This is a genomic window from Mycobacterium sp. IEC1808, assembly GCF_002101935.1.
Taxonomy (GTDB): Bacteria; Actinomycetota; Actinomycetes; order Mycobacteriales; family Mycobacteriaceae; genus Mycobacterium.
This window is the reverse complement of record NZ_LQPV01000065.1, coordinates 1-57,180: the sequence shown is the minus strand read 5'-3', so window position 1 is coordinate 57,180 and position 57,180 is coordinate 1. Positions and strand designations below refer to the sequence as shown.

Here is a 57,180-nt window from a genome sequence, read left to right as displayed (position 1 = left end):
CGCCCTGACGTTACGGCCGGCGGGTCAACCCGACGAGTGGCTAAAGTCCTCACCCGGGTCATCCCGGGACTTCCGCGACCGCGACCGGGCCGTAAGTCCCTAACGCGCCGATTCGGGCGGGTGTTAGCGTGCCGCCATGTCAGAAGCCGCCGGCGACGACGGTCAGCGACCGGGTGATCCGCGCTGGAATCCGCCCCTGATCGGCGGGCTGGGCAACGCCGTCCGCCCGTTCATGCACACCGGCCTCTACCTCACCGAATCGTGGCGCGACTACCTCGACAAGGAGGAGGGCGGGCTGCCGATCGCGCGCCCCACCCTGGCGCTGGCGCTGCAGGCTTTTCGCGACGAGGTGGTCCTGCTAGGCCTGAAGGCGCGACGGCCGGTGAGCGAACCCCGGGCGTTCGACCGCATCAGCCGGGAAGTGGTCGCGGCGCTGAACTTCTACGGCGAGCGCGGATGGCTCGATCACCCGAAGAGATTCTTCGGTGCGCCGCCGCCGCTTTCGGACGTCACCGTCCAACAGGTCAAGGGGCGCAAACGCACCCTGTATCGCCTGTCTTTCGACAGCGGATACCTGCCTCGGCCCGGCGAGCCGGGCGGCCAACGGTGGATGGGCTACACCGCGAACAGGCGCGAGTACGCGCTGTTGCTGCGTCATCCCGAACCGCGACCCTGGCTGGTGTGCGTGCACGGAACCGAGATGGGCCGGGCCCCATTGGATCTCGCGTTATTCCGAGCCTGGAAGCTGCACGACGAACTCGGTCTCAACGTCGTCATGCCGGTGCTGCCGATGCACGGCCCACGGGCCCGCGGGCTGCCGAAGGGCGTGGTGTTCCCCGGCGAGGACATCCTTGACGACGTGCATGCGACGGGTCACGCCGTGTGGGACATCCGCAGGCTGTTGTCCTGGATCCGGTTGCAGGAGCCCGACTCGCTGATCGGGTTGAACAGCCTTTCGCTCGGCGGCTACATCGCGTCGCTGGTCGCCAGCCTCGAAAAGGGCCTCACCTGCGCCATCCTCGGCGTCCCGGTGGCCGACCTGGTGCAGCTGCTGGGGCGCCACTCCGGCCTGAGCAAAGGCGACCCGCGCCGGCGCACGATGGAGTTGGCCGAACCCCTCGGCCGGATGACGTCGCCGCTGTCGCTCGAACCGCTGGTGCCGATGCCGGGCCGCTTCATCTATGCCGGTGTCGCCGACCGGGTTGTGCACCCGCGCGAGCAGGTGGTCCGCCTCTGGGAGCATTGGGGTAAACCCGAAATCGTCTGGTACCCAGGCGGTCACACCGGATTCTTCCGGTCGCGGCCGGTACAGAAATTCGTGTGGGACGCGCTGCGGCAATCGGGGCTCCTCGACGCGCCGTCGACCCAGCGCGACCGCCCCGCCTAGGCGGCCGAGATGGCTCCCATGGATCCGCTTGACGTGGCGATGATGGCCGCGGAGCTGGTGGCCAGCCCGATGCATGTCGGTGCGGCGCTGATCCTGTCGCCGCCGGAGGACGCCGGCCCGGACTTCGTCGACGAGCTGTATCGCGACGCGCTCGCGGGCGGCCATCCGATCGACCCGAGGCTGCGCAGGTACCCGCACAGCGGCGTGGACACCGGCGGCGTGTGGGTGTGGCGGGACATGCGTGACGTCGACGTCAGCCACCATTGCCGGCGCCACACCGTGTCCGGGGGCCGGGACGAGTTCTGGCGGCTCATCGGCGAACTGGACGCGGAGCGCCTCGACCGCTCCCGACCGATGTGGATGTCGTATCTGATCGACGGCCTCGACGGCGGCCGATTCGCGTTCTACATCAAGGTCCACCACGCCGTCATCGACGGCGTGGCCGGCTTCCGGATGATCGCCGACGCGCTGAGCCCGGACCCGCAGTGCCGGTCGATGCCGCCGTTCTACGCCGACCGCCGTCCCGCGGCGCCGCAGTCGGAACGGGGCGGGCTGGCGTGGCGTCTCGTCGCGCCGCTGCGATCGCTGCTCGGCGCGGCGACGTCCAGCGTCGGGCTGATCGGGCGGTCCGCCACGGGCGAGCTGTCGACCGTGCTCGACAGCCTGGTCGGCCACACGACCGTGCTGCCTTTCGGGGCGCCCTACACGCGGTTCAACGGCCACCTCGGACACGAACGTGCCGTCGCGGCCGCCAGCTGGCCGAGAGAGCGCATCCAGGCGGTGCAGCGGGCAGCCGGGGTCACCGGCAACGACGTGGTGACCGCGCTGGTGGCCGGCGCGGTGCGCCGCTGGATGCTCGAGCGTGGCGAGCTGCCGGAGCGGTCACTGGTGGCGGCGTGCCCGATCACGGTGCGCGCTCGCGAGCGTGACGAGGGAAATGACCAGCACGGCAACATGTTCGGTCTGTGGCTGTGCCCGTTGGGCACCGACGTGGACGATCCCGCCGCGCGGCTGGACCTGATCCACCGATCGATGTCGGAAGGAAAGCAGTGGGTGGCCAAGCGCGGATCGGCGGCATCGCTGCTGACCGCCGCGGGAAGCATCGCCGCGACGGTGATTTTCCCGCTGCTGCCGTTCACGCCGAAGCTGCGGACCGGATACAACCTGCCCATCTCGCACGTGCCCGGCCCGCGCAGCGAAATGTATTGGAACGGCGCGCGTCTGGAGGAGATCTATCCGGTGTCCACCGTCTACGACGGGATGGCGCTTAATGTGACGACGTGTTCTTACGCCGACCGCATCGGATTCGGTTACGCCGCCGGTGCCGATGTGGTGCCCGACATCGAGAAGCTGATCCCGCTCACCGAGGAGTGCCTGGCCGAGCTCGAAGCCGCCGTGGGTGCGCGCAGCGGCTAGCCGCGCGCCCCGCCGCTCACGCGGGCCATGATGCGATCCAGCACGGTCTTCGCGAGATCACCGTCGTCGGCCACGCGGGGCAGACCGCGCCGCCGCAGGAACGTGTCCAGGCGCCGGTCGGGCGACCAGTCGGCATAGATGGGACCCAGGTAGCGCGAGCGCAAGAATTCACCCGCGAGGGCGTCAACGTCGGAATCGGACAATAACAACGGCGGGCTACCACCCATAACCGTCAGTCTCCTTTGTTCAGCCGCAACCGCCGCAGCCAAGTTACGTCAGACGAAGTCATTATTTCGTCACGCGCCGATACCGGATAGGGCCCAAAGTCCCGAGCCGGCGACGAGGGCACATCGGCACTGCCGCGGGGACCATCGACCCTGGCGGGCGGTTCGACCGCCCGCCCACACTGGCGCCATGGGCAACGCGACCAGGCGGATCACTGAGACGGCGGCGCTGCTCGCGATGCTGTACGGCGCGCGACGCTATTACCGCGATTGGGGCGCCACCAAGGCGGAGTGCCGGATGCTGCTGCCCGGTGACGCGTTGGTGGCCGACCCGGCGATCCAGACCACCGAGGCGGTGTACATCGACGCGCCGGTGGCGGCGGTGTGGCCCGCGCTAATGCGGCTGGCCGATGGCCGGCGCGAGCCCGATTCGGCGCCGTCGGCGAAACACCTTGCGGCAGGGGACGTCTTGCGCCTGGCCCCCGACGGCTGGCCGGGGCTGCCCGACGGGGTGACGTTCACCGTCGCCGAGATCGTGCCCGAGAGGTACATCGTGCTCAATGCCACGCGGGAAGACCTGCGCTGGAATGCGGTGTGGTCCTTCCACATCCAGCCGCACTGGGAAGACCGGGTGCGGCTGCTGACCCGCGCCCGGCTGGCCCTGCGCCATCCCGGCGAAGTGTTCGCCATGGAATTGGCCAGACCGGTGCTCGCGCTGGGCACCCGGGGTTTGTTGCTCCGCATCAAGCACCGGGTCGAACGGCCGCTCATGACGGCGCCGGCAGGAGCCGGGCGCTGAAACAATCTGTCCGCCCGCGACTTTGGAGGGTGTAGATGCGCGACGCGATCCCGCTGGGCAGGGTCGCCGGGTTTCCGGTGAACGTGAACTGGAGCGTGCTGGTCATCCTGTGGCTGTTCACCTGGAGCCTGGCGAGCACGCTGCCCGGCACCGCCAAGGGGTATTCGGCCCCGGTCTATTGGCTCGCCGGAGCGTGCGGCGCGCTGGTGCTGCTGGCATCGCTGTTGGCCCACGAGCTCGCGCATGCCGTGGTCGCCCGCCGGGCCGGGGTGGCCGTGGAGAGCGTCACGCTGTGGCTGTTCGGCGGGGTGACCAACCTCGGCGGTGAGGCGAAGACGCCCAAGGCGGCCTTCCGGATCGCGATCGCGGGCCCGACCACCAGCCTGGCCTTGGCGGCGGCATTCGGCGGGCTGGTCGCGGCGCTGCGCGCCCTGCATGCCGCGCCCGTCGTCGTCGGCGTCGCCTCGTGGCTGGCCGGCATCAACCTGCTGCTGGGCCTGTTCAACCTGTTGCCCGGCGCACCGCTCGACGGCGGCCGCGTGCTGCGCGCCTACCTGTGGCGGCGCCATGGCGACATCGTGCGCGCCGGCATCGGCGCGGCGCATGCGGGACGGGCGGTCGCGTTCGTCCTGATCGGTTTGGGCCTGGCCGAATTCGTCGCGGGGGGCGTGGTCGGCGGCGTCTGGCTGGCCTTCATCGGCTGGTTCATCTTCGCCGCGAGTCGCGAGGAAGAGGCCCGGATTACGACGCGGCAGCTCTTCGCCGGGGTGAGCGTCTCCGACGCGATGACCGCGCACCCGCACACCGCGCCCGCCTGGCTCACGGTCGAGGATTTCATCCAGCGCTACGTCCTGGGCGACCGTCATTCGGCGTACCCCGTCGCCGATCCGGACGGATCGATCGTGGGACTGGTAACGCTGACCCAGCTGCGCGACGTCGCGCCGGACGCGCGGGGCAGCACCCGGGTGGCCGACATCGCGCTGCCGCTGGACGCGGTGCCCACCGCCGGGCCGCGGGAGCCGCTGACCGCGCTGCTCGAGCGGATGGCGCCGACCGGTCCTCGCAGCCGCGCCCTGGTGCTCGACGGCGGCGAGGTGGTCGGCATCGTCACGCCGAGCGACCTCACCCGGCTGATGGACGTCTACCGGCTCGCCCACCGTGGGCCGGCCGTGACGTCTCCCGTCTAGCGGCCGAAAGGTGTTGGGAGCATTGTGAAACCGATCATCGTGGGGATCGACGGCTCGCCGGCGGCGATCGCGGCCGCGCTGTGGGGCGTCGACGAGGCCATCAGCCGCCACGTGCCGCTGCGCCTCGTCGCGGTCATGAAGCCGACGCATCTATCCCCGGGCGACTACGCCCGTGACCTCACCCATGCCGAGAAGTCGCTTCGGGCGGCCCGATCGGCGATCGAGGCCAGCGGAAAACCCGTCGCCGTCGAAACCGAAATCGGTCGCGGGTCGGCCGGCGCGCTGCTGGTCGAGGCGTCCTCCGATGCCGAGATGATCTGCGTCGGGTCCACTGGAATCGGGCGCTACGCCCGCTCCATCCTGGGTTCGACGGCAACCGAACTTGCCGAGAAGGCGCACTGCCCGGTTGCGATCCTGCGTACGGATGTCGACCAGCCACCGCCGGACATCAACTGGATCGTGGTCCGGATGACCGACGCGCCCGACAACGATGTCGTCGTGAAACACGCCGTGGGAGAGGCGAAATTGCGTCGGGCGCCCATGCTCGTCCTGGGTGGACGACCGGAGGACCTCACCGACCACGCCGACTGCCGGTTCCAACACCGGGTGCAGGACTGGCGCCAGCGTCACCCCGAGGTGCGCGTCTACCCGATCACCACCAGGGAAGCCATCGCCGGTTTCCTGGCCTCCCACGACGAGCGAGTCCTGCTCGCGGTCATCAGCGGCGCCGAGGCCGGCCAGTTGGCGCGGCTGGTCGGGCCGCACGGGCACCCGCTTTTCCACCATCCCGAAAGCTCGGTGCTCGTGGTCCGCTAGCGCCGGCGCCCAAGAAGTGACGTTTGGCTCTTATCGGCCGGTGATCGCGACGGGAATGATCTGGGGCTTGAACGGTGACCGTACTTCCCGGGTTTGGGCATCGATCGCGTCGCTCGCCGCGCGCGACGGATCCCCGATGTCTTCCGGACACGCGTGTCTGGCTTGCGTAGAGGCGGTCGGTGCCAGCGCCGCCGGTCTGATTCTGACGAGCGACAACTGGACGTTAAAGCCCGCGTATGTCACGGATTCGCGAGCCGGCGAGGCCGAAGAGTTGCAGGTGACCCTGGGACAGGGGCCGGGGATCGATGCGCTGGCGCGCGGCAGGCCGATCCTCGTAAGCGATCTGGCCGCGCCGCATAGCAGCCGCCGCTGGCCGACCTTCGCGGCGGAAGCGGGTCGGCTCGGGATACGGGCGATGTACAGCCTTCCGCTGGCGTTGGGCGCCATCGAGGTTGGGGTGCTCGACCTCTTCGGCGACACCACGGGCCACCTCGACCAGGGCCGGTTGATGGACGCGTTGATCTATGCCGACACCGCGCTGCTGCTGGTGGTCGACGCCGAATGTGGCATTCCGCCACCGGAAGCGCAGCACGCCAACGGCCCCGGTCCGGTTCTCTGGCACGCCGAGATTCACCAAGCCGCCGGACTGCTTTCCGAACAACTCGCCGTTTCACCGCTGCAGGCGTTGGTGCGGATGCGCGCGTATGCCTACCAGCACTACAAGCCGCTCACCGACGTCGCGCGCTCGGTGGTGGAAGGGCGGCTGCGGTTCCGCGCCGAGAACGCGCACCTCGTGGGGAACCACGGTCCCGGCAACTAAGCCAGGGCGTCCCGCGCCACGATCACCGGCGCCCGCGCCATCTGGGCGACGGCTTCCCCGACGGATCCCACCAGCATTCCGGCGAAACCGCCGCGGCCCCGGCTGCCGACCACCACCAGCTGCGCCCCCGCGGACTGCGCGACGAGCTGGCGCGCCGGCTGCGCCTGCACGACGGCACGGGTCACCCTCACGTCGGGGTACTGCTCCTGCCAGCCCGCCAACCGCTCGGCCAATACCTCTTCGGCCGCCGATTGCGTTGCGGGCCAATCAATTTCGGGCCACTCCGATCGGTCGAGATCGCTCCACGCGTGCAGGGCCGTCAAGTCCGCGTCACGGCGGGAGGCCTCGTCGAAGGCGATCGCGGTGGCAGGCTCGGATGCCGGTGAGCCGTCGATGCCGAGCAACACCGGGCCCTGGCCGGCGCCCGGCGTCCTCGGGTCCTCGTGGATGATCGCGACCGGGCAGTGCGCGTGACGCAGCAGCGCCGAGCTGACCGAGCCCAGCAGCCGGCCGGGCCAGCGGCCGCTGCCCTGCGCCCCCGTAACCAGCAGGTCCGCCTCCTTGGACAAGTCGATCAGCGTGGGAACCGCTCCCGAGGAAAGGATTTCGGTATTGATGGCGGCCGGGCCGCCGCGCCGCGAGGACGCTTCGACCACCTTGAGCGCCTCGTCGACCAGCCGGCGGCCGTGCTCCTGCTGCCAGCGCAGCACGCCGGCGGGCACGGGCGTCCTCAGCCACGTCGTGACCTCGGGGGAAACGGCGTGCACGAGGGTCAGCGGAACGTTGCGCAGCTCGGCGTCGCGCGCCGCCCACTGCACCGCCGCCCTGGCTGCCGGCGAGTCGTCGATTCCGACGACGATTCCCAAACGTGCGTTCTGCGATGACATCCCAGTCCTCGATTCGTCGGCGTGGCCGTTCACGCTGACCGTATCGGGGGCGGGTGTGCTTCAGCAGGGGCGTTTGTCACCAAACCGTTTTCACAAGAATTATTGTGTAAACTCGGGCGGGTGACGGGCGACCTGCCCGCGCGGCTCGCCCCCGACCTGGCCGATAATGGGGCCCGCGATGTCGACACATCGCTGGTCGCCGCCCAGCCCAGGGCCGACGAGACCAAAGGAGCGTGAGCGGCATTACGTCAGTGGGAGAAAACACCGGACGCCGCCGCCGCGAGGTGCTGCGGCTATTGCGGTCGTCGCCCGATCCGCTGAGCATCGTTGCGATCGCCGAACAGCTTGGCGTGCACCCGAATACCGTGCGCTTCCACCTCGACAGCCTGCTCGCGGCCAGCCAGGTGGAGCAGGTGGAGCACGACCGCAAGGGCCCCGGGCGCCCGCCGCTGATGTTCCAGGCGGTGCGGCAGATGGATCGCGGCGGGACGCGCCACTACCGCATGCTGGCCGAAGTTCTGACCGAGGCGCTGGCCGCCGAGCGGAATCCGCGCGCAAAGGCGGTTGCCGCGGGCCGGGCCTGGGGACGGAACCTGGAATCACGCGCCAAGGCGCCGAAGGCCCGGGGCGCCGACGAAGCCCTCGACCGGCTGGTCGGGGTCCTCGACGACCTCGGCTTCGCCCCGGAGCGCCGGACGTCCGACGGCGAGCAACTGGTGGGCCTGCGGCACTGCCCATTCCTGGAACTGGCCGAAACCCGTGGCGCGGTCGTGTGCCCCATCCATCTCGGCCTGATGCAGGGAGCCCTGGAGGCGTGGGGGGCGCCGGTTTCGGTCGATCGCCTCGACGCGTTCGTCGAACCGGATCTGTGCCTGGCCCACGTCTCGCCGGCCGGCCCGGCCCGGTGAGCACCGGATCCGCGGTCGCCGTCGCCATCACCTTCGTCTGGCTCGGCATGGTGCTGGCCATCTCGTTCCTCGAAGCCCCGCTGAAGTTCCACGCGCCCAACGTGACGCTGCAGATCGGCCTCGGCATCGGGCGCCTAGTCTTTCGCGCGCTCAACACCGTCGAGGTCGCCTTCGCGCTCGTCATCGTCGCGATCGTGGTGTCGGGCCCGACGCCCGCGCGGATCACCGCGGCGTTCGCCGTCGCCGTCGCCGCCCTGGCGATCCAGTTGATCGCGGTGCGCCCGGCGCTGACCCGCCGCTCAGATGCGGTGCTCGCCGGATCGGAAGGTCCGCGGTCCCGCGCCCACTACGGCTACATCGGCCTGGAGGCGGTCAAGGCCGTGGCCCTGCTGGTGGCGGGGATACTGCTATTGACCGCCTGATTGCGGGCTTGCACGACCGAAGGAGACGACTATGGAATCCATCTCGTTGACTGGCCTGGCCTCCGAAAAGCTGGCCGAGGCAGGGCGGTCGCACAGCGGACGCGCCGCGCACACCATCCACGGCGGTCACACCCACGAGCTTCGGCAGACCGTGCTCGCCCTGCTTGCCGACCACGACCTTTCGGAACACGACAGCCCCGGCGAGGCGACGCTGCAGGTGTTGCAGGGCCACGTCCGCCTGACGACCGGCGGCGACGCCTGGGAAGGCAAGGCCGGCGACTACGTCGCGATCCCGGCGGAGCGGCACGCCCTGCACGCCGTCGAGGATTCGGTGGTTATGCTGACCGTGCTGAAGAGCCAGCCCGGGGCGCACTAACCGGATGCTATCCACGCCCTGGTCAAGGAGTTTCGGGCTGCGGGTGCCGATCGTCAACGCCCCGATGGGTGGGGTCGCCGGTGGCCGGTTGGCCGCCGCGGTCACCACGGCCGGTGGGCTGGGCATGGTCGGCATGGGCAGCGACGGCAGCCGGGAAGCGCTGCAAGCCCAGTTGCCGCACGTTCGCGGGAGATTCGGAATTGGCTTGGTGGACTGGGTGATTCGGACCCAGCAGGGGCTGCTCGAGGACGCGCTGGCCGCCGGGCCCGCCCTGTTGTCGGTCAGTTTCGGCACCGACTGGTCGTGGGTCGCCAAGGCACACGACTTCGGAATCCCCACCGTCACACAGGTTTACGACGGGTTGGGCGCCCGCCGGGCCGTCGACGCCGGCGTCGACATCCTGGTCGCGCGGGGGTCCGAGGGCGGCGGGCACGGCGAGGTCAAACTCGCCACGCTGCCGTTGCTCGACGACGTGTTGGATGCCGTCACGGTGCCCGTCCTCGCGGGCGGTGGCGTCGCCTCGGCGCGCAGCCTGGCCGCGGTGCTGGCGGCCGGTGCGAGCGGGGCGTGGGTGGGCACCCGGCTCGCGGCGTGCCCGGAGGCGCTCACCGGTGACGGCAGCCGGCGCGCGCTGATCGCCGCCCGGGCTACCGACACGGCCGTCACCCGGGCATTCGACGTCGCCCGGGGGTTGCCCTGGCCGGCGAAGTTTCCCTCACGCGTGTTGGCCAACGACTTCGTCGCGCGCTGGACGGGCCACGAGGACGCACTCGATGTGTCGGCGTGCGACGAACTGGCCGCGGCCGTCGCCGCCGACGATCGCCGCGTCGCGCCCGTCGATGCCGGCGAGGGCGTCGGGATGATCCGCGACGACGCGACGGTGGGCGAGGTCATCGCGCAGATGTGCGCGGGTGCGGAGAAGCTGCTCACCGCGTGGGGGCGTTAGCGCGACGCTCGGGCGTCACGCTGGCGTGACGCTCGACGGTCGCAGCCACGCTAGCGTGACGCTCGGCGGCGGGATCAGACCGCGCGCAGGTAGCGCCGGGCGATCACGCGCTGGGCCGCCCTGACGACCGGTCCGCCGGCCTTGCTCCACCAGGCGGCGGGTCGGGAGAACGCCGACACCTCCGCGTATACCGCGTCGGTGGCCGGGTCGCGGCGCACGACGAAGCGCTCCTCGCCCGACTCCGGGTGGCCCGGCAGCGTGCCGTAGGCGAACCCGCGGATGTCGGGCTCGTCGACGACGTAGACGACCCTGCACGGCGCGGGCAGAAAACCCAGCCGGACCACCAAGACGGCGTCGACCTCGGCGACCTCGGTGCTGGCCTGCACGCGCAGGCCGGATCCGCGTTGCATGCCCCAGCGCATGACCGCGTCGCCGGCCTGCTCGAAACGCGTTCGGCCGGTACCGATTTGACGCTCGTTGTGCTGGTGGTCGTAGCCGTCGGGCAGCTCGCCGTCCGCCGTGGCGCCTATCTCTTTGTACGTGAGTGGAAGTTCTTCGAGCGCTTGTAGGTCCACGGGTTCAGCGTACGGTCGTAGAGGTGACCACTGAGACAGTTGCCCAAGCATCCGGAACGTTCACCCTCGGCGGCGACCTGACCGTCAACCGGCTCGGTTTCGGCGCCATGCGCCTGACCGGCAAGGGCGTGTGGGGGCCGCCCGCCGACCGCGATGAGTGCGTGCGGGTGTTGCGCCGCGCCGTCGAGCTCGGGGTGAACTTCATCGACACCGCGGACTCCTACGGGCCCTACGTATCCGAGGAGATCATCCACGACGCGCTGCACCCTTACGACGGCCTGGTGATCGCCACCAAGGCGGGGCTGCTGCGCACCGGCCCCGACGTGTGGGTGCCGCTGGGCAACCCGAGCTACCTGCGCCAGGAATGCGAGATGAGCCTGCGCCGCCTCGACGTGGAGACCATCGATCTGTTCCAGCTGCACCGCATCGACCCAAACTTTCCGCTGGCCGACCAGGTGGGCGAGCTGCTCACGCTGAAGAACGAGGGCAAGATCCGCCACATCGGCCTGTCCGAGATCGACGTCGACCAGCTCACCGCCGCCCAGCAAATCACCGAGATCGTGTCGGTGCAGAACATGTACAACCTGGCCTCCCGCGGCGCCGAGCCGCTGCTGGACGCCGCGACCAGCCAGGGCATCGGCTTCATCCCGTGGTTCCCGCTGGCCGCCGGGCCGCTCGCCGCGCCCGACGGCCCGCTGCAGCGCATCGCCGTCGAGCACGACGCGAGCCCGTCGCAGCTGGCGCTGGCCTGGCTGCTGAAGCGCTCGCCGGTGATGCTGCCGATCCCGGGCACGTCCAGCGTCGCGCACCTGGAGGAGAACGTCGCCGCCGCCGAGATCACCTTGACCGACGAGGAGTTCGAGACGCTCGCGGCCGCGGGAGCCCAGCGGACCGTCTGACCGCCGTCCGCACCCAAAAATAGGGAAAATTCCCGATATCCCGGGGCCGCCCGATTCCGCACACTCAACGGCGAGCGCTCCGGGCGGCCGGCACGGCCACACCAACCGCGACACCCCCACGCTGCGGCTCCCCGTCGCCGTGACGCCGCCCGGACGCGCCGAATACAGCTGTGGGCGGAGGGAAGAAATGTCGTTTGTGGTGGCGGCGCCGGAGGTATTGACCTCTGCGGCAACGGATTTGGAAAGCATCGGGGCGGCGCTCAACGAAGCCCACGCGGCGGCGGCCGGCTCGACGACCGGGGTGCTGGCGGCGGGGGCCGACGAGGTCTCGGGCGCAATCGCGGCCCTGTTCAGCGGTCACGGTCAGACCTTTCAAGCGCTCAGCGCTCAGGCGGCGTCGTTCCATCAGCAGTTCGTGCAGACATTGACCGGCGGCGCGGGCGCGTATGCCCTGACCGAGGCCGCCAACGCGTCGCCGTTGCAGACCCTGGAGGACGACGTCCTCGGCGTGATCAACACGCCCACCGAGGCGCTGCTGGGGCGTCCGTTGATCGGTAACGGCGCCGACGGTGCGCCGGGAACCGGGCAGCCCGGCGGGCCTGGCGGCATCCTCTGGGGCAACGGCGGAAACGGCGGGTCGGGGGTGGCCGGCAGCGGGACAGGCGTGGCCGGCGGCCCCGGTGGTGCCGGCGGGCCCGCGGGCCTGTTCGGCACCGGCGGCGTGGGCGGAACAGGTGGGACCGGTGGCGCCGGCGCGGTCGGCGGGGTAGGCGGCACCGGTGGCGTCGGCGGGTTGCTGGGCGGAGGCGGCGGGGCCGGCGGCGTCGGCGGGACCGGCGGTTCCGGGGCGGGCCTGGGCATCGCGGGTGGCCACGGCGGTAACGGTGGTCTCGGTGGCGCCAACGGCGCGCTGCTGGGCTGGGCGGCCGGCCCGGGCGGGGCCGGGGGTACGGGCGGCACCGGGGATGTCGGCGCCTCGGGCAATCCCATCATCGGCGGATCCGGTCAAACCGGTTTTGCCGGCGGGGTTGGCGGTAACGGCGGGGCCGGCGGGTCGAGTTCGGCACTCTTCAGCAACGGCGGAGCCGGCGGGGTAGGGGGTGACGGCGGGATGGGCGGCGCCGGTGGCGGCGGCACCACCTCGGTCCTTGGCGGCGACGGTCACGCCGGCGGCACCGGCGGGACAGGCGGTAGTCCGGGCGCAGGCGGTCCCGGTGGATCGGGCGGCCTGTTCGGGCTTCGGGGTGCCGATGCGCCGGGCGGTGTGGGCGGCACGGGGGGAACCGGCGGGGCCGGTAGCGCCGGCACCGCGGCGGTGACCCAAGGTGCCACCGGCTTCAACGGCGGCGCCGGAGGGGCCGGCGGCCAGGGCGGCAGCGCCGGTCCCGCAGGCACGAACGGCACCGGCGGCGACGGGGGCCGTGGCGGCCAGGGCGGCACCGGTTACAGCTACACCAGCGGCACCGGCAGCGGCCTCAACGGCGGCACTGGCGGACAGGGCGGAGTCGGCGGCGACGCCGGGGCCGCCGGCAGCGGGAGCGGCCTCGCCGGCCAGGGCGGCCACGGCGGCACCGGAGGCACCGGCGGCTCGGGTGGTCAAGGTGACAGCGGCGCAGTAGGTTCCGGCGCAAACTTCAGCGTCGGTGGTCACGGCGGTAACGGCGGCCGGGGCGGGGCCGGTGGCGTTGGCGGCGGCACCCCGAACGGCGGCAGCAATGGCGACGGCGGCCAGGGCGGCGTCGGCGGGGCTGGCGGGCAGGGCGGCGACAACTTCACCCCCGTGACCTCGCACAACTTAGTCAACGGCGGGGGCGGTGGCGGTGGCGGAGCCGGCGGCGCCGGCGGCAACGCCGGCACCGGCATCGGTACCGGCGGCGCGGGCGGTCAAGGCGGTCTCGGCGGCAATGGCGGCGACGGCGGGTTGGGCAACACCACGGGCACAGGCGCGGCGGTCGCCCATGGAGGCGAAGGCGGCCGTGGTGGCGCCGGTGCGAGCGGTGCGGTGAGCGGCACAGGCGGTCTCGGGGGCGCCGGCGGCGGAGGCGGCGGTGGCGGCGCCGCCGGGAGCTCATTCGATTCAGTGATCTCCGGTGGCGGCGGTGGCGGCGGCGGCGCCGGCGGTGTGGGCGCCATCGCCGGCGTCGGTGGTGATGGCGGCGACGCTAACGGCGCGAACACGGGGTACTTCGGAGGTATCGGCGGCGTCGGCACCGGCAGCGTGGTCGGCGGCGGTGGCGGGGGCGGATCCATCGCCGGTACCCCCAGCCTCGACGGCCAAGGCTCCAACGGGAGCAACGGTGCCTCGGGCGGGGCGGGCGGTGCCGGCGCCACCAGCAACGTCTACTTGAACAGCGGCGGCAACGGCGGCGCGGTCGGCACCGGGGGATCCGGCGGTGGCGCTTATTCCCTGTTTAGCTACGGCAGCTCCGGTCAGAACTCTTAGCACGTCACCGCCGCTGAGGACTTTGATCCCCAATCCGTTTCCGCGAAGCGCGAATCGAACACGCCGGCCCTACACTGAGATCCTTCGTTTTCGGGCTCGGATCGGAGGCCAGCGATGTCGTTCGTGGTTGCGGCGCCGGACATGTTGTCAACGGCGGCAAGGGATTTACGGGACATCGCTGCCACGCTCACCGAAGCTAACGCCGCGGCCGCAAGTCAGACGACCGCGTCCGGCCAGCATGGTTAAGACGGGGTACCTCCGCAGGCCGGACGCGGCCTTTCGACCCAACCGTCTAGACGGCGCGGTCAGGCGTCGCTGGCATGCCGGGCGCGTGTAGCGGCTTGCGTGCGGTTGGCGACGCCGAGTTTGACGAGGATCGAACTCACATGGCCGCCGGCGGTTTTGGGGCTGATGTGCAGCGCGGCGGCGATCTGGGCGTCGCTTTTCCCGGCGGCAAGTAGCTCGAGTATTTGGCGTTCGCGGCGTGTCAACCCGTTGGGGTCGGCAAGCGTCTTGGCGCCGGGGCCGCGACGGGTGGGACCGCGCAACGCCGCCAGGCGCTCCTGCGCGCGACGGGCCGAGGCGCGCGCACCGAGGCGGCGAAACGTCGCGAGCGCCGATTCCACCGCGGCGATGTCGCCGCTCAGCGCAGCGATCGCCGCGTCGTAGGGGCAGTTGCGGCCTGTCCACGCCGCCCCGACTGCTTGCCAGTCGTCGTCAGGTTCACCGCCGGCCAGGCACATCCACCGGCGCAGGGGTTCGACCAACCAGGCATCGGCTTCGGTGGGGCGGGCCGCCAACCCCGCCCGGGCCTCGGCGAGCGCGGTGTCGTCGTCGCCGGCCAACCACGCCGCCTCCGCGCGCGCCGCCCAAACCTGCAGCCCTAACACATTGCCCGCGGTGGACTCCAGGGCTTCATCGAGCAGGTCCCCCGGCCGCTCGCCGCGGCGCGCACGGGTCAGCGCAAGCACAACGAGCGGCAGGATTCGGTGCTGCGGGCTCAGATCCGTGCGGGTCAGGACTTGCTCGGCGAGTAGCGCGGCCTCGGCCCAACGGCCTTGGTGCAACCTGGTCAGCGCCTCCGCTCCGGTAATCAGCGCCTGGAACATGACCAGGTCGTGGTCGTCGCAGAACGCCGCCGCACGGGTGAGGTACTTCTCGGCGCGGGCAAGCTCGCGTCGCAGCGCGGCGGCCGAAGATATGAGGACGCCCAACACCGCAGCATGTTCGGTCAGGACCGGCTCGCCCAGCGCGTCGCGCCAGACCTCCTCGAAGTCTTCCCAGCCGGTGTCGCCGCGGAATACCCGGGCCATCGCCTGATAGCCGCGCGCCCGGATGACGACGGCGGGGTCGTCCAGTTCGACGCCGAGAGTCAGTGCGCGCTCGGCATATTCGGCGGCGGCTGTTAGGTCGTAGCTCACCACGGTGCAGGAGTGCGCCATGTTGATCAGCGACCAGGCCAGCTGCTGCGAGGGGCCGAGACCATCGAGTAGCCGAAGCGATGCGCGGCCCGCCTCGATGGCTTCGGCGGTCCGTCCGAGCGGCTCCAGCAGATGCGACAGCCAGCGCAGGTCGTCGCCCTCTTCGAGTCGATGACCGAGTTGGTGGCGGACTTCGATGGCCGCGCGCCACGACGACATCGACGCCGCCGCCTGCCCGCACAGGTAGCTTTCGAACGCGTGGCGCTCCAGCCACTGCGCATCCTGCTCGGGAGGGGCGGTGCCGCGATGGCGCAGCGTCAAGCCGTAGAGCTCGGCGGCCTCGGCGTGCGCGCCCAGCGCCGCGGCCCGCTCCGCCGCCGTCGGGCCGTGACGGGTCACCGCGTCGCCATCGCCGACTTGGTCGGCGTGAAAAACCAGCGCCGGCAACACGTTCGGGTCGATGGGTGGTTCGGCCAACGCGACGAGCGCGCGCTTGTGCAGCAGCCGGCGTCGGTGGTCGGGGATGCGAGAGAGCGTGGCCAGCCGCGCCAGCTCGTGGCGAAACCCGATCGCCTGCCCATCCGCGACCAGCACTCCCGCGTCCAGGCATTCGTCCAGCGCCGCGCCGACGCCCGGGCACACCTCTTGCACCAGCGCCGCGTCGGCGCGCGGTCCACAGACCGCGACCGCTTGTGCGGTCTCACGCGCCGCGCCCGACAGCAGAACCAGCCTGCCCCACACCGCCTCAGAGACGCTGCTCGGCAGGACGCTCCCATCCAGCGCGTCGACGCCGCAGGCCAACACCTCGGTGACGTAGAACGGGTTTCCTCCGGTGAGGCGGTGTAGCTGGTCGGCATTGAAGCCGCTGCCGGCGGCCAGCACCGCCACCGCGTCGCGGCTCAGAGGCTCCAACGGGACGCGGCTGACCGCGGCGCAGGTCGCCACATCCCCCAGCGCCACCGACAGCTGCCGGTCAATCTCCTCGTCGCGATAGGAAATCACCAGCAGCAGCGGCAGCGACGCGATGCGCCGGGCAAGGAAGCGGATCAGATCCAACGTCGACCCATCGGCCCAATGCGCGTCCTCGATAACCCACACCCAGCGCTGCCCGTCGCGCAATATCGCCAGAAGCCGCCGATACAGCGCGCCGGTGTCGCCGGATTCGATCGCCGTGACCAGACCGCCGGCCGCCGCCGGCTCGAATCCGGCCAGCGAGTCGAGCAGTGGGCCCAACGGGCGCGGCGCCGCCAGCGGATCGCACCAGCCCACCAGCAGCCGTTCCGAGCCGTCCAGCGCAGCCTTGAAGCGGTTGATCAGTGCCGTCTTGCCGACTCCGGTCTCCCCGCGTACCAACGCCACCCGGCCCGAGCCGCGACGCACGGCGCGCGCCAGCCCGGTCAGCTCGGCCAGCGCCGCCTGTCGCTCCAGCAAACACTCCACGGTCACTCGCTTAGCAAAAACAGGGAAAATTCCGGATCAACCGCGCCCACCCGCCAGCGCAGACTGTGGAGGGAACGCTCCGGGCGACCCATGCGGCCTTACTGTAGCCGCGACCCCGCGCGGACGCGCCCGATACGGCTGCATTTGGTGGGAGGGCCGAAATGTCGTTTGTGGTTGCGGCGCCGGAGTTTTTGTCAACGGCGGCGGGGGACCTACAAGGGATCGGCTCCGCGCTCAGCGAGGCCCACGCGGCGGCGGCGGGCCCGACGACTTCGCTGCTGGCGGCGGGCGCGGACGAGGTATCGGCGGCCATCGCGTCGCTGTTCGGCGGGCAGGCGCAAGCCTTTCAGGCGTTGAGCGCGCGGGCGGCGTCGTTTCACGCGCAGTTCGTCCAAGCCCTGAATGCCGGTGCGGGCTCGTACGTCGCCGCGGAGGCCGCCAACGTGTCGGCGCAGACCGTCGAGCAAGACGTGCTGGGCGTGATCAACGCGCCGACCGAGGCGGTGTTGGGCCGCCCGCTGATCGGCGACGGCGCGCCCGGGGCCCCCGGGCAGGCCGGCGGGGCCGGCGGCTTGTTGTTCGGCAATGGAGGTCCCGGTGGCAACGGTTTGCCCGGCCAGTCCGGTGGCCACGGCGGTGCCGCGGGATTGCTCGGCAACGGCGGCGCCGGCGGGATGGGTGGGGCCGGCGCCTCCGGCGGCACCGGCGGCCGGGGCGGACTGTTGTACGGCAGCGGCGGGAGCGGCGGGCAGGGAGGAACCGCGCTCGCGGGCATCAACGGCGGCCTGCCCGGCCACGGTGGCAGCGGCGGCAACGCCTTCCTCTTCGGCAACGGTGGCTCCGGCGGCCAGGGCGGCACCGGCTTGACCGGGGCCACTGGTGTCAATCCCCCGGTCAGCGGCCAAGCGGCCATGGGTGCCGCTGGTTCCTCTGAAGCTGTGGTTAATGTCGGTGCCAGTGGAGGCGCCGGCGGTGCCGGCGTTGATGGCGGACTCGGCGCCACCGGCGGCACGGGCGGATTTGGCGGGCTGGCAAACGTCACCAGTGGCACCGGAGACGCTCTTGGCGGTGCCGGCGGACCCGGCGGTACGGGCGGCAACGGGGGTGCCGGCGGCCTCGGGGGCGTGGCCGCTGGACCCTCCGGCGGCTCCGGCGATGCCGTCGGGGGCCGCGGCGGCAACGGGACTTTGGGCTCGGCGCCCGGGGGTGCGGGGGGCGCCGGAGGCAATGGCGGGCAAGCCTTCCAGAACGGAACCGGCCTCGGCGGCCTAGGTGGCTCCGGCGGCGGCGGGGGCACGGGCACGGCCGGCGGTGTCGGCGGCACCGGGGGCGCGGGCGGCAACGGCGGTCACGGCGGCCTCTTGGTCGGCGACGGTGGTGCCGGCGGCACTGGAGGCGCAGGGGGTATCGGGGGCACCGGTGCCACCGGCGGCCCAGGCGGTACCGGCGGCGCTGGTGGAGACGCCATCCTCAGCACGGGCGCCGCGTTTGGCAACCGCGGCGGCACCGGTGGCGGCGGCGGGGTGGGCGGCCTGGGCGGCGACGGCGGTGCCGGTGGCGCGGGCGGTAACGGCGGTGCCGCCGGGTTGCTGGGTGCGGGCGGTAATGGCGGCAACGCCGGCGTGGGCGGCGTGGGCGGCACCGGTGGTATGGGCGGCATGGGCGGCAACGGGGGTCCGGGTGGCAACGCCTCGGCTGCCCTTTTCAACCATGGTGGCTCCGGCGGTGGCGGCGGCGATGGCGGTACCGGCGGCGGCGGGGGCAACGGCGGCGGCAGCGGATTGGGCGGCGCGGGCGGGACCGGCGGGTTGCTGATGGGCCCGGTGGGTGTCGGCGGCGCCGCCGGCATCGGCGGCGCCGGGGGGCCCGGTGGCGCCGGGGGCGCGCTCGGCAGCGGCGGCTCTTTCGGCACCGGGTCAACCAGCAACGGCAACCCCGGCGGCAGCGGAACCGGCGGTGCCACCGGCGCGCCCGGCCAGCACGGTTAATCCTCCCTGACACCGATACGGTGTCCTGGTGGCCGGCGACCATCACAGACACCCCGGCGGCGGCTTCAACCCGCCCGAGCCGACGACCAAGGGCGGCCCCGATTACGGCCGGTTCATCGACGCGGTGCGCCGGCTGCAGGACCACGCCCGCGCCGTCGACGCGCCCGACGAGGTGATCACCGAGGCCGCCGATCAGCTGGAGAAGCTCTCGGCGCTACTGAGCCCGTACGACGCCGACGAGTGGGAGTCGCCGTCCGGGCGCCGGATGGACCTGCCCATGCGCGGCAACATCCTGAGCATCCCGATGAAGGCGAGCAAGGGTGACGACGGCCGGATCCACGGCTGGGCGCGCTTCCGGCGCTATCACCTGGGCCGCAATGGCGCCGTGCACGGCGGGGCGCTGGGGATGCTGTTCGACAGCGTGCTCGGGTTGACGTCGTCGGTGATCACCGGCGGTCCGCGCCAGCGCACCGCCTACCTCAAGATCGACTACCGCCACATCGTGCCGATCGAGAAGGAATTACAGTTCGAGGCCGGCATCGACCGGGTGGACGGGCGCAAGATCTTCGTGTCGGGCCGGCTCTCCGACGGCGACACCCTGCTGACCGAGGCCGACGCGCTGTTCGTTCGGCTCAAGCCTGGCCAGCCCTGAGGGTCGTCGACCCCGATAGCATTGCAACGACTAATCACCTAGACGTTGGAGTACAGACCCGATGAGCGCCGCCGCCAGCCCTGCCCCGGCCCCCCCGATCCGGGTGCCCGCCGGGACCACCGCGGCCGCCGCCGTCGGTGAGGCCGGGCTGCCCAGGCGCGGCGCGCCCGACGCGATCGTGGTGGTGCGCGACGCCGACGGCAAGCTGCGCGACCTGAGCTGGGTGCCAGACGCCGACGCCGAGGTAATCCCGGTCGCGGCCAACACCGACGAGGGCCGCAGCGTGATCCGGCACTCGGCCGCGCACGTGTTGGCCCAGGCCGTCCAAGACCTTTTCCCGCAAGCCAAATTGGGCATCGGGCCGCCCATCACCGACGGCTTCTACTACGACTTCGACGTGGCGGAGCCGTTCACGCCGGAGGATTTGGCCAAGCTGGAAAAGCGGATGCGCCAGATCGTCAAGGACGGCCAGCTCTTCGAACGGCGCGTCTACGAATCCAAGGACGCCGCGCGCGCCGAGCTGGCCAACGAGCCCTACAAGCTCGAACTCGTCGACGACAAGTCCGGCGACGCGGAGATCATGGAGGTCGGCGGCGACGAGCTCACCGCCTACGACAACCTCAATCCCCGCACCCGCGAACGGGTTTGGGGCGACCTGTGCCGAGGACCGCACATCCCCACCACCAAGCACATCCCCGCGTTCAAGCTGACCAGAAGCTCGGCGGCCTATTGGCGCGGCGACCAGAAAAACGCGAGCCTGCAACGCATCTACGGCACCGCGTGGGAGTCGCAGGAGGCGCTCGAGAACCACCTGGAGCTGATCGAGGAGGCCCAGCGCCGCGACCACCGCAAGCTCGGCGCCGAGCTGGACCTGTTCAGCTTTCCCGACGAAATCGGTTCGGGTCTGGCGGTATTCCATCCCAAGGGCGGGATCGTGCGCCGCGAGCTCGAGGACTACTCGCGGCGCAAGCACACCGAGGCCGGCTACCAGTTCGTCAACACCCCGCACATCACCAAGGCCCAGCTGTTCCACACGTCGGGCCACCTGGACTGGTACGCCGACGGCATGTTCCCGCCGATGCACATCGACGCCGAGCACAACGAGGACGGGTCGCTGCGCAAACCGGGGCAGGACTACTACCTCAAGCCGATGAACTGCCCGATGCACTGCCTGATCTTCCGGGCGCGCGGGCGGTCCTACCGCGAATTGCCGTTGCGGCTCTTCGAGTTCGGCACGGTCTATCGCCTGGAGAAGTCCGGCGTGATCCACGGGCTGACCCGGGTGCGCGGCCTGACGATGGACGACGCGCACATCTTCTGCAGCCGCGAACAGATGCGCGACGAGCTGCGTTCGCTGCTGCGCTTCGTGCTCGACCTGCTCGGCGACTACGGCCTCACCGACTTCTACCTCGAGCTGTCGACGAAGGACCCGGAGAAGTTCGTCGGCTCCGACGAGGTGTGGGAGGAGGCCACCAACGTGCTGGCCGAGGTGGGCGCCGAATCCGGGCTGGACCTGGTGCCGGACCCGGGCGGCGCGGCGTTCTACGGCCCGAAGATCTCGGTCCAGGTCAAAGACGCGCTGGGCCGCACCTGGCAGATGTCGACCATTCAGCTGGACTTCAACTTCCCGGAGCGTTTCGAGCTGGAATACACCGCCCCGGACGGGAGCCGGCAGCGCCCCGTGATGATCCACCGCGCGCTCTTCGGGTCGATCGAGCGGTTCTTCGGCATCCTGACCGAGCACTACGCGGGGGCGTTCCCGGCATGGCTGGCGCCGGTTCAGGTGGTCGGCATCCCGGTCGCCGACGAACACGTCGAGTATCTGGAAAGCGTTGCCGCGCAACTGAAGGCACACGGTGTCCGGGTCGAGGTGGACGCCAGCGACGACCGGATGGCCAAGAAGATCGTCCACCACACCAACCAGAAGACGCCGTTCATGTTGCTGGCCGGTGACCGCGACGTGCAGGCCGGCGCGGTGAGCTTCCGCTTCGGCGACCGCACGCAGATCAACGGCGTGGCTCGCGACAGCGCCGTCGATGCGATCGTGAAGTGGATCGCCGACCGCGAAAACGCCACTCCTACAGCCGAACTCGTGAAGGTAACCGGCGGTGAGTGACTCCGAGCGCGACGACACGATCCTCGACCGGGGCGTCGGCGAGCAAGACCACCTGCAACGGCTGTGGACGCCGTACCGGATGAACTACCTCGCCGAGGCGCCGATGAAGCGCGACAACGGCAAGACCGAGCAGCCCTTCACCGACATCCCGCAGCTGCCCGACGAGGACGGGCTGGTGGTCGCGCGCGGCGAACTCGTCTACGCCGTGCTCAACCTCTACCCCTACAACCCCGGGCACCTGATGGTGGTGCCCTACCGGCGGGTCTCGGAGCTCGAGGACCTGACCGAGGCGGAGAGCGCGGAGCTGATGGCCTTCACGCAGAAGGCGATTCGCGTCATCAAGAACGTGTCGCGGCCGCACGGCTTCAACGTCGGGATGAACCTGGGCACGTCGGCCGGGGGCTCGCTTGCCGAGCATCTGCACGTGCACGTCGTGCCGCGCTGGGGCGGCGACGCCAACTTCATCACCATCGTCGGTGGCGCCAAGGTGATCCCGCAGCTGCTGCGCGACACCCGCCGGCTGCTCGCGACGGAGTGGGCGCGAAACCAATGAGTAAAGTGCCGTTCCTGTCGCGGGCGGCGTTCGCGCGGCTCACCACTCCTACGGCGCGGGCATGCCTGAAAGTCGGATTGACCCCCGACGCCGTCACCATCCTGGGCACCGTCGTCGCGGTCGCGGGGGCACTGACGCTGTTCCCGACGGGCCGGCTGTTCGCCGGCACGCTGGTGGTCTGGTTCTTCGTGCTCTTCGACATGCTCGACGGGGCGATGGCCCGGGAACGGGGCGGCGGAACGCGTTTCGGCGCGGTGCTGGACGCGACGTGCGACCGGATCAGCGACGGCGCCGTGTTCTGCGGGCTGCTGTGGTGGGCCGCCTTCGGCCTGCACGACAAGCTCTTGGTGGTGGCGACGCTGGTCTGCCTGGTCACCTCGCAAGTCATCTCCTACATCAAGGCGCGGGCCGAAGCCAGCGGGCTGCGCGGCGACGGCGGCATCATCGAACGTCCGGAGCGGTTGATCATCGTGCTGGTCGGAGCCGGCATCTCCGACTTCCCCTACATCGCTTGGCCGCCCGCGCTGTCGGTGGCGATGTGGCTGTTGGCGGCGGCCAGCGTCGTCACCTGCGTGCAGCGGTTGCACACGGTGCGCACTTCCCCCGGCGCGACGGAGCCCATGCCGTGATCCCGAACCCGCCCGGCCTCAATGCGATCGGGGCGCCCCGCCGCCTGGTGAGTCGCCTGGTAGCAGCCACCACCACCGACAGGATGAGCGACTGGGCGTATGCCACCGGGTGGATGGCGGTGCGGGCGATGCCGGAGTTCGCCGCCCGCAACGCATTCGACGCCGGCGCGCGTTACGCGGCTCGCGGCGGCGGGCCTGATCAGTTGCGCAAGAACTTGGCCCGCGTGATCGGCGTGCCACCCGATCAGGTGCCGGACCAGCTGATGCGAGCCTCGCTGGCGTCCTACGCCCGCTACTGGCGGGAGGCCTTCCGGCTGCCGACAATGGACCACCGCGAGTTGGCCCGTCGCATCGACAAGACGTTCCGCGGGGCCGACCACATCGACGCCGCCCTGGCCGAGGGCAGGGGAGTGGTGCTCGCGCTGCCGCACAGCGGCAACTGGGACATGGCCGGGGTGTGGCTGGTGCAGACGCACGGCACCTTCGCCACCGTCGCGGAGCGCCTCAAACCCGAATCGCTGTACCGGCGGTTCATCGGGTACCGGGAAAGCCTTGGCTTTGAGGTCATCCCGCTCTCCGGCGGCGAACGCCCGCCGTTCGAGCTGCTGTGCGAGCGGCTGCGGGCCAACCGGCCGGTGTGCCTGATGGCCGAGCGCGACCTGACCCGCACCGGTGTGGAAGTGAAATTCTTCGGCGAACCCACCCGCATGCCGGCCGGGCCGGCGAAGCTCGCGATCGAAACCGGGGCGGCCCTGTGCCCGGCGCACTGCTGGAACGAGCCCGACGGCTGGCCCGTCGAGATATACCCGCCCGTGGATACCTCGAGCGGCGACGTCCAGGCCATCACGCAGGCGCTGGCCGATCAGTTCGCCACGAACATCGCCGCGCACCCCGAGGACTGGCACATGATGCAGCCGCAGTGGCTCGCGGACCTGTCCTCGGAAAGGCGAGTCAAGCTGGCAGGTCCGAGGGAAACCTGATGCGAATCGGGATGGTCTGTCCGTATTCGTTCGACGTGCCGGGCGGGGTGCAATCCCATGTCTTGCAGCTGGCCGAGGTGATGCGCGCCCGCGGGAACGAGGTCAGCGTGCTGGCACCGGTGTCCCCGCACGCCGCGCTGCCCGACTACGTCGTCTCCGCCGGCAAGGCCGTCCCGATTCCCTACAACGGGTCCGTGGCCCGGCTGCGGTTCGGCCCGGCCACCCACCGCAAGGTCAAAAAGTGGCTCGTGGAAGGTAATTTCGATGTCCTGCACCTGCACGAGCCCAACGCGCCCAGCCTGTCGATGCTGGCCCTGAACATCGCCGAGGGGCCGATCGTCGCCACGTTTCACACGTCGACCACCAAATCGCTGACCCTGACGGTCTTTCAGGGCATCCTGCGCCCGATGCACGAGAAGATCGTCGGCCGGATCGCGGTGTCCGACCTGGCCCGGCGCTGGCAGATGGAGGCGCTGGGCACCGACGCGGTGGAGATCCCCAACGGGGTCGACGTGGATTCGTTCGCCTCGGCGCCGCGGCTCGACGGATATCCGCGGCCGGGCAAGACGGTGCTTTTCCTGGGCCGCTACGGCGAGCCCCGCAAGGGCATGACGGTGCTGCTCGAGGCGCTGCCGCGGGTGGTGGAGAGTCACCCGGATGTGCAGTTGCTGATCGTCGGGCGCGGCGACGAGGACGAATTGCGCGAGCAGGCAGGCGAATTGGTGGACCACATTCGCTTCCTCGGTCAGGTGGACGACGCCGGAAAGGCGTCGGCGATGCGCAGCGCCGATGTCTACTGCGCGCCCAACACGGGAGGGGAGAGCTTCGGGATCGTTCTGGTCGAGGCGATGGCCGCCGGCACGCCGGTGGTGGCCAGCGACCTGGACGCGTTCCGGCGGGTGTTGTGCGACGGCGACTGCGGGCGGCTGGTGCCCGTCGATGACGGCGCCGCGCTGGCCGATGCGCTGGTCCAGGTGCTGGCCGACGACGCGCTGCGCGAACGCTACGTGGCGGCCGCTTCGAGGGCGGTCCACCGCTACGACTGGTCGGTGGTGGCCAGCCAGATCATGCGGGTGTACGAGACGGTCGCCGGGTCGGGCGCCAAGGTTCAGGTGGCCAGTTGATGACGTGGCTCGTCATCGCCGTCGTGGCGTTGGTGGCGCTGCTCGCCTTCGCCGGCTGGGCATACCAGACCGCCCACCGGCTCGACCGGCTGCACGTCCGCTACGACCTGTCCTGGCAAGCGCTCGACGGGGCGCTGGCCCGACGCGCGGTGGTGGCTCGGGCCGTGGCGATCGACGGGTATGGAAGTTCCGCCGAGGGCAGGCGGCTGGCCGCGCTGGCCGACGCGGCGGAACACGCGCCGCGCCCGGCCCGCGAGAACGCGGAAAACGAGCTGTCGGCCGCGCTCGCAATGGTCGACCCCGCGTCGCTGCCGGCGGGTCTGATCGCCGAGCTGGCCGACGCCGAGGCCCGCGTGGTGCTGGCCCGCCGCTTCCACAACGACGCCGTTCGCGACACCCTGGCCCTGCGTGAGCGATTCTTGGTGCGCACCCTTCGACTGGGCGGAACCGCCGCGTTGCCAAGCTATTTCGAGATCCTGGAGCGCCCGCACGCACTGGCGCACCCCGAGCGCGGCGTGCCCAACCACCGCACGTCGGCGCGGGTGGTGCTGCTCGACGAGTCCGGCGCCGTGCTGTTGTTGTGCGGGTCGGACCCGGCCAACCCGGCGTTCGGCGACGGGGCCGCGCCCCGGTGGTGGTTCACCGTGGGTGGCGAGGTGGGTGATGGCGAGCGGTTGGTCGAGGCCGCCGTGCGCGAGCTGGCCGAAGAGACCGGCCTGCGGGTCGAGCCGGCCGACATGATCGGACCCGTGTGGCGGCGCGACGAGGTCTTCGAGTTCAACGGCTCGCTGATCGAGAGCGAGGAGTTCTACCTCCTGCACCGCACCCGCCGATTCGAGCCGTCCCTGGCGGGGCGGACCGAGCTGGAACGCAGCTACATTCACGGCGCCCGTTGGTGTGACGCGAACGACATCGCCGAGCTGACCGCCGCGGGCGAGCAGGTGTACCCACGCCAGCTGGGCGAGCTGCTGCCGGTGGCCAACCGGCTGGCGGGCGGCGCCGACAACGCCGCGGCCGGAGTGCCGCAGCCCATCCTCTGAGGTCGCTAGAGCCGCAACCCCACGTCGGTCAGCGCGTTGGTGACTCCCTGCACCGCCCCCTGCTGCAGCTCGGCGCCGAGCGTCGCCGGATCGATCTGCGGGAACAGCCCGAACGGCGTCGGCACATCCTGGTAGGCGGCGCGGTCGTAGCCCAGCTCGACAAGCACCCGCAGGTCCGGCTGGACCAGGTCGGCCAGCGGGTGTCCCACCAGGGGAATGGCGCGCAGCGGGTCCAGCAGCGGCAGGTTCGGATTGGGAATCAGGATGTAGGTCGTCATGGTGTCCCCCGGCGACACGGGCTGGACCACCCCCGACGCCAGCTGGGCGGTGGTCACGGTGTTGTAGGCCGGGTGCACGAAAAGGAAGCCGGCGATGGCGTTGGCGTCGGCCAAGATATCGATGGGGTACTGCGGGAAGTCGGCGGCGCCGTCGTATTGGACCGCGTAGTCGATGGTGGGGTAGGCGTTGGTGGGCGTCGCGCCGTAGAACGTGAAGCCGATTCCCGGTATGGAGAAACCGGGAATGCGCGCCAGCAGCCCGCCGTCGGGGCGGTCCGGGTTGGCGATCAGCACGAAGGACAGCTGGTCCAGCGCCGGCCGCACGCCCGCCGGCAAAGATTGCAGATAGCGCATTTCGACGGTGGCGATCACGGCGCTTTGCGAGCCGCCGAAGACGATGACGTGGTTTCCCGCCGCGAGTTGCGTGTTGATCGCCGTGTTCAGGTTCTGCACACCCTGGGCCACGGACTGGTCCAGCGTCAGGCTGTCCAGCCCGGTGAACGGGAACAACTTCTCGGGCGTCACCAGGAACTGCGCGTTGTAGTCGGGATGAGTCGGATTGATGAAGAGCTCGGAGGCCAGCACGTTGTGCAGCCGGGGCAGCGGGCCGAGGCCGGTGCCGCCCATGATCAGCGCCGTCGGACCGCCGACTCCCACCTGGTTCTCGTTGATGAGCAGCACCCCGACGTTGCCGTTGCCCGGGTTCCCGAAGCCGATGTTCTGATTGCCGGTGTTGCCGATGCCGATGTTCTGGTTGCCCGTGTTCTGGATGCCGAAGTTCGCGTTGCCGAGGTTTCCGATGCCGATGTTGCCGTTGCCGACGTTGTTGATGCCGATGTTGCCGACGCCGACGTTTCCGCTGCCCAGGTTCTGCGGCAGCGCCTGCCACGGCACCAGTTGCGCGACCGCGGCCGAGGCGCCGGCGTAATAATCCGACATCGCGGCCGCGTCCTGCGCCCACATCTGCTCGTACTCGGCCTCGGCCGCCGCGATCGCCGGGGCGTTCTGGCCCAGCAGGTTGTATCCCACCAGCGAGGTCAACCGGGTTCGGTTGGCGGCCACCGCAATTGGGTGCACCGTGGCCGCCAGCGCCGCCTCGAAGGTCTCGGCGGCCAACCGGACCTGGGCGGCGGTCTGCTCGGCCTGACCCGCCGCCGCGCTCAGCCACGCCGCGTACGGGCCGGCCGCGCTCGCCATCGCCGCCGCCGCCGGGCCGGCCCAGGCCTCGCCCGCCAACTCGGCGGTCACCGACGCGAAGGAGCCCGCCGCGGCGCGCAACTCCTCGGCCAGTCCGTCCCATTCCGACGCCACCGCCAGCATCGGGCCCTGGCCCGGACCGGCGAACATGCGCGCGGAATTCAATTCCGGAGGCAACACGGCGAAATTCATCGCAACGTTTCTTTCGACTCGGTGATCTGACGATATGACAGGTCCCGCGCCCGAGCTGGAAAAACCGGTTTGTTGGCCCCCACTAGACTGGTGCAGGCATTGACGGAGCGAAGGAGAGACGTGGACACCGCCCAGGCAAATGGTGGCCAGGCCAACCAGACCGGCACCGCGCGCGTCAAGCGCGGCATGGCCGAGATGCTCAAGGGCGGCGTCATCATGGACGTCGTCACGCCCGAGCAGGCCCGCATCGCCGAGGGCGCCGGCGCCGTCGCGGTCATGGCGCTGGAACGGGTGCCGGCCGACATCCGCGCCCAGGGCGGGGTGTCGCGGATGAGCGACCCCGACATGATCGAGGGCATCATCGCCGCCGTGACCATCCCGGTCATGGCCAAGGTGCGGATCGGGCACTTCGTCGAGGCGCAGATCCTGCAGAGCCTCGGGGTGGACTACATCGACGAGTCGGAGGTGCTGACCCCGGCCGACTACACCCACCACATCGACAAGTGGAAGTTCACCGTGCCGTTCGTGTGCGGCGCGACCAATCTCGGCGAGGCGCTGCGGCGCATCGGCGAGGGCGCGGCCATGATCCGGTCCAAGGGCGAGGCCGGCACCGGCGACGTTTCCAACGCCACCACGCACATGCGGGCCATCAGCGGCGAGATCCGCCGGCTGACGTCGCTGTCCGAGGACGAGTTGTACGTCGCCGCAAAGGAATTGCAGGCGCCCTACGAGCTGGTCCTCGAGGTGGCCCGGGCGGGCAAGCTGCCGGTCACCCTGTTCACCGCCGGCGGCATCGCCACCCCCGCCGACGCGGCGATGATGATGCAGCTCGGCGCCGAGGGCGTGTTCGTCGGCTCCGGCATCTTCAAGTCCGGGGCGCCCGAGCACCGCGCCGCCGCGATCGTCAAGGCCACCACCTTCTACGACGATCCCGACGTGCTGGCCAAGGTGTCGCGCGGGCTGGGCGAGGCGATGGTGGGCATCAACGTGGAGCAGATCCCGCAGCCGCACCGCCTGGCCGAACGCGGCTGGTAAGAACAACCTGTGTCGATCGAGAAGATCCTTGATCTCGAGCAACTCGAGGTCAACATCTATCGCGGAAACGTGTTCAGCCCGGACTCGGGATATTTTCAGCGCACCTTCGGCGGCCACGTAGCCGGGCAGTCCCTGGTGTCGGCCGTGCGCACCGTCGACCCGCACTTCCTGGTGCACTCGCTGCACGGCTACTTCCTGCGGCCCGGGGACGCCACGGCGTCGACGGTCTTCATCGTCGAACGAATCCGCGACGGCGGCTCGTTCTGCACCCGCCGCGTCAACGCCATCCAGCACGGCGAAACCATCTTCTCGATGTCGGCGTCGTTCCAGACCGACCAGGAGGGCATCAACCACCAGGACGCGATGCCCGCGGCGCCGCCGCCGGATGGCCTGCCGGGGTTGAGCTCCATCAAGGTGTTCGACGACGCCGGGTTCCGCCAGTTCGAGGAGTGGGACGTCCGGATCGTGCCGCGGGAGCGCGTGGAGCGGCTGCCCGGCAAGGCCTCGCAGCAGCAGGTGTGGTTTCGCCACCGCGACCCGCTGCCCGACGATCCGGTGCTGCACATCTGCGCGCTGGCCTACATGAGCGACCTCACCTTGTTGGGCTCGGCGCAGGTCACCCACCTCGACGAACGCGCGCACCTGCAGGTGGCCTCGCTCGATCACGCGATGTGGTTCATGCGGGTGTTCCGGGCCGACGAGTGGCTGCTCTACGACCAGTCCTCGCCCTCGGCCTGCGGCGGTCGCGCGTTGTGCCAGGGCAAGATCTTCAACCAGTACGGCGAGATGGTCGCCGCGGTCATGCAGGAGGGTCTGACCCGCTTCCCGCGCGGATACCAGCCGCACAAGCAATGATTTCCCCGTGAGCGCGCCGAAGATCGGGGTCCTGGCCCTGCAGGGCGACACCCGCGAGCACCTGGCGGCGCTGCGCGAGGCGGGAGCCGAGTCGATGCCGGTCCGTCGCCGCAGCGAGCTGGATGCGGTGGACGGGCTGGTCATTCCCGGCGGCGAATCCACCACGATGAGCCACCTGTTGCTGGATTTCGAGCTGCTCGAGCCGTTGCGGCGGCGGCTGGCCGAGGGGCTTCCCGCCTACGGCGCGTGCGCCGGCATGATCCTGCTGGCCACCGACATTCTCGATGCCGGCGCGCGGGGCCGGCAGGCGCTGCCGCTGCGCGCGATCGATATGACGGTGCGGCGCAACGCTTTTGGGCGACAGGTCGACTCGTTCGAGGGCGACATTCCGTTCGCCGGGCTCGACGGGCCGGTGCGCGCGGTGTTCATCCGCGCGCCGTGGGTCGAGCGGACGGGCGACCGGGTGCAGGTGCTGGCCAGCGCGGCCGGGCACGTCGTCGCGGTCCGGCAGGGCCCGATGCTGGCGACCGCGTTTCACCCCGAGATGACCGGCGATCGTCGCATCCACCACATGTTCGTCGACATCGTCAGGGGCGAGGCGTAGTCACATCGGTCACTTGCGTCCCGCGCCGGGTGGCATGAGGCTTTTTGTCCGCCTCACAGCGACAGCCGTTGTCGCTCTGAGGCGGACAACAAGGATGCCGGTCACTTTCTTGTGACGCCTGTGACTGCGGTGACGGCGGGGACACCGGGGCCATCGGCATCCGCCGCCCACGTAGACTCGTTGGGCGAGTTATCGAGCACCAGAATGCAAAAGAAGAGGTAGCAACACCGATGAGCGGCCATTCCAAGTGGGCCACCACCAAGCACCAGAAGGCCGTCAAGGACGCGCGCCGCGGCAAGGAGTTCGCGCGGCTGATCAAGAACATCGAGGTCGCGGCCCGTACCGGCGGCGGTGACCCGGCCGGCAACCCGACGCTCTACGACGCGATCCAGAAGGCCAAGAAGACCTCGGTGCCCAACGACAACATCGAGCGCGCCCGCAAGCGCGGGGCGGGCGAGGAGGCCGGCGGCGCCGACTGGCAAACCATCACCTACGAGGGCTACGCGCCCAACGGGGTGGCGGTGCTGATCGAGTGCCTGACCGACAACCGCAACCGCGCCGCCAGCGAGGTGCGGGTGGCGATGACGCGCAACGGCGGCACCATGGCCGACCCCGGCTCGGTGGCCTACCTGTTCTCCCGCAAGGGCGTGGTCACGCTGGAGAAGAACGGCCTGACCGAAGACGACGTGCTGACGGCCGTGCTCGACGCCGGCGCCGAGGACGTCAACGACCTGGGCGACAGCTTCGAGATCATCTCCGAGCCGACCGACCTGGTCGCGGTGCGCACCGCGCTGCAGGACGCCGGCATCGACTACGAGTCGGCCGAGGCCAGTTTCCAGCCGTCGGTCAGCGTTCCCGTCGACCTCGACGGCGCCCGCAAGGTGTTCAAGCTCGTCGATGCGCTGGAGGACAGCGACGACGTGCAGAACGTCTACACCAACGTCGACGTCTCCGACGAGGTGCTGGCCGCGCTCGACGAGGAGTGAACGGCGGGGATCGATGACCGAGCCGCCCGTCGTCAACCATCACGCCGACCACCCGGGCTTCGGCGGCCCGATGGGCATGGTGACCGCCCTGGGCATGCTCGTCATGGGTCGCGGCAACGCGCGCCTGGCCGTCGACCTGGCCGGGGTGTCTGGCGCCGACCGCGTCGTCGACATCGGTTGTGGCCCAGGCAATGCCGCACGAGCCGCCGCCAGCCGGGGCGCGCGGGTCGTCGGGGTGGACCCGTCCCCGGTGATGCTGGGCCTGGCTCGCGCCGCGACGCGTGACCGCCCGACGGTCACCTGGGCTCAGGGCGGCGCGGAGGGGCTGCCCGTTTCCGACGGCTGGGGGACGGTCGCGTGGTCGCTCAAGACGGTGCACCACTGGAAGGACGTCACCGCCGGGCTCACCGAGCTGCGTCGCGTGCTCGCGCCGTCGGGCCGGCTGCTGGTGATGGAGCGCCGGGTGCAGCCAGGGGCGACGGGCTTGGCCAGTCACGGCTGGACCGAGCCGCAGGCCGAGGCGTTCGCGGCGCAGTGCCGGGCGGCGGGCTTCGTCGACGTGCGCGTCGACCAGCGTCCCAAGGGCCAGGGCGCGGTGTGGGTGGTGCGGGCGGACCAGCCTGCCTAGTCGGCGATCGCAAGCGCGGCGGAGCCGGGCGAAGCGGGTCGCCGCCCGAGTGCCTAGTCGTACCCGTGCCGCATGTCCTCGACGACGCGCGGGTTGTCCAGGGTCGACGGCTCGAGCGGGCGGTCCCCGATGTCGCCGGCGAAGACGGTGGCCGCGTCGAGCACCCGCTGGTTGAGGAACCGCAGCGGGGGAGCGTCGGTCGGCACCCGCGGGACCGGCGCAGCGTCGCCGCGTTGCGCCAAGGCGAAACCCCAGTCCCCGAACGTGGGCACGTGCACGTGATACGGCGTGACGGCGTAACCGGCGGCCCGGATCGTCGAGACCGTGCGCCAGAACGCCGTCCGCGTGGAAAACGGGCTGCCCGCCTGCACGACCATCAGCCCGCCGGGCGCCAGCGTGCGGGCGGCGAGCGCGTAGAACTCGGTGGAGTACAGCCGACCCAGCACGGGCGTGTCGGGGTCGGGAAGGTCGACGATCACCGCGTCGAATCCGGTGTCCGAGGCGCCACGCAGCCAGGTCATCGCGTCGCCGATCACGACCTTGACGCGCGGGTTGTCCAGCGAGCCGCCGTTGGCCTCGCGCATGGTGGTGCGCGCCAATTCGATGACGGCGGGGTCGAGCTCGACCTGCACGATCTTGCCGATGCCGGGCTGGCGCAGCAGCTCGCGGGCGGCCAGGCCGTCGCCGCCGCCGAGCACCAGCACCGAGTGGGCGCCGGCACCGAGGGCGGGGTAGACCAGGCTTTCGGTGTAGCGGTATTCGTCGCGGGTGGAGAACTGCAGGCCCCCGTCGAGGTAGAGACGCATGTCGTTGCCGCGCCGGGTCACCACGATCTCCTGATAGGCGGTGTGCCGGTAGGCGATGATCGGGTCGGCGTAAAGCCTTTGCCTGCTTGTCGTTTCGATGTCCGCCGAGCGCACCAACAGCGTGGCGAGCAGCCCGAGCGCGGCGGCGAGCGCGCACAACGCCGTCGCCAGTTGCCGCGCGGACACGATGCGGCGCAGCAAGAAGACCGCCACGATCCCCGCCGCCGCCAGGTTGATGATGCCCGTGGCCGCCGCGCCGCGGATCATCCCGAGGTGCGGTAGCAGCAGGAACGGCCAGACGAGCCCGCCCAGCAGCGCGCCCAGGTAGTCGGCGGCGTTGAGGCTGGCCAGCGTGCGGCCGGCGTCGGCCGCGCGGGCCGTCCGCCCCCGCTGCAGCAGCGTCATCAGCAGCGGCACCTCGGCGCCGACCAGGCCGCCGATCAGGGCCGTGCCCGCCGCCAGCACCCACGTCGAGCCCACCGAGCCGTCCAGGAACGCGAACACCGTATACAGCGCGGCCGCGGACAGGCCGCCGATAATTCCCAGCAGCGCCTCGACGGCGATGAAGGCGATCGCCGCGTGCGCCAGCAGCGGCTTGGCCAGCAGCGCGCCCGCGCCCAGCGCCGCGATGTAGCCCGCGACGATCAGCGACGTGGCGACGATGCCCCCGCCGTTGAGGCTGGCCGACAGCGTGAGCAGCGCGAGTTCGTAGATGATGCCGCAGGCCGCGCACGCCGCCACGGCGGCCAACAAGACGGCGCGCCACCGCAGCGAGGCCCCGACCGTGACGCCCGCGGTCATGACACCGCCGCGGCGGTCACCCCTCCCACGGCCAGCAATATCAGGGCGACCGCGAAGGACCCGGGATGCAGCGTGGGCTCGTCGATGTGCTCGTGGAAGTCGCCGGGGATCAGCAGGTGCATCGCCAGCAGCGCGATCCCGAGCAGGATCACGCCCATCAACCCGTACACCGCCACGCCGAGCAGTCCCTGACCGAGCTGGCTGTAGCTGTTGGCGATGGCGGTGATGATGACGATGGTGAGCGAGATGTACATGGCGCCCGCGACGACGACGGCGTTGGGGCGGCGGTCGATGAACACCAGCTGGCGCAGCTTGCCCGGGGTCAGCCAGTCGACCATGTAGAACCCGACGAGCAGCACCGCCATCCCGACGGCGAAGTACAGGATCGTCGCGACCGCGCCCCTCAAGACGGGATTGACGTCGACGTTGCCGATCTCGACGGCGAGGTTCATGGTTGTCTCCTTTACGGTTACTGCCTTAAGCCATCACTTGGTTCCGCCGGGGCCGCCCGGGGTGCCGCCGGCGCCGCCCGACGGGGAGCCGGGGAAGAAGCCGGGGCCCAGGAAGACGAACGCGCCGTGGCTGTATCCGGCGCTCAGGGGTTCGACGCGGATGCTGCACGGATTGTTGCCGTCGGGCCCGACGATCACGATGTTGTTGCTGTACCGCAGGTATTCGCTGTCGCCGTTGGACGCGCGCGCCTCGGGCGCCTGATAGTCGGCGAGCGCGTCGGCGACCTGGTCGGGGGACCCGGTGCACTGGTAGCGCGTGCCGTTCACGTCGCGGGAGTACTCGTGATAATGGCTCGCGATGTAGGACCCGATGTCCTTCTGCTCCAAGATGATTCCGAAGACCAGGCAGACGACGGCGGCGACGGCCAGCGCCCCGGAGATCAGGAACAGGCGGTTGCGGCTCACGGACGCCACCGGCTCTCGGTGTGCACCACCACGCCGCCCGACTCCAGCGGGTACAGATGCCAGGTCTGCCAGTGCCAACCGGCGCCGTCGGGCTCGGCGGCCAGGGCGGTCAGCGCGGCGTCGTCGCCTGGGAACGTGCCGCCGAGCCAGCCCGGTTGCCGCGCACACCGTTCGCGCAGCTCGCCGGCCAGCCGGCGGAAGCTCGCCTCCTCGTGCCTCTCGGTGCGGGAGCGCAGCCGGTAGCCGGGGGCGTCGGTGCGCCGCGGCAGGTCGCCGCCGATGCCGCGGGCGGTGCACGAAACCTGTTCGGAGAACTGGCCTTTCGCGTGCTCGACCGCGACCACGTGCGATGCGCCCAGCACGCCGAGCAGCAGCGCGCCGCCGTCGGGATGCTCCAGCGAACACTCGGCGAGCGGCGCCGGCGCGGGCGCGTTGAGCGCGAGCCCCAGCCGTTCCCCGGACACGTCCGCCGGAGTCACGGCGAGCTGATGGAGGGGCACCGAGTGGGTCCTATGGGGATGAGGGTGGGGGCGCGGGGTAGACGGTCAGCTCCCCGGGCACGACGGACTTGCCCGTCGAAACCTCCCAGGGCATGTCCGGGGCCCAGCGCTCGAACGAGAGCAGGGCGCTCTCGTTGGCGTTGGTGCAGTCGAGGAATTCCATCTCGCCGCCGGCGGGCAGGCCGGTGGTGCCCTCGGTGGTGTAGGACGCCCGGCCGCGCTCCGTCTCGTGGAAGGCCACGCCGTCGATGACGTACTGGTCACCGGGCTGCAGAGTGAGGTCCTTGCGGGTGACCCACATGGCCAGCTCCAGGCGCCCGTCGTCCTCCTCGACGCTCAGCCAGATCGGCTGGTCGCCGCCCTCCAGGAGGTGCTCCCACCACACGAACGGTCCCTCGCGGAACGTCACCGAGCCGCGCACCACGAGGTCGACGCCGCCGTAGCTGACGATCGCCCCGGGGCCGAGTTGGCGGGGCCCGAACTGCGGCATGGCGTTGAACGACAGCGGGTCAGAACGCCCGCTCGGCGGGGCCGGCTTTTTGGGTCGCCGCAAAGCGATGACCAGCACCACGATCGACGCGATGAACAGCACCGCCGCCAGGACGAGCAGGACTGTTCCCACGCTGAACCTTCCGTTGCCACAGGGCTAGAGCGAACGTGGGCTATAAGTTAACAGCTTTTACCCGAGGGCAGCGTGTCCTACCGGATGCCGTCGGTGTCGCCGGTTAGGCTCTCGAACAGCTGTTCGTACGAAGGAGCCGGCAATGCGCGTGATGGGCGTCGACCCGGGGCTGACCCGATGCGGCCTGGCGGTCGTGGAGACCGGCGGGGGGCGCAAGGTCGTCGCGCTCGACGTAGACGTGGTGCGCACCGGGTCGGACGTGCCGCTGACCAAGCGGTTGCTGGCCGTCAGCGATGCCGTCGAGTACTGGCTGGACACCCACCGGCCGGACGTGGTGGCCATCGAGCGGGTGTTCTCCCAACACAACGTGTCGACGGTGATGGGCACCGCGCAGGCCGGCGGCGTGGTCGCGCTGGCGGCGGCCAGGCGCGGCATCGACGTGCACTTCCACACCCCCACCGAGGTGAAGGCCGCGGTCACCGGCAACGGGTTCGCCGACAAGGCGCAGGTCACCACGATGGTCACCAAAATCCTTGCGCTGCAGGCCAAACCGACGCCGGCCGACGCGGCCGACGCGTTGGCGTTGGCGATCTGCCACAGCTGGCGCGCGCCGATGATCGCCCGGATGGCCGCCGCCGAGGCCCTCGCCGCGCAGCAACGGCACGCCTACCGGGCCAAGTTGGCGGCGACGCGCAAGGCGGCCGCCCGATGATCGCGTCGGTGCGCGGCGAGGTGCTCGAGGTGGCGCTCGACCACGTCGTGATCGAGGCGGCCGGCGTCGGCTACCGGGTGAATGCGACGCCTTCGACGCTGGCGACGCTGCGGCAGGGCGGCGAGGCCCGGCTGATCACCGCGATGATCGTGCGCGAGGACTCGATGACGCTGTACGGGTTCACCGACGCGCAGACCCGCGACCTGTTCCTGACGCTGCTGTCGGTGTCGGGGGTCGGGCCGCGGCTGGCGATGGCGACGCTGGCGGTGCACGACGCACCCACGTTGCGGCAGGTGCTGCACGACGGCGACGTCACGGCGCTGACCCGGGTGCCCGGCATCGGCAAGCGCAGCGCCGAGCGGATGGTGCTGGAGCTGCGCGACAAGGTCGGGGCCGTGGCCGCGACCAACGGGGCGCCGCTCGTCAACGGCCACGCGGTGCGCAGTCCGGTGGTGGAGGCGCTGGTCGGTCTGGGCTTCGCCGCCAAGCAGGCCGAAGAGGCCACCGACAAGGTGCTGGCCGGCGATCACGAGGCGACGACGTCCAGCGCGCTGCGGGCCGCCCTGTCGTTGCTGGGTAAGTCGCGATGACGCGCCCCGACGACGACTTCTCCGACCGCGACGTCTCGCCGGCGCTGACCGTCGGCGAGGGCGACATCGACGTCAGCCTGCGGCCCCGCTCGCTGCGGGAGTTCATCGGGCAGTCGCGGGTGCGTGAGCAGCTGCAGCTGGTCATCGAGGGGGCCAAGAACCGCGGCGGCACCCCGGATCACATCCTGCTGTCCGGTCCGCCGGGCCTGGGCAAGACCTCGCTGGCGATGATCATCGCGGCGGAGCTCGGCTCGTCGTTGCGGGTGACGTCCGGTCCGGCGCTGGAACGCGCCGGCGACCTGGCCGCGATGCTGTCCAACCTGGTCGAGCACGACGTGTTGTTCATCGACGAGATCCACCGCATCGCGCGGCCCGCCGAGGAGATGCTCTACCTGGCGATGGAGGACTTCCGGGTGGACGTGGTCGTCGGCAAAGGCCCCGGGGCGACGTCGATTCCGCTTGAGGTGGCGCCATTCACCCTGGTCGGCGCGACCACTAGGTCCGGCGCGCTGACCGGCCCGCTGCGCGACCGTTTCGGGTTCACCGCGCACATGGACTTCTACGAGCCCGCCGAGCTGGAGCGGGTGCTGGCCCGGTCCGCCGGGATCCTCGGCATCGAGCTGGGCGCCGACGCGGGCGCCGAGATCGCGCGACGCTCGCGGGGGACGCCGCGGATCGCCAACCGGCTGCTGCGCCGGGTCCGCGACTTCGCCGAGGTGCGCGCCGACGGCGTGATCACCCGCGACGTCGCGAAGTCCGCGCTGGAGGTCTACGACGTCGACGAGCTGGGGCTGGACCGGCTGGACCGGGCGGTGCTGTCGGCGCTGACCCGCGGCTTCGGCGGCGGTCCGGTCGGGGTTTCGACGCTGGCGGTGGCGGTGGGCGAGGAGGCGGCGACGGTCGAGGAGGTGTGCGAGCCGTTCCTGGTGCGGGCCGGCATGGTCGCGCGCACCCCGCGCGGCCGCGTGGCCACCGCCCAGGCCTGGACGCACCTCGGCCTGACGCCGCCGGCCGGGGCGGCCGGCCTCGGGCAACCGGGCCTGTTCGACTAGGGCGAACGGCACCGCCCGCCGGGGTGTGGGTTACGTCACTGGCGCCGCGGGTACCCGCCTCGCAACAGCAATCACTGTTGAAGGAGATTCTGATGAGGCGAACCAACCCCGACTATGACCGCCCTCGCGCGGCGTACATGCCTCGCAGCCGCGGCGCGCTGAGCGGGCTGCTGCTGATCCTCTTGGGTGCGTGGGGCGCGCTGATCCCGTTCTTCGGACCCAACGTCAACTGGGCGTACATGGCCGACCCGGCATGGACGTGGACGACGGCGAAAGGCTGGCTCGAGGTGCTCCCCGGCGTCGTCGCCGCGGTGGGCGGCCTGATCCTGCTCGTGTCCGGCAATCGCGCCAGCGCGGTGCTCGGCGGCTGGCTGGCCGTCGTAGCCGGCGCCTGGTTCGTGGTCGGCCGGGCGTTCGCGCCGATGCTGAACATCGGGGACGTCGGCCAGCCGGTGGCCGCGACGGACCTGAAGCGGGCCCTGCTCGAGGTCAGCTACTTCACCGGCCTTGGTGCGCTGATCGTGTTCCTCGGCGGCGCCGCCCTGGGGCGCGTGGCGGTGCGGCATGCTCGCGACGTCGTGGTGACGGAACCGGCGCCGGTGGCCGCGGCCCCGGCGGAGCAACCGGCCATGTATGACGAATCGCGTCGCGACGTGCCGACCGACGAGCGCGCCGGGCGCGGCTTCTTCCACCGGCGCACCGGGGGCGGCCTGTTCCGTCGCCACCACCACGCCGGCGTCTGATAACCCGCGAGAGCACCGGTAGCCCCAGCGGGCCGCCGGTGCTGTTGCGCGCCCGGGCGAGCGCCGCTCGGTATGGTTCTTGGGTCGTTCGACTTACCGAGGAGGAGCGATGCTCACCGCCGGGTTGGTGTTTGCCGGGCTGGCAGCCCTGCTGCACGTCTACATCTTCACGATGGAGTCGTTGACCTGGACCTCGGAGCGCACCCGCGCCGTCTTCGGCACGACGGCCGAGGAAGCCGAGACCACCCGGCTGCTCGCCTTCAACCAGGGCTTCTACAACCTGTTCCTGGCCATCGTCACCCTCCTCGGCATTCCCCCGGTGATCATGGGCGACAAGGCGGTCGGGGTCGCGCTGGTTCTCGCCGGCGTCGGATCCATGGCCGCCGCCGCGATCGTGCTGGTGTTCTCCGCGCGGGACAAGGCGCGGGCCGCGGTCATCCAGGGCACGTTTCCGGTGATCGCCATCGTGCTGGTGGTGCTCGGCCTGTCCTGGTAACGCCAGGAACATCAGCCTCACTGGTCACGGAAATCCGCTCCTTGCGGCCGCGCGTGTTACATCGCGGCCGGGTCGGGTACTCCCGGGGGGCCGGAAATGGGCCCGGCTTCAATTGAGGAGATGGAATGAAATACGCAGATAGGGACTATCCAGGCGCGTTGACCATGCCGCGCTCGCGCGGCGCGATCAGCGGATTGATCCTGGTGCTCCTTGGCGCCTGGGGGGCGTTGATCCCGTTCGTCGGCCCCCGCTTCAACTTCGCCTACACGCCCGACCGCGACTGGGCATGGACGACGGCGCGCGGCTGGCTCGAGGTGCTCCCAGGCGCCGCCACGGTGGTGGGTGGCCTGCTGTTGATCGTCGCCGGCAACCGTATCGCCGCCATGCTGGGCGGCTGGCTCGCGGTCCTGTCCGGCGCGTGGTTCGTGGTGGGCGGCCAAATCGCTCCTCTGCTGGGCATCGGATCCGCCGGCGACCCGATCGCGGCGACCGAACGCAAGCGCGCCGCCCTCGAGGTCTCCTATTTCTCCGGCCTCGGCGCGCTGATCATCTTCGTCGGCGGAGTCGTCCTGGCCCGCACGGCGGTGCGGCTCGCGCGCGACGTGGCACCCCTGAGCCATCCCGAGGCAGCTGCGCCGGTCGGGGAGCCGGCGTACGTGTCCGGGCTCGACGAGTCGCCCGCGGTGTCGTCGGGCGCGGTCACCAAGCCCCGGATGGAGCGCGGCTGGCGCCGCCAGCGCGACGCCGCGGGCTCGCCGAACGCGGCGTACCTGCGCTGGCCCCACCCGCAGGGCTGAGTCAGGAAGAGCTGACGCAGAAAATCGCCGACCCGCGTAGGGCCGGCGATTTTCTGTGCGTTCTTACAGCAATCCGAGCAGCTGCAGGTCGCTGACGTACTTGGCGATGATCTGCGGCGAGATGTGCGGAATGTCCTTCTCCGGGCCGATTTTCGCGTCCTGAACCGCGGCACGGAACCGGTCGGTAGGCGCGATCGAGCCGTTGATCGGCCGCTCGGGCTTCTGGTAGTTGTGCAGCAGCGGCAGCAGCGAAGCGTTGCGCTGCTTTTCGGGCAGCCCGCGCAGGCTGGTCTCGAACCGCTGCAGCCAGTCGCCGTAGTCGTCGACGCGCCGGATGGCGCATCCCGCGTCGATCAGCCAGTCGACGAACTGATCCATCCCGATGCCGTCGTCGTACGGGTTCATCACGTGGAAGGTGCGGAACCCGTCCGCGCTCTGGGCACCCAGCGTGGAGATCGCCTCGGCGATGAACTCCACGGGCAGCCCGTCGTAGTGGGCGCGCTGCCGGTTGCCGTCGGCGTCCAGCTCGTAGAACGAGGCGGGTGCGATCCCGGTCGCGGCCAGGCTCAGCATCATCCGGGTGAACATGTCCGGGACGTTGAGCTGGCCGGCGTAGGTGGTGTCGGCCAGGATCATGTCGCAGCGGAACACCGCGACCGGCAGCCCGCACAGGTCGTGGGCCTCGCGCAGCAGCACCTCGCCGGCCCACTTGCTGTTGCCGTAGCCGTTGGCGTAGCTGTCGTTGATCGCCCGCGTCGCGCTGATCTCGCGGATGTCGGCGTCCTCGGTGAACTTGCCGGGCTGGATCTGGTCGCCCACCCCGATCGTCGAGACGTAGGTGTACGGCTTGATCTTCGTCGTCAGCGCGAGCCGGATCAGCTCGGCGGTGCCCAGCGCGTTTGGCCCGAACAGCTCGCTGTATGGCAGCACGTGGTTGACCAGCGCCGCGGGGTCGACGATCAGGTCGACGGCGTCGGCCAGCCGCTGCCAGGTCTCCCGGTCCAGGCCGAGGTCCGCCTCGCCCTTGTCGCCGGCGATGACCTCCAGGTGGTCGGCGGCCAGCGCCTGGTAGTGGGCCAGCAGCTGGGGGTCCCCGCTGTCAAAGGTCTTGTCGAGACGCGCCCGGGCGTCCTCGTCGGAGCGGGCTCGCACCAACGCGATCACCTTGCCGTCGACCAGGTCCATCCGCTCAAGCCATTCCAGGGCCAGGTAGCGGCCCAGGAATCCGGTTGCGCCGGTGAGCAATACGGTGCGCACCTCGGAGGTGGGCTTGGGCAGCTCGGGCGCCGACTCCAGTGTCGAGGCCTCCAAGAACTTGTCCAGCGTCAGCTCGGCGGCGTGCACCTCGGTCGCGTCGCGCCCGTGCACCGAGGCGAAGCTGGGGCGCTTGGTGCCCTTGCGCTCGCCCTCGATGTAGGTGGCGATCGCCGCCAGGTCGTTGGCCGGGCTGACGATCACGCCCACCGGCACGTCGACGTCGAAGATCTCGTGCAGCAGGTTGCCGAATGTCAACGCCGACAACGAGTCTCCGCCCAGGTCGGTGAAGTGTGCGTCCGGCGACACCTCGCTGCTCGCGGTGCCCAGCAGGGCGGCCGCGGCGCGGCTCACCGTCTGCAGCGCCGGCGCGTCGGCGCCGCTGCGGCGCAGCTCGCTCAGCTCGTTGGCCTGGCCTTCGGCCAGCTCGGCGTAGAGCTGTTCGAGGCGCTCGCCGTAGTGCTGCTTCAGCTTCGGCCACGCCAGCTTGCGGATGCCGGTCAGCAGGCCGTTCTCCAGCGTGAAAGGCGTTGTCTCGATGAGGAAGTCGCGCGGCACCTCGTAGGACTGCAGCCCGGCCTCCTTAGCGACATACTGCAGCGAGTCGGCGATCATCGGCTTCAAGGTGTCGATCTCGTACGCTGCCAACGCCTCTTCGGTGGGCACCACGACCGCCAAGAGATACGGGTGGGCGCTGTTGCCGTAGACGTAGATCTGGCGCACCAGCGGGCTGTTGCCGAACACCGCCTCCAGCTTCGCGACGGTGACGAATTCGCCCTGCGCGAGCTTGAGCACGTTGTTGCGGCGGTCGACATAGACGAGCTTGTCGGGAGCGACCTCGGCGACGACGTCGCCGGTCCGGTAGTAGCCGTCCTCGTCGAAGACGCCGGCGGTCACCTCGGGCCGCTTGTAGTAGCCGGGGAACATGTTGTTGGTCTTGAGCAGCAGCTCGCCGCGCGGGTAGGGCCGGTCGGTGGAGAAGTAGCCCAGGTCCGGGACGTCGACCAGCTTGTAGTCGACGACCGGCGGGCGCTGCACCTCGCCGTCGAACAGGACCATCCCGGCCTCGGTGGAGCCGTAGCCGTCCAGCAGGTGCATCTGCAGCAGGGACTCGACCCACTGCCGCAGCTCCGGGGAGGTGGGCGCCGAGCCCGTCATCGCAAAGATGAACCGCCCGCCCAGCAGGTGGTTGCGCAGCTCGTCCATCACCTCGGCCTCGTCGTCGCCGCGGTCGACCCGGCGCTGGTACTCCGCGTAGATGGTCTCCCAGATCCGCGGCACGAAGTTCATCTCGGTGGGCCGGACCAGCTCGAGGTCCTCCAGCAGCGTCGAGAGGTCACTGCGGGCCGCGAAGTAGGCGGTGCCGCCGTTGCCGAGCGTGCCGTAGAGGATGCCGCGGCCCATGACGTGGCTCATCGGCATGAAGTTGAGCGTGATCGACGCGGCGCTCGGTCCGAACCAGTTGCGGGCCGACCGGCACCACATCTTCCCGACGTTGCTCGCCGGGTACATCGCGCCCTTGGGCGCGCCGGTGCTGCCGGAGGTGTAGATCAGCAGGGCCAGCGGGTCACCCTCGGCGGGCGCCGGCGCCGGCGCCTCGGGCAGCGCGCTCCCGCGCTCCAGCAGGTCGGCCAGGGCCTCGACGGTGACGGCGGTGTCGGCCAGCCGCGCGCGGACGGCGTCGACGGCCTCGCGCTCGTCATCGGCCTGGGGGTGGTAGTCGAACACGACCAGCTTGGCCGGCGCGGGTCCGCTCAGGATCAGCTCGACGGCGTCGGGCAGCTGGTTGACGCTGGCCGCGATCACGCTGGGCTCGGTCTCGGTGACGATCGGCTGCAGCTGGGCGATCGCCGCGCTGGTCTGCAGCGGGACCGACACGGCGCCGATCACGCCGAGCGCGGTGTCGATGGTGGCGTAGTCGACGCTGTTGAAGCCGAGTACGCACACCCGGTCGCCGGCCTGCACCGAGTCGTGGGCCAGCGCGCGGGCCAGCGCGTCGACGCGGTCGCGCAGCTCGCCGTAGGTGACGGTCTCATAGCGGGGGAGCAGCTGCAGCGTCGTGCGCCCGGTCGTGGCGTCCTTGACGAACTCCACCGCGCGTTGCCCGAGAGCCGGGCGGTCGGCGTAGCCCTCGAGCACGGTCTGGATGATCTGCGGCAGTCGCAGTCCAGGCTGCTCAAGGGCCTCGGCGACGGCCGGGTCCGGTCGGGCGGCGGCGAACTGGGCGTCGTTGGCGGTGAGGTCGTCGACGCGGCGTGCGAGCCACTGTTCCTGAGTAGTAGTAGTCGACATAAACGATTCCCTCTTAACGCATAAGCACTAGGTGATTGGGTCGCGCGACATTGCGCTGATGTCAAGAACGTTAGCAAAACTAACGGTATTCCTCAATGGACTCGCCGTGGGTGTGATGTTGCACACCGACGCTAGAGCTCGCCGAGGAGGCCGGTGAGGGTGGCGACGCCCTCGGTCAGCAGCTCGTCGCTGATGGTCAGCGGCGGCAGCAGCCGGATGACGTTGCCGAACATCCCGCACGTCAACACGATGACCCCGGCCGCGTGGGCCGCCTTCGAAAGCGCTTCCGTCAGTTCGGGGTTGGGGTCCGAACTGCCCGACTTCACCAGCTCTATCGCGATCATTGCGCCGCGGCCACGAACGTCCCCGATCCGGTCGTCGGCCGCCTGCAGCCGCAGCAGCGGTTCGGTGATCAGCCGTTCCAAGTGCTGGGCCCGCTCGATCAATCCGTCGCTCTCGATGGTCTCGATCGTGGCCAGCGCCGCGGCACACGCGACTGGGTTACCGCCGAACGTGCCGCCCAAACCCCCGACGTGCGGGGCGTCCATGATCTCGGCGCGGCCGGTCACCGCGGACAGGGGCAGCCCGTCGGCGATGCCCTTGGCGGTGCAGATCAAGTCGGGTTCCAGGCCCGCCGGGCCCTCGTGCTCGCAGGCGAACATCGCGCCGGTGCGCGCGAAGCCGGTCTGCACCTCGTCGGCGATGAACACGACGTCGTTTTTGCGGCACCAGTCCAGCAGGGCGGGCAAGAACCCCTCGGCCGGGACGATGAATCCGCCCTCGCCGGCGATCGGCTCGATCAGGACGGCGGCCAGGCTGTCCGCGCCGACCTGGCTCTCGATCACCCGGATCGCCCGCTCGGCGGCCTTCTGGCCGTCGGTGGCCAGCTCCTTGTCCAGCAGGCCGTCCCGATAGGGGTAGGACAGCGGGGCCCGGTAGATCTCCGGCGCGAACGGGCCGAAGCCGCTCTTGTAGGGCATCGACTTGGCGGTGAGTGCCATCGCCAGGTTGGTGCGCCCGTGATAGGCGTGGTTGAACGCCACCACGGCGGGCTTGCGGGTGTAGGCGCGCGCGGCCTTGACGGCGTTCTCGACGGCCTCGGCGCCGGAGTTGAACAGCACCGAGCGCTTTTCGCCGGAGCCCGGCGTGATCCGGTTGAGTTCCTCGGCGACGGCGACGTACTCCTCGTACGGCGTCACCATGAAGCAGGTGTGGGTGAAGTCGGCGACCTGCGCGCGCACCGCGTCGACCACCCGGGGCGACGAATTGCCGATCGTGGTGACCGCGATGCCGGAACCCAGGTCGATGAGCCGGTTGCCGTCGACGTCCTCCACGATGCCGCCACCGGCGCGCGCGACGAACACCGGCAGCGAGACGTTGACGCCGTGCGACACCGACGCGGCCCGGCGCTTGTTCAGTTCCAGCGATGTGGGACCGGGGATTTCGGTGACCAGGTGGCGAGTCTGCTCGAGGCTGGCCACGACGTCCTCCTCACCGCGGCGCGCGTGTCACGTCGCGCGTCAAGCCTATCTGGTTCCGCGCGAGTCAGCGGGGCCAGTCGTTGGCCCCCTGCGGTGCTGGCAGACTGGCCGTTACTGGTCGTTTCGAGCTCCGGAACGGGCGAATACGAAAGATAGGCGCAATGAATAGTTTGGTCATGTTTTTGCCGTTCGTGCTCATCATGGTCGGCTTCATTTATTTACAGGGGCGCCGCCAGAAGAAGGCGATGCAGGCCACCATCGACCTGCACGACTCGTTGCGCCCCGGGGACCGGGTGCACACCACGTCCGGGCTGGAGGCCACCGTCGTCGCCATCACCGACGACACCGTCGACCTGGAGATCGCGTCCGGCGTGGTCACCACGTGGATGAAGCTGGCCATCCGCGACAAGATCCTGCCCGAGGAGCCGGCCGAGCTCGGTGACGACGACGCCGCCGACGACTTGGAGGAATCCGACGGGCTGACCGACCCGGGCCGGTAGGTGAGGGGGCACGTAGGCTTTTCTAGGCTCTGCCGGGGCAAGAAACCGATTCTCAAGGAGATACGAGGAAAGTGGCATCGTCTTCGGCGCCGGTGCACCCTGCCCGATACCTGTCGGTGTTCTTGTTGCTGCTGGTCGGCGTCTACCTGCTGGTGTTCCTCACGGGCGACAAGAAAGCCGCGCCCAAGCTCGGCATCGACCTGCAGGGCGGCACCCGCGTCACTCTGACCGCGCGCACCCCCGACGGGTCGCGGCCCAGCCGGGAGGCGCTGGCACAGGCGCAGCAGATCATCAGCGCCCGGGTCAACGGGCTGGGCGTGTCCGGTTCGGAGGTCGTCGTCGACGGCGACAACCTGGTCATCACGGTGCCCGGCAGCGACGGCAGCGAGGCCCGCAACCTCGGGCAGACCGCGCGGCTGTACATCCGGCCGGTGCTCAACTCGATGCCGGCGCAGGCCGCCCAGCCCAAGCCGCCGGCCCAGGCGCCCGCGGGCGGACCAGCGCCCGAGCAGCCGGCGCCCGGCCAGCCGGGCGCGCCCCAGCCGGCGCCCGGCCAGCCGGGCGGGGCGCAACCGGCGCCCGGCCAGCCCCAGCAGCCGGCGCCGCCCACGCAACCGGCGCCGCGCCCGCAACCGCGGCCCTATCCGCAAGACCCGCCACCCAGTCCAGCCCCCAGCCCGGCGCCGGCGCCGGCACCCGCGCCGCCGCCCGAGGCGCCCGGCCCGCCGCCGGCGGCGCCGGCGCCCCCCGACCCGCGCAAGGACCTCGCCGACCGCATCGCCGAGGAGAAGACCTGGCGGCAGAGCACCCGCCAGGGCATCCAGTTCCTCGCCCTGCAGTTCCAGGCGACCCAGTGCGACAAGAAGGACGACATCCTGGCCGGCAACGACGACCCGGCGCTACCACTGGTGACCTGCTCGACCGACCACAAGGTCGCCTACCTGCTGGGCCCGTCGATCATCAGCGGCGACCAGATCGCCGACGCCACGTCCAGCCAGAACCAGCGCGGCCTCGGCTACGTCGTCGACCTGCAGTTCAAGCCCGCGGCGGCCAACACGTGGGCGGACTTCACCGCCGCCCACGTCGGCACCCAGACCGCGTTCACGCTGGACTCCCAGGTGGTCAGCGCCCCGATGATCCAGGAGGCCATCCCCGGCGGGCGCACCCAGATCTCCGGCGGCCAACCGCCGTTCACCGCCTCCACCGCCAAGCAGCTGGCCAACGTGCTGAAATACGGGTCGCTGCCGCTGTCCTTCGAATCCTCTGAGGCCCAAACGGTCTCGGCGACACTGGGATTGACCTCGCTGCGGGCCGGGTTGATCGCGGGCGCCATCGGCCTGGGCCTGGTCCTGCTGTACTCGTTGCTCTACTACCGCCTGTTGGGTTTGCTCACCGCATTGTCGCTAGCCGCCTCCGGCGCAATGGTTTTCGCGATCCTGGTGATCCTGGGCCGCCAGATCAACTACACGCTGGATTTGGCGGGCATCGCGGGTCTGATCATCGGCATCGGCACCACCGCCGACTCGTTCGTGGTGTTCTTCGAACGCATCAAAGACGAGATTCGCGAGGGCCGTTCGTTCCGGTCCGCGGTGCCACGGGGGTGGGTGCGGGCGCGTCGGACGATCTTGTCGGGCAACGCCGTCACCTTCCTGGCCGCCGCGGTGCTCTACGCCCTGGCGATCGGCCAGGTGCGGGGGTTCGCCTTCACGTTGGGCCTCACCACGCTGCTGGACACCGTGGTGGTGTTCCTGGTGACCTGGCCGCTGGTCTACCTGGCGTCCCAGTCCACGACGCTGGCCAAGCCGGCGTACAACGGCCTGGGCGCCGTGCAGCAGGTCGCGCGGGAACGCCGGGCCGCGGCGGACGTGAAGACGGGACGGGGATAGCGCATGAGTACCGCCAAGGATGCGAGCGCGCTGACCGACAGCGCGCAGTTGCCGCACCACAGCTTCATTTCCCGGCTCTACACCGGTACGGGCGCGTTCGAGGTGATCGGGCGGCGCCGGATGTGGTTCGGGATCAGCGGCGCGATCGTCGCGGTCGCGCTGATCAGCATCGTGCTGCGCGGCTTCACCTTCGGGATCGACTTCAAGGGCGGCACGACGGTGTCGATGCCGCGGGGGACGGCGCAGACCGCGCAGGTGTCCGAGGTCTTCCGCAAGACCATCGGCAAGGACGCCGAGTCGGTGGTGATCGTCGGCAACGGCGCCTCGGCGACCGTGCAGATCCGGTCGGAGACGCTGACCAACGACCAGACCACCAAGCTGCGCAACGCGCTGTTCGACGCCTTCCAGCCGAAGGGCAACGACGGCAAGCCCAGCAAGCAGGCCATCAGCGATTCGGCGGTGTCGGAGACCTGGGGTGACCAGATCACCAAGAAGGCGCTGATCGCGCTAGTGGTGTTCCTGGCGCTGGTCAGCCTGTACATCACCATCCGCTACGAGCGCTACATGGCGATCTCCGCGCTGACCACCATGGTGTTCGACCTGACCGTCACCGCCGGCGTGTATTCACTGATCGGCTTCGAGGTCAGCCCGGCCACGGTCATCGGGCTGCTGACCATCCTGGGTTTCTCGCTGTACGACACCGTCATCGTGTTCGACAAGGTCGAGGAGAACACCCGCGACTTCCAGCACACCAACCGGCGCACCTTCGCCGAGCACGCCAACCTGGCGATCAACCAGACGTTCATGCGCTCGATCAACACCAGCCTGATCAGCGTGCTGCCGGTGCTGGCGCTGATGGTCGTGGCGGTGTGGCTGCTGGGCGTCGGCACGCTGAAGGACCTGGCGCTGGTCCAGCTGGTCGGCATCCTGGTGGGCACCTACTCGTCGATCTTCTTCGCCACCCCGCTGCTGGTCACCCTGCGCGAACGCACCGAGCTGGTGCGCACCCACACCCGCCGGGTCCTCAAGCGGCGCGCGCGCGCCGACGAGTCGGCCGTCGAGATCTCCGAGTCGGCCGCCGAAGAGCCGACGGAGGCGACCGAGGAGGCCGAGGCTACCGAGGCGGACAAGGCCACCGAGGCCGCCGAGGTCCCCGCCAAACCCGCGCCGAGCAAGCCGGCCCCCGGCGCACGGCCGGTGCGCCCCACCGGGACCCGCCGCCCGACCGGCAAACGAAACGCGGGCCGGCGGTAGGCCAGATGTTGCGGGCCGACCGGGGGAACCTGAGGGGGACCGCGGCGGCTGCGTTGGCCGGCGTGCTGCTGGCCGCGTTCGCGTTGGCCGGGTGCTCGGGCAGCGCCGCCTCGAACGTCGACTACGTGGTCGACGGCCCGCTGATCAGCTACAACACCAACACCGTCGTCGGCGCCGCGTCGGCGGGCGCGCAGGCGTTCGCCCGCACGCTGACCGGCTTCGGCTATCACGGCCCCGACGGGCAGGTCGTCGCCGACCGCGACTTCGGCTCCGTCTCGGTCGTGGGCGGTTCGCCGCTGGTCCTCGACTACCAGATCGCCGACAACGCCGTCTACAGCGACGGCAAGCCGGTGACCTGCGACGACCTGGTGCTGGCGTGGGCGGCCCAGTCCGGCCGGTTCCCCGGCTTCGACGCCGCCAGCCAGGCCGGCTACGTCGACGTCGCCAACGTCGAGTGCATCCCGGGCCAGAAGAAGGCCCGGGTGTCCTTCGTCCCTGACCGCGCCGTCGTCGATTATGCCCAGCTGTTCGCCGCGACCACGATCATGCCGTCGCACGTCATCGCCGACCAGCTGAACGTGGACGTGACCGCGGCGCTGCTGAGCAACAACGGGCCCGTGGTGGCGCAGATCGCCAAGCTGTGGAACACCGGCTGGGACCTCAAGCCAGGTGTCGACCTCAAGCGCTTCCCGTCGTCGGGCCCGTACAAGATCGAGCGAATCCTGGACGGCGGCGCGGTGGTGCTCGTCGCCAACGACCGGTGGTGGGGGCCCAAGGCGGTGACCAAGCGGATCACCGTCTGGCCCCAGGGGCCCGACATCCAGGACCGGGTCAACAACCGCAGCGTCGACGTCGTCGACGTCGCCGCCGGTTCCTCCGGCGCGCTGGCCACCCCCGACAACTACGAGCGTTCCGATGCGCCGTCGGACGGCATCGAGCAGTTGATCTTCGCGCCGCAGGGACCGCTGGCGCAGCCCAAAGTCCGGCGCGCGTTCGCGTTATGCACGCCGCGCGACACGATCGCGCACGACGCCGGGGTGCCGATCGCCAATTCCCGCCTCCAGCCCGCCACCGAGGATGCCATCGCGGCCGGTGAGGGCGCCGCCGAGGCCGGCCCGTTCGGCAAGGCCGACCCCGCCGCCGCCCGCGAGGCCCTCGGCGGCGCGCCCCAGCCGGTGCGGATCGGCTACCAGGGGCCCAACGCGCGCCTGGCGGTGACGGTCGGGTCGATCACCAAGTCCTGCGAGGCGGCCGGCATCACCGTCACCAGCGTCCCGCTGGACACCTCCGGGCCCCAGGCGCTGCGGGACGGCAAGATCGACGTGCTGCTGGCCAGCACCGGCGGGGCCACCGGCAGCGGGTCGACCGGGTCATCGGCCATGGACGCCTACGCGCTGCACAGCGGCAACGGCAACAACCTGTCGGGCTACAACAACCCCCAGGTTGACGGCGCGATCAGCGCGCTGGCGGTGTCTGCCGACCCGGCCGAGCGGGTCCGGCTGCTGGCGCAGGCGGCCCCGCCGCTGTGGACCGACATGCCGACCCTGCCGCTGTACCGGCAGCAGCGCACGCTGCTGACATCGAAGAAGATGTACGCCGTGAGCAGGAACCCGACCCGGTGGGGAGCCGGCTGGAACATGGATCGATGGGCGCTGGTCGAGTGACGGGCGCTCCGGTGGCTGAGGTGATCGCGTCGCTGACGCGGGACGTCGCCGACTTTCCGCAGCCCGGCGTGCAGTTCAAGGACCTCACCCCGCTGTTCGCCGACCGGGACGGGATGAACGCGGTCGTCGACGCGCTGGCCGAGATCGCGTCCGGCGCCGACCTGGTGGCCGGCATCGACTCCCGCGGGTTCCTGGTGGCCGCGGCCGTCGCCGGCCGGCTGGGCACCGGTGTGCTGGCCATCCGCAAGGCCGGCAAGCTGCCGCCGCCGGTGCACGCCGAGCGGTACGACCTGGAATACGGCAGCGCCACCCTGGAGATCCCGGCCGACGGGATCGAGTTGCGCGGCCGCGACGTTGTCGTCATCGACGACGTGCTGGCCACCGGCGGCACCCTCGGCGCGGCCGCCCGGCTGCTGGAGCGCGCCGGGGCGCACGTGACCGCGGCCGCCGTGGTGGTGGAACTCGTCGCGCTGGGCGGTCGCGAGGCCGTCGCGCCGCTGCCGGTGCACAGCCTGAGCAGGGCCTAGCCTGGCCCGAGTGTGAACTGGCGGCGTTGCGTGTGAACGTGGGGCGGGAATTCGCCGTTTGGCCGCCGCAGCCGCACACTCAAGTCCCTCAGTGCACACTCGACAAGGCCGGGAGATCGGAGTTTGGAGATATCCTCGACGTCGGAGGTGACAATCGTGGCGGACGACCAGAGCACGACGCAGGCCGTCGCGCCGCCGATCGAAGAGACGCCGGTCGTCGAGCCATCGGAGGCGCCGACCGAGACGCTGAAGACCTCCAGCAGCGCCTCGCGCCGGGTGCGCGCCCGGCTGGCGCGGCGGATGACCGCCCAGCGCAGCGCGCTGAACCCCGTACTCGAGCCGCTGGTGGCGGTTCACCGGGAGATCTATCCCAAGGCCAACTTGCAGCTGTTGCAGCGCGCGTTCGAGGTCGCCGACGAGCGGCACGCCACCCAGTTGCGCCACTCCGGTGACCCCTACATCACCCACCCGCTGGCCGTCGCGAACATCCTGGCCGAATTGGGCATGGACACCACCACTTTGGTGGCCGCGCTGCTGCACGACACCGTCGAGGACACCGGCTACACGCTGGAGCAGCTGTCGGAGGAGTTCGGCGAAGAGGTGGGCCACCTCGTCGACGGCGTGACCAAGCTGGACCGCGTCGTGCTGGGCAGCGCGGCCGAGGGCGAGACCATCCGCAAGATGATCACCGCCATGGCCCGCGACCCCCGGGTGCTGGTGATCAAGGTCGCCGACCGGCTGCACAACATGCGCACCATGCGCTTCCTCCCGCCGGAGAAGCAGGCCCGGAAGGCCCGCGAGACGCTGGAAGTCATTGCGCCCCTTGCCCATCGGCTGGGTATGGCCAGCGTCAAGTGGGAGCTGGAAGACCTGTCGTTCGCGATCCTGCACCCCAAGAAGTACGAGGAGATCGTGCGGCTGGTCGCCGGGCGCGCGCCGTCGCGCGACACCTACCTGGCCAAGGTCCGCACCGAGATCGTCAACACGCTCAATGCGTCGAAGATCAAGGCGACGGTCGAGGGCCGGCCCAAGCACTACTGGTCGATCTACCAGAAGATGATCGTCAAGGGCCGCGACTTCGACGACATTCACGACCTGGTCGGCATCCGCATCCTGTGCGACGAGATCCGGGACTGCTACGCCGCCGTCGGCGTGGTCCACTCGCTGTGGCAGCCGATGGCGGGCCGGTTCAAGGACTACATCGCCCAGCCGCGTTACGGGGTGTACCAGTCGCTGCACACCACAGTCGTCGGGCCGGAGGGCAAGCCGCTAGAGGTGCAGATCCGCACCCGCGACATGCACCGCACCGCCGAGTACGGCATCGCCGCGCACTGGCGCTACAAGGAAGCCAAGGGCCGCAACGGAGTTCCGCATCCGCACGCCGCCGCCGAGATCGACGACATGGCCTGGATGCGCCAGCTGCTCGACTGGCAACGGGAGGCCGCCGACCCCGGCGAGTTCCTCGAGTCGCTGCGCTATGACCTTGCGGTCCAAGAGATCTTCGTATTCACCCCCAAGGGCGACGTCATCACGCTGCCGACCGGCTCGACGCCGGTGGACTTTGCGTACGCCGTGCACACCGAGGTCGGTCACCGCTGCATCGGCGCCCGGGTGAACGGCCGCCTGGTGGCGCTGGAACGCAAGCTCGAAAACGGCGAAGTCGTAGAGGTTTTCACGTCCAAGGCGCCCAACGCGGGGCCATCGCGGGACTGGCAGCAGTTCGTGGTGTCCCCGCGCGCGAAGACGAAGATCCGCCAGTGGTTCGCCAAGGAGCGCCGCGAGGAGGCGCTCGAGGCCGGCAAGGACGCGATGGCGCGCGAGGTGCGCCGCGGCGGACTTCCGTTGCAGCGCTTGGTGAATGGCGAGTCGATGGCCGCGGTGGCTCGCGAGCTGCACTACGCCGACGTGTCCGCGCTGTACACCGCGATCGGTGAGGGGCACGTGTCGGCCCGCCACGTCGTGCAGCGGCTGCTTGCCGAGCTCGGCGGCATCGACCAGGCCGAGGAGGAACTCGCCGAGCGGTCCACGCCGACCACCATGCTGCGCCGCCCGCGCAGCAGCGACGACGTCGGAGTCTCGGTCCCCGGTGCCCCGGGCGTGCTGACCAAGCTGGCCAAGTGCTGCACGCCGGTGCCCGGCGACCAGATCATGGGGTTCGTCACCCGCGGCGGCGGGGTCAGCGTGCACCGCACCGACTGCACCAACGCAGCGTCGCTGCAGCAGCAGGCCGAGCGCATCATCGAGGTGCTCTGGGCGCCGTCGGCGTCGTCGGTGTTCCTGGTGGCCATCCAGGTCGAGGCGCTCGACCGGCACCGGCTGCTCTCGGACATCACCCGGGTGCTCGCCGACGAGAAGGTCAACATCCTCTCGGCGTCGGTCACCACTTCCGGCGACCGTGTTGCGATCAGCCGGTTCACCTTCGAGATGGGCGACCCCAAGCATTTGGGCCACCTGCTCAACGTCGTGCGCAACGTCGAGGGCGTGTACGACGTTTATCGCGTGACGTCCGCTGCTTAAAGCGGCTTAGCGCCGACTGGTCGCCGGCTTGCGCCGCGCCGGCAGGTGCACGACGGCGGTGTCGGACTGTTGCTGGTCCTCCAACACGATGACGCCCTCCGCGTCGCTGCCGACCGGTTTGGCCGCCCCCTCGAGCACTTCACCGACGACGCGAACCGCCTTGGGCAGCGCGGTGTTCGTCAACACCTTGAAGAGCGGGACCGCCGCGATGAACAGCGCCAGCGGCGGCTCGACCAGGCCCAGCCCGGTGGCCACCACCAGGCCGCCGAAATAGCCGATCGACCTTGGCACGTCGACTTCGACCGTGCCCACCTGAACTTCCAACACGTTTTCCGGTGCACCGAACCGGATCTCCACGGCGCTGCTGGTGGCCATCACGCCCTCCCGATACTCATGCCGAAAGTCTTCGAGTACCCCGTGCGGTCGCGTCTAGCCCACCCGCACGGAATTGAGCGTGTTGTTCGCCGCCAAACGCCCTATTCTTGGCGGATCGGGGTTTGACCGCGGTAGGTGGTACTGGCATGACGGCGGCGGAATTGGCTTGCGGTGCGTGCGGTATCGAATTGCCGCCGAATTCGAAGTTTTGCAATGCGTGCGGGTCTCCGGTCGCGGTGCCCGACACAACGGCGGAATACAAGCAGGTGACGGTGCTGTTCGCCGACATGGTGCGCTCGATGGACATCGCCTCCGCGCTGGACATGGAGCGGTGGCGCGAGATCATGACCGAAGCCGTCGAGCGGTCGGCGGCGGCCGTGCGCCGCTACGGCGGCACGGTCGAATACTACGGTGACGGGCTGATGGCCCTGTTCGGGGCACCAGTTGCGTTGGAGGATCACGCTTTTCGGGCGTGTCTGGCGGCGCTGGCGATCCAGGACGAGGTGAACCGGCTGGCGGAGGAGGTGGCCCGCCGCGATGGCGTGCCGTTGCGGTTGCGGGTGGGCCTGAATTCGGGACGGGTGATCGCCGGTGAGATCGGCTCGGGGTCGCCGAGGTACGCCGCGACCGGCCAGCCGGTCGGGTTCGCCGAGCGGATGCAGTCGGTGGCGCCGCCGGGCGGGGTGATGCTGTCGGAGTCGACGGCACGGCTGGTCGAGCATGCCGCCACGCTGACCGAACCCGAGTGGGTGCACGTCAAGGGCATCGACCAACCGGTGCGCACGCGTCGGCTCATCGGAATCGGTCCGCGGCATGGGCCGGTCGGGCGCGCCGAGGCAAGGCTGATCGGTCGCAGCCAGGAGATGGCGGCTCTCGGCGCGCTGGTGGACCGCGCGATCGGCGGCCACGGTGGTGTGGTGGGTGTGGTGGGGCCGCCGGGCATCGGCAAGAGCCGGACGGCCCGCGAGACCGCGGCCGTGGCGGCCGGTCGCGGTGTCGAGGTGTTTTGGACCTACTGCGAATCCCACGCCGGCGATGTTCCCTTCCGTGTGGTGGCCCAGCTGCTGCGCTCGCGCACCGGCGTGGCCGACCTCGGCGCCGAAGCCGCCCGCGGCCGGGTGCGGGAGCAGCTCCCGAACGCCGACCCGCAGGATCTGCTGCTGCTTGAGGATCTGCTCGGCATCGCCGATCCCGAGGTGCCGCTGCCCGCCATCGACCCCGATGCGCGGCGCCGCCGGCTGACCGCCTTGATCAACGCCGCGTCGCTGGCCAGCAACCGACCGGCGCTGTTGATCATCGAGGATGCCCAGTGGATCGACACGGTCAGCGAGTCGATGCTGGCCGACTTCCTCACGGTCATCCCGCAAACCTCGTCGATGGTGTTGCTCACAGCCCGCCCCGAATACCAGGGAGCCTTGACGCGGGTGCCCGCCGCGGAGACGATAACGCTTGCCCCACTGGGTGATTCGGACACCGCGGCGCTGATCGGTGAGCTGCTGGGCTCGGATCCGTCGGTCGGCGGGCTGGCGGATGTCCTCGCGGAACGGGCCGCCGGGAACCCGTTTTTCGCCGAGGAGATGGTGCGCGAGTTGGCCCAAAGCGGAGCGTTGGCCGGCGAGCGTGGTGGCTACGTGCGCCAGGTCGATGTGGCCGAGGTGAGCGTCCCGGCCACGGTGCACACGGCCATCGAGGCGCGCATCGACCGCCTGAGCACACCGGCCAAGCGGACGGTGCACGCGGCGTCGGTGATCGGCGCACGCTTCGCGGCGGACCTGCTTGACGCGTTGGGCATCGATGCGGTGCTCGACGAGCCGCTTGGGGCGGAGCTCATCGATCAGGTACGGCTCACCCCGACCGCCGAGTACGCTTTCCGCCACCCGCTGATCCGCGCGGTGGCCTACGAATCACAGCTCAAATCGGACCGTGCCGAGTTGCACCGGCGCGTCGCGGCAGCGATCGAATCACGGGACCCGGCAGCGGCTGACGAAAATTCAGCCCTGATCGCGGCGCATCTAGAGGCCGCCGGTGACTCGCATGCCGCCTACGGCTGGCACATGCGGGCGGCAACCTGGGCGACCTACCGCGATGTCAACGCCGCGCGACTGAGCTGGGACCGCGCCCAGAAGATCGCCGACGCGCTACCCGACGATGACCCAAACCGAACAGCGATGCGCATTGCTCCCCGCACCATGTTGTGCGGGATCGCCTACCGAGTCTATGAACGTGTGGCCGGCACCCGGTTCGAGGAATTGCGCGAGTTGTGCGACGCCGCCGGGGATAAGGCGTCACTGGCCATCGGGATGGCCGGGTTGATAATCGATTACGCGTTTGCGGACCAGGTGTGCGAAGCGTCGCGGGTGGCATCGGAAGCCTGGACTTTAATCGAGTCGATCGGTGATCCGATCCTCGCGGTGGGACTGTCTATGCCGTTGTTCTATGCCAAGGCCGAGACCGCCGACTTCGCTGACGGGCTGCGCTGGGCACAGCGAGTGATCGACCTGGCCGACGGTGACCCGACTAAGGGCAACTTCCTTTTCGGAGCGCCGCTGGCGATCGCTATTACGGCGCGTGGTGTGGCCCGGTCGGTCCTGGGTCATCCCGGGTGGCGCGACGACCTGCGGGACGGCCTGGCCATCGCTGAAGAATTCGACCCGATGTCGGCCGCCACGGTCGTCGGCTGGACTTATTCGAAGGGCATAGTTTCCGGCCTGCTCAACCCCGACGATCGCGCATTGCATGACATTGAGAATGCCTTGCAGAAGGCGGAACGAGCCGGTGATGACTTCGCGTTGTCCCAAGCCATGGTGACGCTGGGCCTTGCGTTGGTACACCGCTCCACGCCCGCCGAACGTAGTCGCGGGCAGCAGCTTTTGGCCGACGTCACCGACCTATGCCAACCCCGGGGACGGGCGCTATGCGACCTCTGGCTCTTCGGTGTCTACTCGGCACGCGAGCTGGCTCGGGATGGGGACCGCGATCAGGCCATACCGCTGATGCGTGCCGCCGTCGACCATTTGTTCCGCGAAGGACGACTGTTGGCGCATGGCATTGCAACGACCGGTGTTCTGGTGGAGGCCCTGCTCGATCGCGCCGGCAACGGGGACCACGAAGCTGACTTAGCCGAGGCTGAGGCCGCGATCGAACGGTTGGCGTCGGCGCCGGCCGACGAGGGTTTGGTGATCAGGGACGTCTGGCTACTGCGGCTGCGCGCGCTGCTGGCCCGCGCCCGCGGCGACGATGGCGCCTACCGCGATTACCGGGATCGCTATCGCGCCATGGCGGTATCGCTTGGCTACGAAGGCCACATCGCCTGGGCTCAGAAGATGTGTGGCTAGGGCAAGCCGTTCAGCCCGGGTGCGCCGAGCAGCGTGATGGTGCCGCCGCTGCCGGGGGCGCCCGCGGTCGTGCCAAGCCCGGCGTTGCCGCCGTTGCCGCCGGCGCCGAGGATCGCTACGGCATTGCCGCCGTTGCCGCCGTTGCCGCCGGTCGTCGCGCCGTCTCCGCCGGCGCCGCCGGCACCGCCGCCGCCCACGAGTAGTGGACCGGCCTGGCCGCCGGCGGCGCCGGCGGC

At 70.4% G+C, this 57,180-nt stretch carries 52 protein-coding genes and 1 pseudogene; 39 read left to right on the top strand and 14 right to left on the bottom strand.

The genetic code is table 11. From position 1 onward, the window contains the following. Positions 1-136: 136 nt before the first annotated feature. Positions 137-1,387: a hypothetical protein gene (locus AWB92_RS25305; RefSeq protein WP_085190570.1), complete on the top strand. Its 1,251-nt coding sequence runs from the start codon at positions 137-139 to the stop codon at positions 1,385-1,387. Between the two features lie 9 nt (positions 1,388-1,396). After that, on the top strand, positions 1,397-2,803 hold the full coding sequence (locus tag AWB92_RS25300) for a wax ester/triacylglycerol synthase family O-acyltransferase (RefSeq protein WP_085190568.1): 1,407 nt from the start codon (positions 1,397-1,399) through the stop codon (positions 2,801-2,803). On the opposite strand, the gene AWB92_RS25295 is transcribed toward AWB92_RS25300, so the two are convergent. After that, positions 2,800-3,030: a hypothetical protein gene (locus tag AWB92_RS25295; RefSeq protein WP_068101635.1), complete on the bottom strand. Its 231-nt coding sequence runs from the start codon at positions 3,028-3,030 to the stop codon at positions 2,800-2,802. The genes AWB92_RS25300 and AWB92_RS25295 overlap by 4 nt on opposite strands. Positions 3,031-3,217: 187 nt before the next feature. On the opposite strand from AWB92_RS25295, the gene AWB92_RS25290 reads away from it, so the two are divergent. The 4 genes from AWB92_RS25290 to AWB92_RS25275 all read left to right on the top strand — a co-directional run bounded on the left by AWB92_RS25290 (position 3,218) and on the right by AWB92_RS25275 (position 6,649). Further along, the gene (locus AWB92_RS25290) at positions 3,218-3,826 is read left to right on the top strand and encodes an SRPBCC family protein (RefSeq protein ID WP_085190566.1); all 609 of its coding nucleotides are present in this window, start codon (positions 3,218-3,220) and stop codon (positions 3,824-3,826) included. Between the two features lie 35 nt (positions 3,827-3,861). Continuing rightward, the gene (locus AWB92_RS25285) at positions 3,862-5,013 is read left to right on the top strand and encodes a site-2 protease family protein (RefSeq protein ID WP_085190564.1); all 1,152 of its coding nucleotides are present in this window, start codon (positions 3,862-3,864) and stop codon (positions 5,011-5,013) included. A gap of 24 nt (positions 5,014-5,037) precedes the next feature. Next, the gene (locus tag AWB92_RS25280) at positions 5,038-5,829 is read left to right on the top strand and encodes a universal stress protein (protein WP_085190561.1); all 792 of its coding nucleotides are present in this window, start codon (positions 5,038-5,040) and stop codon (positions 5,827-5,829) included. Positions 5,830-5,965: 136 nt separating this feature from the next. After that, entirely contained in the window at positions 5,966-6,649 is a 684-nt protein-coding gene (locus AWB92_RS25275; protein ID WP_142282307.1) for a GAF and ANTAR domain-containing protein, read from the top strand. On the opposite strand, the gene AWB92_RS25270 is transcribed toward AWB92_RS25275, so the two are convergent. Beyond that, on the bottom strand, positions 6,646-7,536 hold the full coding sequence (locus AWB92_RS25270; protein ID WP_085190557.1) for a universal stress protein: 891 nt from the start codon (positions 7,534-7,536) through the stop codon (positions 6,646-6,648). The two genes, AWB92_RS25275 and AWB92_RS25270, sit on opposite strands and share 4 nt — an antisense overlap. Before the next feature lie 233 nt (positions 7,537-7,769). Here AWB92_RS25270 and AWB92_RS25265 point away from each other — a divergent pair, with 233 nt between their 5' ends. Genes AWB92_RS25265 through AWB92_RS25250 form a run of 4 tightly spaced genes read left to right on the top strand, consistent with a single transcriptional unit; the run spans position 7,770 to position 10,188 of the window. Further along, complete coding sequence (locus AWB92_RS25265) at positions 7,770-8,444, top strand: helix-turn-helix domain-containing protein (protein ID WP_241523572.1); 675 nt, start codon at positions 7,770-7,772, stop codon at positions 8,442-8,444. Further along, positions 8,441-8,866 (top strand): hypothetical protein, encoded by a 426-nt coding sequence (locus AWB92_RS25260; RefSeq protein WP_085190553.1) that lies wholly within the window; start codon positions 8,441-8,443, stop codon positions 8,864-8,866. The genes AWB92_RS25265 and AWB92_RS25260 overlap by 4 nt, the downstream gene beginning before the upstream one ends. A gap of 31 nt (positions 8,867-8,897) precedes the next feature. Then, positions 8,898-9,242, top strand: a complete 345-nt coding sequence (locus tag AWB92_RS25255) for a cupin domain-containing protein (protein WP_068183082.1) — start codon at positions 8,898-8,900, stop codon at positions 9,240-9,242. Between the two features lie 4 nt (positions 9,243-9,246). Then, positions 9,247-10,188, top strand: coding sequence for a nitronate monooxygenase (locus tag AWB92_RS25250; RefSeq protein ID WP_085190551.1), 942 nt, complete (start codon positions 9,247-9,249; stop codon positions 10,186-10,188). Between the two features lie 74 nt (positions 10,189-10,262). On the opposite strand, the gene AWB92_RS25245 is transcribed toward AWB92_RS25250, so the two are convergent. Next, entirely contained in the window at positions 10,263-10,763 is a 501-nt protein-coding gene (locus AWB92_RS25245; RefSeq protein WP_085190549.1) for a DUF1990 domain-containing protein, read from the bottom strand. A gap of 23 nt (positions 10,764-10,786) precedes the next feature. Between AWB92_RS25245 and AWB92_RS25240 the strand changes: the two genes are divergently transcribed. From AWB92_RS25240 to AWB92_RS25220, 3 genes and pseudogenes are all read left to right on the top strand, one after another. Then, positions 10,787-11,662, top strand: a complete 876-nt coding sequence (locus AWB92_RS25240) for an aldo/keto reductase (RefSeq protein WP_085190547.1) — start codon at positions 10,787-10,789, stop codon at positions 11,660-11,662. A gap of 187 nt (positions 11,663-11,849) precedes the next feature. Beyond that, the gene (locus tag AWB92_RS31185) at positions 11,850-14,105 is read left to right on the top strand and encodes a PE family protein (RefSeq protein ID WP_173817489.1); all 2,256 of its coding nucleotides are present in this window, start codon (positions 11,850-11,852) and stop codon (positions 14,103-14,105) included. Positions 14,106-14,219: 114 nt separating this feature from the next. Next, positions 14,220-14,333 (top strand): annotated as a pseudogene (locus AWB92_RS25220) (PE domain-containing protein); the annotation flags it as partial. A 77-nt stretch (positions 14,334-14,410) separates the two neighbouring features. Here the strand turns inward: AWB92_RS25220 and AWB92_RS31180 are convergent. Further along, positions 14,411-16,972: a LuxR family transcriptional regulator gene (locus tag AWB92_RS31180; RefSeq protein ID WP_277622334.1), complete on the bottom strand. Its 2,562-nt coding sequence runs from the start codon at positions 16,970-16,972 to the stop codon at positions 14,411-14,413. 155 nt (positions 16,973-17,127) lie between these two features. Between AWB92_RS31180 and AWB92_RS25210 the strand changes: the two genes are divergently transcribed. The 8 genes from AWB92_RS25210 (at position 17,128) to AWB92_RS25175 (ending at position 26,048) form a co-directional block, all read left to right on the top strand. Further along, positions 17,128-18,954 (top strand): PE family protein, encoded by a 1,827-nt coding sequence (locus AWB92_RS25210; RefSeq protein ID WP_085190540.1) that lies wholly within the window; start codon positions 17,128-17,130, stop codon positions 18,952-18,954. A gap of 25 nt (positions 18,955-18,979) precedes the next feature. After that, complete coding sequence (locus AWB92_RS25205) at positions 18,980-19,606, top strand: PaaI family thioesterase (RefSeq protein ID WP_085190538.1); 627 nt, start codon at positions 18,980-18,982, stop codon at positions 19,604-19,606. A gap of 61 nt (positions 19,607-19,667) precedes the next feature. Further along, complete coding sequence (thrS, locus tag AWB92_RS25200) at positions 19,668-21,722, top strand: threonine--tRNA ligase (protein WP_085190536.1); 2,055 nt, start codon at positions 19,668-19,670, stop codon at positions 21,720-21,722. Next, positions 21,715-22,275, top strand: coding sequence for an HIT domain-containing protein (locus AWB92_RS25195; protein ID WP_085190534.1), 561 nt, complete (start codon positions 21,715-21,717; stop codon positions 22,273-22,275). The genes thrS and AWB92_RS25195 overlap by 8 nt, the downstream gene beginning before the upstream one ends. Further along, positions 22,272-22,904: a phosphatidylinositol phosphate synthase gene (pgsA, locus tag AWB92_RS25190; RefSeq protein ID WP_085190532.1), complete on the top strand. Its 633-nt coding sequence runs from the start codon at positions 22,272-22,274 to the stop codon at positions 22,902-22,904. Before AWB92_RS25195 ends, pgsA begins: the two co-directional genes overlap by 4 nt. 26 nt (positions 22,905-22,930) lie before the next feature. Beyond that, positions 22,931-23,884, top strand: coding sequence for a phosphatidylinositol mannoside acyltransferase (locus tag AWB92_RS25185; protein WP_277622336.1), 954 nt, complete (start codon positions 22,931-22,933; stop codon positions 23,882-23,884). Then, a complete protein-coding gene (locus AWB92_RS25180) occupies positions 23,884-25,008 on the top strand; it encodes a glycosyltransferase family 4 protein (RefSeq protein ID WP_085190528.1) in 1,125 nt (374 codons plus the stop codon). The genes AWB92_RS25185 and AWB92_RS25180 overlap by 1 nt, the downstream gene beginning before the upstream one ends. Beyond that, positions 25,008-26,048 (top strand): NUDIX domain-containing protein, encoded by a 1,041-nt coding sequence (locus tag AWB92_RS25175; protein ID WP_085190526.1) that lies wholly within the window; start codon positions 25,008-25,010, stop codon positions 26,046-26,048. Before AWB92_RS25180 ends, AWB92_RS25175 begins: the two co-directional genes overlap by 1 nt. 5 nt (positions 26,049-26,053) lie before the next feature. Here AWB92_RS25175 and AWB92_RS25170 read toward each other — a convergent pair whose 3' ends face one another. Beyond that, positions 26,054-27,715, bottom strand: a complete 1,662-nt coding sequence (locus AWB92_RS25170; protein ID WP_085190524.1) for a PE-PPE domain-containing protein — start codon at positions 27,713-27,715, stop codon at positions 26,054-26,056. Positions 27,716-27,835: 120 nt separating this feature from the next. Between AWB92_RS25170 and pdxS the strand changes: the two genes are divergently transcribed. The 5 genes from pdxS to AWB92_RS25145 all read left to right on the top strand — a co-directional run bounded on the left by pdxS (position 27,836) and on the right by AWB92_RS25145 (position 31,823). After that, on the top strand, positions 27,836-28,750 hold the full coding sequence (gene pdxS / locus AWB92_RS25165; RefSeq protein ID WP_068128615.1) for a pyridoxal 5'-phosphate synthase lyase subunit PdxS: 915 nt from the start codon (positions 27,836-27,838) through the stop codon (positions 28,748-28,750). Positions 28,751-28,759: 9 nt separating this feature from the next. Beyond that, the gene (gene tesB / locus AWB92_RS25160) at positions 28,760-29,605 is read left to right on the top strand and encodes an acyl-CoA thioesterase II (RefSeq protein WP_068188070.1); all 846 of its coding nucleotides are present in this window, start codon (positions 28,760-28,762) and stop codon (positions 29,603-29,605) included. Between the two features lie 7 nt (positions 29,606-29,612). Next, a complete protein-coding gene (gene pdxT / locus AWB92_RS25155; RefSeq protein ID WP_085190522.1) occupies positions 29,613-30,209 on the top strand; it encodes a pyridoxal 5'-phosphate synthase glutaminase subunit PdxT in 597 nt (198 codons plus the stop codon). A gap of 230 nt (positions 30,210-30,439) precedes the next feature. After that, positions 30,440-31,195 carry a YebC/PmpR family DNA-binding transcriptional regulator gene (locus AWB92_RS25150; RefSeq protein WP_068101572.1) on the top strand — a complete coding sequence of 252 codons (756 nt, stop codon included), beginning with the start codon at positions 30,440-30,442 and terminating at the stop codon, positions 31,193-31,195. A 13-nt stretch (positions 31,196-31,208) separates the two neighbouring features. Continuing rightward, a complete protein-coding gene (locus tag AWB92_RS25145) occupies positions 31,209-31,823 on the top strand; it encodes a methyltransferase domain-containing protein (protein ID WP_085190520.1) in 615 nt (204 codons plus the stop codon). A 53-nt stretch (positions 31,824-31,876) separates the two neighbouring features. On the opposite strand, the gene AWB92_RS25140 is transcribed toward AWB92_RS25145, so the two are convergent. The 5 genes from AWB92_RS25140 to AWB92_RS25120 are packed head-to-tail and all read right to left on the bottom strand — an operon-like array spanning position 31,877 to position 35,469. Continuing rightward, complete coding sequence (locus AWB92_RS25140; RefSeq protein WP_085190518.1) at positions 31,877-33,430, bottom strand: polyamine aminopropyltransferase; 1,554 nt, start codon at positions 33,428-33,430, stop codon at positions 31,877-31,879. Beyond that, entirely contained in the window at positions 33,427-33,882 is a 456-nt protein-coding gene (locus AWB92_RS25135; RefSeq protein WP_085190516.1) for a DUF350 domain-containing protein, read from the bottom strand. Before AWB92_RS25135 ends, AWB92_RS25140 begins: the two co-directional genes overlap by 4 nt. A gap of 33 nt (positions 33,883-33,915) precedes the next feature. Further along, positions 33,916-34,347, bottom strand: coding sequence for a DUF4247 domain-containing protein (locus AWB92_RS25130; protein WP_085190677.1), 432 nt, complete (start codon positions 34,345-34,347; stop codon positions 33,916-33,918). Beyond that, on the bottom strand, positions 34,344-34,847 hold the full coding sequence (locus tag AWB92_RS25125; RefSeq protein ID WP_085190514.1) for a DUF2617 family protein: 504 nt from the start codon (positions 34,845-34,847) through the stop codon (positions 34,344-34,346). Before AWB92_RS25125 ends, AWB92_RS25130 begins: the two co-directional genes overlap by 4 nt. Positions 34,848-34,857: 10 nt before the next feature. After that, positions 34,858-35,469, bottom strand: a complete 612-nt coding sequence (locus AWB92_RS25120; RefSeq protein ID WP_085190512.1) for a DUF4178 domain-containing protein — start codon at positions 35,467-35,469, stop codon at positions 34,858-34,860. A 142-nt stretch (positions 35,470-35,611) separates the two neighbouring features. On the opposite strand from AWB92_RS25120, the gene ruvC reads away from it, so the two are divergent. The 6 genes from ruvC to AWB92_RS25090 all read left to right on the top strand — a co-directional run bounded on the left by ruvC (position 35,612) and on the right by AWB92_RS25090 (position 39,859). Further along, positions 35,612-36,181, top strand: coding sequence for a crossover junction endodeoxyribonuclease RuvC (ruvC, locus tag AWB92_RS25115; protein WP_085190510.1), 570 nt, complete (start codon positions 35,612-35,614; stop codon positions 36,179-36,181). Continuing rightward, positions 36,178-36,771: a Holliday junction branch migration protein RuvA gene (ruvA, locus tag AWB92_RS25110; RefSeq protein ID WP_085190508.1), complete on the top strand. Its 594-nt coding sequence runs from the start codon at positions 36,178-36,180 to the stop codon at positions 36,769-36,771. The genes ruvC and ruvA overlap by 4 nt, the downstream gene beginning before the upstream one ends. Next, the gene (gene ruvB, locus AWB92_RS25105) at positions 36,768-37,823 is read left to right on the top strand and encodes a Holliday junction branch migration DNA helicase RuvB (protein WP_085190506.1); all 1,056 of its coding nucleotides are present in this window, start codon (positions 36,768-36,770) and stop codon (positions 37,821-37,823) included. The genes ruvA and ruvB overlap by 4 nt, the downstream gene beginning before the upstream one ends. 92 nt (positions 37,824-37,915) lie before the next feature. After that, the gene (locus AWB92_RS25100) at positions 37,916-38,566 is read left to right on the top strand and encodes a hypothetical protein (protein ID WP_085190675.1); all 651 of its coding nucleotides are present in this window, start codon (positions 37,916-37,918) and stop codon (positions 38,564-38,566) included. A gap of 109 nt (positions 38,567-38,675) precedes the next feature. Next, complete coding sequence (locus AWB92_RS25095) at positions 38,676-39,062, top strand: DUF1304 domain-containing protein (protein WP_068188054.1); 387 nt, start codon at positions 38,676-38,678, stop codon at positions 39,060-39,062. Between the two features lie 125 nt (positions 39,063-39,187). Then, positions 39,188-39,859, top strand: a complete 672-nt coding sequence (locus tag AWB92_RS25090) for a hypothetical protein (RefSeq protein ID WP_085190504.1) — start codon at positions 39,188-39,190, stop codon at positions 39,857-39,859. Positions 39,860-39,922: 63 nt separating this feature from the next. Here AWB92_RS25090 and car read toward each other — a convergent pair whose 3' ends face one another. Together car and gabT are read right to left on the bottom strand one after the other, a co-directional pair. Next, positions 39,923-43,405, bottom strand: coding sequence for a carboxylic acid reductase (gene car / locus AWB92_RS25085; RefSeq protein ID WP_085190502.1), 3,483 nt, complete (start codon positions 43,403-43,405; stop codon positions 39,923-39,925). 131 nt (positions 43,406-43,536) lie between these two features. Beyond that, a complete protein-coding gene (gene gabT, locus AWB92_RS25080; protein ID WP_085190500.1) occupies positions 43,537-44,886 on the bottom strand; it encodes a 4-aminobutyrate--2-oxoglutarate transaminase in 1,350 nt (449 codons plus the stop codon). Positions 44,887-45,047: 161 nt separating this feature from the next. Here gabT and yajC point away from each other — a divergent pair, with 161 nt between their 5' ends. The 6 genes from yajC to AWB92_RS25050 all read left to right on the top strand — a co-directional run bounded on the left by yajC (position 45,048) and on the right by AWB92_RS25050 (position 53,234). Further along, positions 45,048-45,386, top strand: a complete 339-nt coding sequence (gene yajC, locus AWB92_RS25075; RefSeq protein ID WP_085190498.1) for a preprotein translocase subunit YajC — start codon at positions 45,048-45,050, stop codon at positions 45,384-45,386. 71 nt (positions 45,387-45,457) lie between these two features. Continuing rightward, entirely contained in the window at positions 45,458-47,272 is a 1,815-nt protein-coding gene (gene secD / locus AWB92_RS25070) for a protein translocase subunit SecD (protein WP_085190496.1), read from the top strand. Positions 47,273-47,275: 3 nt separating this feature from the next. Continuing rightward, the gene (gene secF, locus AWB92_RS25065) at positions 47,276-48,526 is read left to right on the top strand and encodes a protein translocase subunit SecF (protein WP_085190494.1); all 1,251 of its coding nucleotides are present in this window, start codon (positions 47,276-47,278) and stop codon (positions 48,524-48,526) included. A gap of 5 nt (positions 48,527-48,531) precedes the next feature. After that, the gene (locus AWB92_RS25060; RefSeq protein ID WP_085190491.1) at positions 48,532-50,190 is read left to right on the top strand and encodes an ABC transporter substrate-binding protein; all 1,659 of its coding nucleotides are present in this window, start codon (positions 48,532-48,534) and stop codon (positions 50,188-50,190) included. Continuing rightward, a complete protein-coding gene (locus AWB92_RS25055) occupies positions 50,172-50,717 on the top strand; it encodes an adenine phosphoribosyltransferase (RefSeq protein ID WP_085190489.1) in 546 nt (181 codons plus the stop codon). The genes AWB92_RS25060 and AWB92_RS25055 overlap by 19 nt, the downstream gene beginning before the upstream one ends. 156 nt (positions 50,718-50,873) lie before the next feature. Further along, on the top strand, positions 50,874-53,234 hold the full coding sequence (locus tag AWB92_RS25050; protein WP_085190673.1) for a RelA/SpoT family protein: 2,361 nt from the start codon (positions 50,874-50,876) through the stop codon (positions 53,232-53,234). 6 nt (positions 53,235-53,240) lie between these two features. On the opposite strand, the gene AWB92_RS25045 is transcribed toward AWB92_RS25050, so the two are convergent. After that, entirely contained in the window at positions 53,241-53,609 is a 369-nt protein-coding gene (locus AWB92_RS25045; RefSeq protein ID WP_085190487.1) for a hypothetical protein, read from the bottom strand. A 146-nt stretch (positions 53,610-53,755) separates the two neighbouring features. Between AWB92_RS25045 and AWB92_RS25040 the strand changes: the two genes are divergently transcribed. Further along, positions 53,756-56,944 (top strand): adenylate/guanylate cyclase domain-containing protein, encoded by a 3,189-nt coding sequence (locus AWB92_RS25040; protein WP_085190485.1) that lies wholly within the window; start codon positions 53,756-53,758, stop codon positions 56,942-56,944. Here the strand turns inward: AWB92_RS25040 and AWB92_RS29900 are convergent. Further along, the coding region (locus tag AWB92_RS29900; protein WP_193791430.1) for a hypothetical protein at positions 56,941-57,180 on the bottom strand (240 nt) is incomplete at its 5' end. The genes AWB92_RS25040 and AWB92_RS29900 overlap by 4 nt on opposite strands.

Bases quoted from the DNA above. Each gene is read 5' to 3' on its own strand.
- secF (WP_085190494.1), top strand. From the start codon at position 47,276: ATGAGTACCGCCAAGGATGCGAGCGCGCTGACCGACAGCGCGCAGTTG.
- ruvB (WP_085190506.1), top strand. From the start codon at position 36,768: ATGACGCGCCCCGACGACGACTTCTCCGACCGCGACGTCTCGCCGGCG.
- AWB92_RS25135 (WP_085190516.1), bottom strand. From the start codon at position 33,882: ATGAACCTCGCCGTCGAGATCGGCAACGTCGACGTCAATCCCGTCTTG.
- AWB92_RS25045 (WP_085190487.1), bottom strand. From the start codon at position 53,609: ATGGCCACCAGCAGCGCCGTGGAGATCCGGTTCGGTGCACCGGAAAAC.
- AWB92_RS25060 (WP_085190491.1), top strand. From the start codon at position 48,532: ATGTTGCGGGCCGACCGGGGGAACCTGAGGGGGACCGCGGCGGCTGCG.
- AWB92_RS25275 (WP_142282307.1), top strand. From the start codon at position 5,966: ATGTCTTCCGGACACGCGTGTCTGGCTTGCGTAGAGGCGGTCGGTGCC.
- AWB92_RS25150 (WP_068101572.1), top strand. From the start codon at position 30,440: ATGAGCGGCCATTCCAAGTGGGCCACCACCAAGCACCAGAAGGCCGTC.
- AWB92_RS25300 (WP_085190568.1), top strand. From the start codon at position 1,397: ATGGCTCCCATGGATCCGCTTGACGTGGCGATGATGGCCGCGGAGCTG.
- AWB92_RS25170 (WP_085190524.1), bottom strand. From the start codon at position 27,715: ATGAATTTCGCCGTGTTGCCTCCGGAATTGAATTCCGCGCGCATGTTC.
- yajC (WP_085190498.1), top strand. From the start codon at position 45,048: ATGAATAGTTTGGTCATGTTTTTGCCGTTCGTGCTCATCATGGTCGGC.
- AWB92_RS25250 (WP_085190551.1), top strand. From the start codon at position 9,247: ATGCTATCCACGCCCTGGTCAAGGAGTTTCGGGCTGCGGGTGCCGATC.
- pgsA (WP_085190532.1), top strand. From the start codon at position 22,272: ATGAGTAAAGTGCCGTTCCTGTCGCGGGCGGCGTTCGCGCGGCTCACC.
- AWB92_RS25295 (WP_068101635.1), bottom strand. From the start codon at position 3,030: ATGGGTGGTAGCCCGCCGTTGTTATTGTCCGATTCCGACGTTGACGCC.
- AWB92_RS25175 (WP_085190526.1), top strand. From the start codon at position 25,008: ATGACGTGGCTCGTCATCGCCGTCGTGGCGTTGGTGGCGCTGCTCGCC.
- AWB92_RS25270 (WP_085190557.1), bottom strand. From the start codon at position 7,536: ATGTCATCGCAGAACGCACGTTTGGGAATCGTCGTCGGAATCGACGAC.
- car (WP_085190502.1), bottom strand. From the start codon at position 43,405: ATGTCGACTACTACTACTCAGGAACAGTGGCTCGCACGCCGCGTCGAC.
- thrS (WP_085190536.1), top strand. From the start codon at position 19,668: ATGAGCGCCGCCGCCAGCCCTGCCCCGGCCCCCCCGATCCGGGTGCCC.
- AWB92_RS25255 (WP_068183082.1), top strand. From the start codon at position 8,898: ATGGAATCCATCTCGTTGACTGGCCTGGCCTCCGAAAAGCTGGCCGAG.
- AWB92_RS25180 (WP_085190528.1), top strand. From the start codon at position 23,884: ATGCGAATCGGGATGGTCTGTCCGTATTCGTTCGACGTGCCGGGCGGG.
- AWB92_RS25305 (WP_085190570.1), top strand. From the start codon at position 137: ATGTCAGAAGCCGCCGGCGACGACGGTCAGCGACCGGGTGATCCGCGC.
- AWB92_RS25090 (WP_085190504.1), top strand. From the start codon at position 39,188: ATGAAATACGCAGATAGGGACTATCCAGGCGCGTTGACCATGCCGCGC.
- AWB92_RS25285 (WP_085190564.1), top strand. From the start codon at position 3,862: ATGCGCGACGCGATCCCGCTGGGCAGGGTCGCCGGGTTTCCGGTGAAC.
- AWB92_RS31185 (WP_173817489.1), top strand. From the start codon at position 11,850: ATGTCGTTTGTGGTGGCGGCGCCGGAGGTATTGACCTCTGCGGCAACG.
- ruvC (WP_085190510.1), top strand. From the start codon at position 35,612: ATGCGCGTGATGGGCGTCGACCCGGGGCTGACCCGATGCGGCCTGGCG.
- AWB92_RS25145 (WP_085190520.1), top strand. From the start codon at position 31,209: ATGACCGAGCCGCCCGTCGTCAACCATCACGCCGACCACCCGGGCTTC.
- AWB92_RS25055 (WP_085190489.1), top strand. From the start codon at position 50,172: ATGGGCGCTGGTCGAGTGACGGGCGCTCCGGTGGCTGAGGTGATCGCG.
- AWB92_RS25140 (WP_085190518.1), bottom strand. From the start codon at position 33,430: ATGACCGCGGGCGTCACGGTCGGGGCCTCGCTGCGGTGGCGCGCCGTC.
- AWB92_RS25100 (WP_085190675.1), top strand. From the start codon at position 37,916: ATGAGGCGAACCAACCCCGACTATGACCGCCCTCGCGCGGCGTACATG.
- AWB92_RS25040 (WP_085190485.1), top strand. From the start codon at position 53,756: ATGACGGCGGCGGAATTGGCTTGCGGTGCGTGCGGTATCGAATTGCCG.
- AWB92_RS25290 (WP_085190566.1), top strand. From the start codon at position 3,218: ATGGGCAACGCGACCAGGCGGATCACTGAGACGGCGGCGCTGCTCGCG.
- AWB92_RS25210 (WP_085190540.1), top strand. From the start codon at position 17,128: ATGTCGTTTGTGGTTGCGGCGCCGGAGTTTTTGTCAACGGCGGCGGGG.
- AWB92_RS25095 (WP_068188054.1), top strand. From the start codon at position 38,676: ATGCTCACCGCCGGGTTGGTGTTTGCCGGGCTGGCAGCCCTGCTGCAC.
- ruvA (WP_085190508.1), top strand. From the start codon at position 36,178: ATGATCGCGTCGGTGCGCGGCGAGGTGCTCGAGGTGGCGCTCGACCAC.